This is a genomic window from Duganella fentianensis (assembly GCF_009857835.1).
Classification (GTDB): Bacteria; Pseudomonadota; Gammaproteobacteria; order Burkholderiales; family Burkholderiaceae_D; genus Rugamonas; species Rugamonas fentianensis.
Genome location: NZ_WWCL01000001.1, coordinates 1027467 through 1083381 on the forward strand (window position 1 = coordinate 1027467; position 55915 = coordinate 1083381).

At 61.7% G+C, this 55915-nt stretch carries 53 protein-coding genes (2 of these 53 only partly in view); 37 read left to right on the plus strand and 16 right to left on the minus strand.

The genetic code is table 11. The annotated features are described in order from the left end of the window. Nucleotides 1-483: the 5' portion of a M61 family metallopeptidase gene (locus GTP23_RS04405; protein WP_161034020.1), read on the minus strand. It extends 1398 nt beyond the left edge of the window; only the first 483 of its 1881 coding nucleotides appear in the window; the start codon lies at nt 481-483; its stop codon lies beyond the left edge, outside the window. A 263-nt stretch (nt 484-746) separates the two neighbouring features. On the opposite strand from GTP23_RS04405, the gene GTP23_RS04410 reads away from it, so the two are divergent. From GTP23_RS04410 to GTP23_RS04440, 7 genes are all read left to right on the plus strand, one after another. Continuing rightward, nucleotides 747-1205: an Hsp20 family protein gene (locus GTP23_RS04410; RefSeq protein WP_161034021.1), complete on the plus strand. Its 459-nt coding sequence runs from the start codon at nt 747-749 to the stop codon at nt 1203-1205. Between the two features lie 283 nt (nt 1206-1488). Continuing rightward, nucleotides 1489-2982, plus strand: coding sequence for a DegQ family serine endoprotease (locus GTP23_RS04415; protein ID WP_161034022.1), 1494 nt, complete (start codon nt 1489-1491; stop codon nt 2980-2982). Between the two features lie 69 nt (nt 2983-3051). After that, nucleotides 3052-3711, plus strand: a complete 660-nt coding sequence (locus tag GTP23_RS04420) for a response regulator (protein ID WP_161034023.1) — start codon at nt 3052-3054, stop codon at nt 3709-3711. Then, on the plus strand, nt 3708-5093 hold the full coding sequence (locus GTP23_RS04425) for an ATP-binding protein (protein ID WP_229255911.1): 1386 nt from the start codon (nt 3708-3710) through the stop codon (nt 5091-5093). The genes GTP23_RS04420 and GTP23_RS04425 overlap by 4 nt, the downstream gene beginning before the upstream one ends. Before the next feature lie 47 nt (nt 5094-5140). Beyond that, on the plus strand, nt 5141-6289 hold the full coding sequence (gene coaD / locus GTP23_RS04430) for a pantetheine-phosphate adenylyltransferase (protein ID WP_161034024.1): 1149 nt from the start codon (nt 5141-5143) through the stop codon (nt 6287-6289). A 144-nt stretch (nt 6290-6433) separates the two neighbouring features. After that, nucleotides 6434-7441, plus strand: a complete 1008-nt coding sequence (locus GTP23_RS04435) for a hypothetical protein (RefSeq protein WP_161034025.1) — start codon at nt 6434-6436, stop codon at nt 7439-7441. Next, complete coding sequence (locus GTP23_RS04440; protein WP_161034026.1) at nt 7438-8340, plus strand: UbiA family prenyltransferase; 903 nt, start codon at nt 7438-7440, stop codon at nt 8338-8340. The genes GTP23_RS04435 and GTP23_RS04440 overlap by 4 nt, the downstream gene beginning before the upstream one ends. 41 nt (nt 8341-8381) lie before the next feature. Here GTP23_RS04440 and GTP23_RS04445 read toward each other — a convergent pair whose 3' ends face one another. From GTP23_RS04445 to GTP23_RS04460, 4 genes are all read right to left on the minus strand, one after another. After that, nucleotides 8382-9137: a tetratricopeptide repeat protein gene (locus tag GTP23_RS04445; RefSeq protein WP_229255912.1), complete on the minus strand. Its 756-nt coding sequence runs from the start codon at nt 9135-9137 to the stop codon at nt 8382-8384. A gap of 20 nt (nt 9138-9157) precedes the next feature. Further along, complete coding sequence (locus GTP23_RS04450) at nt 9158-11257, minus strand: bifunctional 2',3'-cyclic-nucleotide 2'-phosphodiesterase/3'-nucleotidase (RefSeq protein ID WP_161034027.1); 2100 nt, start codon at nt 11255-11257, stop codon at nt 9158-9160. Nucleotides 11258-11356: 99 nt separating this feature from the next. After that, on the minus strand, nt 11357-11806 hold the full coding sequence (locus tag GTP23_RS04455) for a DUF2844 domain-containing protein (RefSeq protein ID WP_229255913.1): 450 nt from the start codon (nt 11804-11806) through the stop codon (nt 11357-11359). A 104-nt stretch (nt 11807-11910) separates the two neighbouring features. Further along, complete coding sequence (locus GTP23_RS04460) at nt 11911-12708, minus strand: PhzF family phenazine biosynthesis protein (protein ID WP_161034029.1); 798 nt, start codon at nt 12706-12708, stop codon at nt 11911-11913. Nucleotides 12709-12805: 97 nt separating this feature from the next. Between GTP23_RS04460 and GTP23_RS04465 the strand changes: the two genes are divergently transcribed. Further along, nucleotides 12806-13600, plus strand: a complete 795-nt coding sequence (locus GTP23_RS04465; protein ID WP_229255914.1) for an alpha/beta fold hydrolase — start codon at nt 12806-12808, stop codon at nt 13598-13600. Between the two features lie 75 nt (nt 13601-13675). Then, a complete protein-coding gene (locus tag GTP23_RS04470; protein WP_161034031.1) occupies nt 13676-16912 on the plus strand; it encodes an error-prone DNA polymerase in 3237 nt (1078 codons plus the stop codon). 55 nt (nt 16913-16967) lie between these two features. On the opposite strand, the gene GTP23_RS04475 is transcribed toward GTP23_RS04470, so the two are convergent. Further along, nucleotides 16968-17300 (minus strand): helix-turn-helix domain-containing protein, encoded by a 333-nt coding sequence (locus tag GTP23_RS04475; protein ID WP_161034032.1) that lies wholly within the window; start codon nt 17298-17300, stop codon nt 16968-16970. Then, the gene (locus GTP23_RS04480; RefSeq protein WP_161034033.1) at nt 17297-17644 is read right to left on the minus strand and encodes a type II toxin-antitoxin system RelE/ParE family toxin; all 348 of its coding nucleotides are present in this window, start codon (nt 17642-17644) and stop codon (nt 17297-17299) included. The genes GTP23_RS04475 and GTP23_RS04480 overlap by 4 nt, the downstream gene beginning before the upstream one ends. Nucleotides 17645-17837: 193 nt before the next feature. Between GTP23_RS04480 and pyrG the strand changes: the two genes are divergently transcribed. The 9 genes from pyrG (at nt 17838) to GTP23_RS04525 (ending at nt 27808) form a co-directional block, all read left to right on the plus strand. Then, nucleotides 17838-19499 (plus strand): CTP synthase, encoded by a 1662-nt coding sequence (gene pyrG, locus GTP23_RS04485; protein WP_161034034.1) that lies wholly within the window; start codon nt 17838-17840, stop codon nt 19497-19499. Continuing rightward, on the plus strand, nt 19496-20350 hold the full coding sequence (gene kdsA, locus GTP23_RS04490; RefSeq protein WP_161034035.1) for a 3-deoxy-8-phosphooctulonate synthase: 855 nt from the start codon (nt 19496-19498) through the stop codon (nt 20348-20350). Before pyrG ends, kdsA begins: the two co-directional genes overlap by 4 nt. A 118-nt stretch (nt 20351-20468) precedes the next feature. Further along, nucleotides 20469-21752 carry a phosphopyruvate hydratase gene (gene eno / locus GTP23_RS04495; RefSeq protein WP_155433341.1) on the plus strand — a complete coding sequence of 428 codons (1284 nt, stop codon included), beginning with the start codon at nt 20469-20471 and terminating at the stop codon, nt 21750-21752. 42 nt (nt 21753-21794) lie between these two features. After that, nucleotides 21795-22115, plus strand: a complete 321-nt coding sequence (ftsB, locus tag GTP23_RS04500) for a cell division protein FtsB (protein ID WP_155433342.1) — start codon at nt 21795-21797, stop codon at nt 22113-22115. Between the two features lie 13 nt (nt 22116-22128). Beyond that, nucleotides 22129-22920, plus strand: coding sequence for a substrate-binding periplasmic protein (locus GTP23_RS04505; RefSeq protein ID WP_229255915.1), 792 nt, complete (start codon nt 22129-22131; stop codon nt 22918-22920). Between the two features lie 85 nt (nt 22921-23005). Then, a complete protein-coding gene (locus GTP23_RS04510; protein WP_161034036.1) occupies nt 23006-23644 on the plus strand; it encodes a glutathione S-transferase in 639 nt (212 codons plus the stop codon). Between the two features lie 2 nt (nt 23645-23646). Further along, nucleotides 23647-24177, plus strand: coding sequence for a gamma carbonic anhydrase family protein (locus tag GTP23_RS04515; RefSeq protein ID WP_161034037.1), 531 nt, complete (start codon nt 23647-23649; stop codon nt 24175-24177). A gap of 110 nt (nt 24178-24287) precedes the next feature. After that, nucleotides 24288-26603, plus strand: coding sequence for a TonB-dependent receptor domain-containing protein (locus tag GTP23_RS04520; protein WP_161034038.1), 2316 nt, complete (start codon nt 24288-24290; stop codon nt 26601-26603). A gap of 11 nt (nt 26604-26614) precedes the next feature. Beyond that, nucleotides 26615-27808, plus strand: a complete 1194-nt coding sequence (locus GTP23_RS04525) for a hemin-degrading factor (RefSeq protein WP_161034039.1) — start codon at nt 26615-26617, stop codon at nt 27806-27808. A gap of 32 nt (nt 27809-27840) precedes the next feature. On the opposite strand, the gene GTP23_RS04530 is transcribed toward GTP23_RS04525, so the two are convergent. Then, nucleotides 27841-29070 carry a glycerophosphodiester phosphodiesterase gene (locus tag GTP23_RS04530; RefSeq protein ID WP_161034040.1) on the minus strand — a complete coding sequence of 410 codons (1230 nt, stop codon included), beginning with the start codon at nt 29068-29070 and terminating at the stop codon, nt 27841-27843. Further along, nucleotides 29070-31517, minus strand: coding sequence for a TonB-dependent receptor (locus GTP23_RS04535; protein WP_161034041.1), 2448 nt, complete (start codon nt 31515-31517; stop codon nt 29070-29072). The genes GTP23_RS04530 and GTP23_RS04535 overlap by 1 nt, the downstream gene beginning before the upstream one ends. Nucleotides 31518-31645: 128 nt before the next feature. Here GTP23_RS04535 and GTP23_RS04540 point away from each other — a divergent pair, with 128 nt between their 5' ends. Beyond that, on the plus strand, nt 31646-31987 hold the full coding sequence (locus GTP23_RS04540) for a hypothetical protein (protein WP_161034042.1): 342 nt from the start codon (nt 31646-31648) through the stop codon (nt 31985-31987). Between the two features lie 65 nt (nt 31988-32052). On the opposite strand, the gene hslO is transcribed toward GTP23_RS04540, so the two are convergent. Both hslO and GTP23_RS04550 read right to left on the minus strand, forming a co-directional pair. Continuing rightward, complete coding sequence (gene hslO, locus GTP23_RS04545) at nt 32053-32997, minus strand: Hsp33 family molecular chaperone HslO (protein WP_155433349.1); 945 nt, start codon at nt 32995-32997, stop codon at nt 32053-32055. After that, nucleotides 32994-33524, minus strand: a complete 531-nt coding sequence (locus tag GTP23_RS04550; RefSeq protein WP_155433350.1) for a gamma carbonic anhydrase family protein — start codon at nt 33522-33524, stop codon at nt 32994-32996. Before GTP23_RS04550 ends, hslO begins: the two co-directional genes overlap by 4 nt. Nucleotides 33525-33743: 219 nt before the next feature. Here GTP23_RS04550 and GTP23_RS04555 point away from each other — a divergent pair, with 219 nt between their 5' ends. The 10 genes from GTP23_RS04555 to GTP23_RS22555 all read left to right on the plus strand — a co-directional run bounded on the left by GTP23_RS04555 (nt 33744) and on the right by GTP23_RS22555 (nt 42437). Next, nucleotides 33744-34628: an alpha/beta fold hydrolase gene (locus GTP23_RS04555; RefSeq protein WP_161034043.1), complete on the plus strand. Its 885-nt coding sequence runs from the start codon at nt 33744-33746 to the stop codon at nt 34626-34628. A gap of 78 nt (nt 34629-34706) precedes the next feature. Beyond that, nucleotides 34707-35549, plus strand: coding sequence for a 3',5'-nucleoside bisphosphate phosphatase (locus tag GTP23_RS04560; RefSeq protein ID WP_161034044.1), 843 nt, complete (start codon nt 34707-34709; stop codon nt 35547-35549). 94 nt (nt 35550-35643) lie between these two features. Continuing rightward, nucleotides 35644-36528, plus strand: coding sequence for a protease HtpX (gene htpX, locus GTP23_RS04565; RefSeq protein ID WP_161034045.1), 885 nt, complete (start codon nt 35644-35646; stop codon nt 36526-36528). 33 nt (nt 36529-36561) lie between these two features. Then, a complete protein-coding gene (locus GTP23_RS04570; RefSeq protein ID WP_161034046.1) occupies nt 36562-37185 on the plus strand; it encodes an L-threonylcarbamoyladenylate synthase in 624 nt (207 codons plus the stop codon). Nucleotides 37186-37349: 164 nt separating this feature from the next. Next, a complete protein-coding gene (locus GTP23_RS04575; RefSeq protein WP_161034047.1) occupies nt 37350-38027 on the plus strand; it encodes a site-2 protease family protein in 678 nt (225 codons plus the stop codon). A gap of 7 nt (nt 38028-38034) precedes the next feature. Continuing rightward, nucleotides 38035-39237 (plus strand): tryptophan--tRNA ligase, encoded by a 1203-nt coding sequence (locus GTP23_RS04580; protein ID WP_155433356.1) that lies wholly within the window; start codon nt 38035-38037, stop codon nt 39235-39237. After that, on the plus strand, nt 39234-39791 hold the full coding sequence (locus GTP23_RS04585) for a class I SAM-dependent methyltransferase (protein WP_161034048.1): 558 nt from the start codon (nt 39234-39236) through the stop codon (nt 39789-39791). Before GTP23_RS04580 ends, GTP23_RS04585 begins: the two co-directional genes overlap by 4 nt. Nucleotides 39792-39875: 84 nt before the next feature. Then, on the plus strand, nt 39876-40751 hold the full coding sequence (gene dapA, locus GTP23_RS04590; protein WP_161034049.1) for a 4-hydroxy-tetrahydrodipicolinate synthase: 876 nt from the start codon (nt 39876-39878) through the stop codon (nt 40749-40751). A gap of 73 nt (nt 40752-40824) precedes the next feature. Next, nucleotides 40825-41997, plus strand: coding sequence for an NlpB/DapX family lipoprotein (gene bamC, locus GTP23_RS04595; RefSeq protein WP_371866808.1), 1173 nt, complete (start codon nt 40825-40827; stop codon nt 41995-41997). A gap of 101 nt (nt 41998-42098) precedes the next feature. After that, complete coding sequence (locus GTP23_RS22555) at nt 42099-42437, plus strand: hypothetical protein (protein ID WP_202411920.1); 339 nt, start codon at nt 42099-42101, stop codon at nt 42435-42437. A gap of 276 nt (nt 42438-42713) precedes the next feature. Here GTP23_RS22555 and GTP23_RS04605 read toward each other — a convergent pair whose 3' ends face one another. Together GTP23_RS04605 and GTP23_RS04610 are read right to left on the minus strand one after the other, a co-directional pair. Next, a complete protein-coding gene (locus GTP23_RS04605) occupies nt 42714-43190 on the minus strand; it encodes a DUF7931 domain-containing protein (RefSeq protein WP_161034050.1) in 477 nt (158 codons plus the stop codon). A 9-nt stretch (nt 43191-43199) separates the two neighbouring features. Next, entirely contained in the window at nt 43200-44321 is a 1122-nt protein-coding gene (locus GTP23_RS04610) for a cupin domain-containing protein (protein ID WP_161034051.1), read from the minus strand. A gap of 98 nt (nt 44322-44419) precedes the next feature. On the opposite strand from GTP23_RS04610, the gene GTP23_RS04615 reads away from it, so the two are divergent. Then, nucleotides 44420-44962: an FKBP-type peptidyl-prolyl cis-trans isomerase gene (locus tag GTP23_RS04615; protein WP_161034052.1), complete on the plus strand. Its 543-nt coding sequence runs from the start codon at nt 44420-44422 to the stop codon at nt 44960-44962. 85 nt (nt 44963-45047) lie between these two features. Here the strand turns inward: GTP23_RS04615 and GTP23_RS04620 are convergent, their stop codons facing one another. Beyond that, the gene (locus GTP23_RS04620) at nt 45048-45998 is read right to left on the minus strand and encodes a hypothetical protein (RefSeq protein ID WP_161034053.1); all 951 of its coding nucleotides are present in this window, start codon (nt 45996-45998) and stop codon (nt 45048-45050) included. After that, a complete protein-coding gene (mutS, locus tag GTP23_RS04625; RefSeq protein ID WP_161034054.1) occupies nt 45995-48631 on the minus strand; it encodes a DNA mismatch repair protein MutS in 2637 nt (878 codons plus the stop codon). Before mutS ends, GTP23_RS04620 begins: the two co-directional genes overlap by 4 nt. 277 nt (nt 48632-48908) lie before the next feature. Here mutS and GTP23_RS04630 point away from each other — a divergent pair, with 277 nt between their 5' ends. From GTP23_RS04630 to GTP23_RS04660, 7 genes are all read left to right on the plus strand, one after another. Beyond that, nucleotides 48909-49364, plus strand: a complete 456-nt coding sequence (locus tag GTP23_RS04630; protein ID WP_229255916.1) for a VOC family protein — start codon at nt 48909-48911, stop codon at nt 49362-49364. A gap of 489 nt (nt 49365-49853) precedes the next feature. Further along, a complete protein-coding gene (locus GTP23_RS04635; RefSeq protein ID WP_161034056.1) occupies nt 49854-50270 on the plus strand; it encodes a KGG domain-containing protein in 417 nt (138 codons plus the stop codon). 176 nt (nt 50271-50446) lie between these two features. Further along, complete coding sequence (locus GTP23_RS04640; RefSeq protein ID WP_161034057.1) at nt 50447-51094, plus strand: PepSY-associated TM helix domain-containing protein; 648 nt, start codon at nt 50447-50449, stop codon at nt 51092-51094. A 30-nt stretch (nt 51095-51124) separates the two neighbouring features. Further along, the gene (locus GTP23_RS04645; RefSeq protein ID WP_161034058.1) at nt 51125-51640 is read left to right on the plus strand and encodes a DUF2271 domain-containing protein; all 516 of its coding nucleotides are present in this window, start codon (nt 51125-51127) and stop codon (nt 51638-51640) included. A 9-nt stretch (nt 51641-51649) separates the two neighbouring features. Continuing rightward, entirely contained in the window at nt 51650-52483 is an 834-nt protein-coding gene (locus GTP23_RS04650) for a DUF4198 domain-containing protein (RefSeq protein WP_229255917.1), read from the plus strand. 6 nt (nt 52484-52489) lie between these two features. Beyond that, nucleotides 52490-53515, plus strand: coding sequence for an FAD:protein FMN transferase (locus GTP23_RS04655; RefSeq protein ID WP_161034059.1), 1026 nt, complete (start codon nt 52490-52492; stop codon nt 53513-53515). After that, nucleotides 53512-54873: a sulfite reductase subunit alpha gene (locus GTP23_RS04660; protein WP_161034060.1), complete on the plus strand. Its 1362-nt coding sequence runs from the start codon at nt 53512-53514 to the stop codon at nt 54871-54873. Before GTP23_RS04655 ends, GTP23_RS04660 begins: the two co-directional genes overlap by 4 nt. Here the strand turns inward: GTP23_RS04660 and GTP23_RS04665 are convergent. Then, a protein-coding gene (locus GTP23_RS04665; RefSeq protein ID WP_161034061.1) for a DUF2325 domain-containing protein crosses the window boundary here: on the minus strand, nt 54870-55915 show its 3' portion. It continues 154 nt past the right edge of the window; only the last 1046 of its 1200 coding nucleotides appear in the window; its start codon lies beyond the right edge, outside the window — the gene reads right to left on this strand; its stop codon occupies nt 54870-54872. The two genes, GTP23_RS04660 and GTP23_RS04665, sit on opposite strands and share 4 nt — an antisense overlap.

Consider the following 55915-nt stretch of genomic DNA (forward strand, 5'->3'; position numbering starts at 1 on the left):
CTGCATGGTGATCTTGCGGCTGTCATAGCCGGCCGGATACAGCGTCACGGATTGCCACTGCACGCCGAGGATGTCATTGGTCATGGTGGTGCGGCCCTGCGCCGCTTCCGTCGGCGACAGGTACTGGAACTCCACGTCCACACTGCTGGCGCCCTGCGGCACGTTGATATGGAAGGCGTACACGTTGACGGTGTCGCGCACCCAGTCTATCTGCTTGCCGTTGGCGTAGACCTTCAGGCCGGCGAACTGGCTCAGCGTGCCGCTGGGGCCGTGATTACCCACTACCCACTGCGGATACAGCAGCGTCAGTTTGCCGGGCTGGGCCGGAATGCTTTCCCGTACGCGGAAAATCTGCTGGGCCGTATTGGTGGCGTCTACTTTCAGCACGATGGTGCCTGGATAGGGCTGGTCGGAAATAGTGTCGGCGTGGGCAGGGTAGGCGCAGGCGAGCAGGGTAGCGAGGATGGCGCGAGGCAGGAACATGTTCTCAGGTCAAAAAACGTAAAAACCGAGTGTAGCACGTGAGAAACATGGCCAATGTTGCAAAGCGTATCAGCCGGTGGCGGCCGTCCATGCCCACGGGCAGAAAAATTTTTCAAAAAAAGTGAAAAAAAGTGGCCGGCTGGGGATGCTAGGGGCATTTTTCAAGGCCTTGAAAGGCGCTAAAACCATCCTATATCGGAGTCAGTGGTCGCCCAGATGGGGGCCACCAGACCATATCGCTTAACTTGAAAAGGATATCTATCATGCGTAACTTCGACCTGACCCCACTGTATCGTTCGGCTATCGGTTTCGACCGTCTGGCCCAAATGCTCAACGACGCGCAACGCGGCGATGCAGCCCCTAGCTATCCCCCTTACAACATCGAACTGGTGAGCGACGATCAGTACCGCATCGTGATGGCACTGGCCGGCTTCAACCGTTCGGAAATCGACATCACCTTCGAGCGTGATTCGCTGCAGGTGGTAGGCCGCAAGGAAAAAGACACGACCTCGCGCACCTATCTGCACCGCGGTATCGCGGCACGGGATTTCGAGCAGCGCTTCCAGCTGGCCAACCACGTCAAAGTGACCGGTGCCACTTTCGACAACGGCATGCTGACCATCGACCTGGTACGCGAAATTCCGGAAGCCCTCAAGCCACGCAAGATCGTCATCGACGGTGGTGCTAACGTGACGGCGCTGGAACAGCGTCAGGCTGCCTGATACGGGCGCTGAACTATCCTACCGCATCGCGGTAGTCTGAAATAAGCGACTGGCCGGAGCTGAGTTGAGCTTTCCGGCCAGTTGTACGTCTGTCTGGCCGAGCGGTTTTTCTACTGCTGCGGCCAGTGCTGCGTTGGCCTGCGGGCGCGTGGCGAGTGCTACTTCCGCGCTGCGGCCGACCTGCAAAAAGTTAAGACGCATCTAAGTTTGCTGCCGCATATTGGCAGTGTTGACCAACCTTATTTGTCAGCTTAATCGCAACCTTCATTGCAGGAGTTTCACTATGTCTCAATCTACTCTCAAACGTGCAGCCCTGGCAGTGGCCGTCCTGGGCGTGATCGGCGTGGGTGGCGCTGTCGCAGTGCAGCAAGGGTATGCTGTTGCCGCCGCTCCAACCGCAGTACAGACACAGGCCGCGCCGGTCGCCGCCGCTGCGGTGGCCGTGCCAGCACCGAGCATCACTTTGCCGGACTTCAGCGTGATCGTCGATCACAACGGTCCCGCAGTGGTCAACATCAGCGTTACCGGCAGCACCCGCACGTCCTACAACGAACAGGCCGGCCGCGGCGATCCGTTTGCCGATGATCCCTTCTTCGAATTCTTCCGCCGCTTCCAGATGCCGCAGCAGCGCGGCGGCCAGCGCGTGCCTACCCATGGTATGGGCTCGGGCTTCATCGTCAGCCAGGATGGCGTCATCCTGACCAATGCCCACGTGGTACGCGATGCCACCGAAGTGACGGTGAAACTGACCGACCGCCGCGAATTCCGCGCCAAGGTGCTGGGCTCCGATCCGAAAAGCGATGTAGCGGTGCTGAAGATTGATGCGAAAAACCTGCCCGTGGTGCCGCTGGCGAAATCGAATGATCTGAAAGTGGGCCAGTGGGTGCTGGCCATAGGCTCGCCGTTCGGGCTGGAAAACACCGTGACGGCCGGCGTGGTCAGTGCCAAAGGCCGCTCGCTGCCGGACGGGAATGTGCCCTTCATCCAGACCGACGTGGCGGTCAATCCCGGCAACTCGGGCGGCCCGCTGTTCAATACGCGCGGCGAAGTGGTCGGCATCAATTCGCAGATCTACAGCCAGACGGGCGGCTATCAGGGCCTGTCGTTCGCCATTCCGATCGACGTGGCCAACAAGATCAAGGACCAGATCATCACCACCGGCAAGGTTACCCACGCCAGACTGGGTGTGACGGTGCAGGAAGTGAATCAGGGCTTTGCCGATTCCTTCAATCTGGCCACGCCGGAAGGCGCGCTGATCTCGAATGTGGAAAAAGGCGGCCCTGCCGACAAGGCCGGCCTGAAGGCCGGCGATGTGATCCGCACCCTGAATGGACAGAAGATCGTCAGCTCGGGCGATCTGCCGGTGATGGTGAGCATGGCCACGCCGGGCGAGAAAGTGACGCTGGAAGTCTGGCGTCAGGGTAAACTGGAGTCGCTCAAGGCGACGCTGGGCAATGCCAACGACAAGGCGCAGCTGGCCGATCATGAGCGCGACGAGCAGGCCACGGGCAAGGTACGCCTCGGTCTGTCGCTGCGGCCGCTGGAAAACATCGGGAAGCGCCAGTCCGGCATCAGTGCCGGTCTGGTGATCGAAGATGCGCGCGGCGCTGCGGCGGCGGCCGGTGTGCAGCCGGGCGATGTGCTGCTATCGGTGAACGGCCGCCCAGTGCAGAGCGTGGAGCAGGTGCGCGAAGTGGTGGACAAGTCCGGCAAATCGGTGGCATTGCTGATCCAGCGGGGCGACGATAGAATCTTCATTCCCGTGCGGCTCGGTTAATTAGCCGGATTCCGCAGGCCGTCGTCCGGCCGGCAGAACGCGACACAAAAACAGAAAGGAAATAACAAGATGCGACTTCTGCTGGTAGAAGACGATACGATGATCGGTGAAGTAGTGCTCGACCTGCTCAGGGCCGAGCACTACGCAGTCGACTGGGTCAAGGATGGCGCCATGGCCGATACGGCGCTGCAGACCCAGACCTATGATCTGGTGCTGCTCGATCTGGGCCTGCCGCGCAAGGATGGTCTGGAAGTGCTGCGCTCGATGCGGGCGCGCAAGGAGCTCACGCCCGTGCTGATCGCCACCGCGCGCGACGCCAAGGAACAGCGTATTGCCGGCCTCGATGCCGGTGCCGACGACTATGTACTGAAACCCTATGATCTGGACGAACTGCTGGCGCGCATCCGTGCGTTGCTGCGCCGCTCGGCCGGCCGTGCCGAACCCGTGTTCGAGCATGGCAATGTGAGTGTCAATCCGCAGACGCGCGAAGTGCGGGCCGATGGCAAGCCGGTCAACCTGTCGGCGCGCGAATGGGCCGTGCTGGAAGCGCTGATCGCCCGTCCCGGCATCGTGCTGTCGCGCCAGCAGCTGGAAGAGAAGCTGTATAGCTGGAAGGATGAAGTCAACAGCAATGCGGTGGAAGTGTATATCCACGGCCTGCGCAAGAAACTCGGTGCGGAACTGATACAGAACGTGCGCGGTCTGGGCTATATGGTTCCCAAACTATGAAGAGTATGAAGGTGAAAGTGCGTATGCCGCCGCTGCCCAAGGTGCCGGTGGTAACGCACTCCTTGCGCGGGCGTCTGCTGTGGTTCCTGCTGGCGGCAATTACCATGGCGGCCATTGCGCAGGCCATGGTGGCCTACCGCAGCGCGCTGAATGACGCCGACCAGATTTTCGATTACCACATGGAGCAGATGGCGATGGCGCTGCGCTCGAGTGCCACGCTGACCAACAAGGCCGCCGATACGGCGGGCGATCCGGAAAACGATGATCTGGTGGTGCAGGTCTGGACCCCGGACGGGGCGCAGGTGTTCCGTTCCCTGTCGCGCGCGGCGCTGCCCCAGCGCGCCGTGCTGGGCTTCTCCAACGTCAAGGCGAATAACACCACTTACCGGATTTTCTCCGTGCAGACCAGTAACCAGACGGTGCAGGTGGCGCAGGATATGGCGGTACGCAAGCGCATGGCTGGCACGCTGGCGCTGCGCACGGTGGGGCCGATCGCCGTGATGGCGCCGGTGCTGATGCTGGTGGTGTGGTGGGTGGTCAGCGGCTCGCTGGCGCCAGTGTCGCGTGTCAAGCGGCAGGTGGCGGCGCGTCAGGCCGATGATCTGTCGCCCGTGTCGGAAAACGATCTGCCCGATGAAGTGCTGCCGCTGGTGCAGGAGCTGAACCTGCTGTTCGGCCGTGTGCGCACGGCGTTCGAGGCGCAGCAGCACTTCGTGGCCGATGCGGCGCATGAATTGCGCACGCCGCTGGCGGCGCTGAAGCTGCAGGTACTGAGTCTGGAGCGGGCGCAGGATGATGCGGCGCGCAGTGTGGCGGTCGCGCGCGTGACGGCCGGTATCGAACGGGCTACCCGGCTGGTCGAGCAGTTGCTGATACTGGCGCGGCAGGAAGGCGCCCAGCAGGAAGTGACGCTGGAACCCGTCAACCTGACGGAGCTGGTGCGCCGTACGCTGGGTGATATGACGGGGCTGGCGCAGGCGCGCCAGATCGATCTGGGCGTGCACCATGCGGACGAGGTGACGGTGGCGGGGCAGAGCGATGCGCTGATTATTCTGCTGCGCAATCTGGTCGATAACGCCATCAAATACACGCCGTCCGGTGGTACGGTGGATATCGACCTGCGCCGCACGGCCGGTGTGGCCGGCAAGCCGGGCCGCATACTGCTTAGCGTGGAAGATTCCGGCCCCGGCATAGCGCCGGAAGAGCGCGAGCGGGTATTCAGCCGCTTCTACCGTGTGCCGGGCAGTCCGGCTGGCGGCAGCGGTCTGGGGCTGGCGATTATCCGTTCCATCGCCGAGCGCCATCAGGCCATCCTGAGCCTCGATAGCTCCGAGCGGCTGGGCGGGCTGAAGATCAAGGTCGATTTTCCTGACACCGTGTAGGCCACTCCAGTCTAAAATGCCAGTTTTATCAGGCGTTGGAGCGGTTCATGGAAAAAATCGGCTTTTCGGGCACCTTCGATCCCATCACCAACGGGCATATGTGGGTGATCAACGAAGCCCGTTCGCTGGCGGACGAGGTAGTGGTCTTCCTGTCCGAGAATCCGGCTAAAAAGCCCCGTTTCAGCGCCGAAGAACGCAAGAGCATCATTGCCCTGAGCTGCGCCCAGCAGGGCTGGGACAATGTACAGGTGGTGATCGTCAAGGGCGATTACACGGCGCGCGCTGCCAAAAAGCAGGGCGTGCACTGCCTGATCCGTGGTATCCGTACCACGGCCGATTTCGATTACGAAAATCTGATCCAGCAGACCAATGTGGATGTGCTGCAGGGTGCCAAGACCATCTTCGTGATGCCGCCGCGCGACCTTGGCTCAGTCAGTTCCAGCTTCGTCAAAGCGCTGGAAGGCCCGATAGGCTGGAACTGGATCATGAAAAAATTCGTGCCGGCACCGGCCTACCATGCGTGGGTGCTGAGCTGGCTGCGGCGCGAGTGGGAAACCCTGTGGGACTACGACACCATCGATGCCACCGCCATCGCCCATGCCGATGACTGGTTTGTGCGCCTGACCGGCGCCACCATGTATGGCGGGCCGCAGCGCCATTACCATAACCTCGATCACCTGGTGCACGGCCTGTGCGAAATCCGCGTGTGGGCCGCCAACACCCGCCCCGAACCGGCCGATGTGGCCATCGTCAAGCAGGCTTTCTGGTTCCATGATGCCGAATATGGTCCGGCCGCCAGCGGCAGCGACATGACGGCCGAGGAAGCCAGCGCGCGCCTGTGGCTGGACTGCCATCTGGGGCAGGAACGCGAAGATGCCGCCGCGCTGATCCGCGCCACTGACCACTTCCAGGAAGCCCATGTCGAGCACCGCCTCAAGGATGTGCTGCTCAGCGTCGATCTGGCCATACTGGGGCAGGACGACGAGGTGTATGGCAATTACACGCGCGCCATCCGGCAGGAATACATCCACCTGCCCGATGTGAAGTACCGCCAGGAGCGCTGCGCGGCGCTGGCCCATATGTGCCGCAAGGCGGAAGCGGGCCAGCTGTTCGGCAACGCTTACTTTGCCGAGCAGTACAACGAACGTGCCATCGAAAACATGCAACGCGAAATGGCGCAGCTGGCCGCCGCCTGAAGCACGCCGCCACTGCCGCCGCAATTTGTTCTCAAATTGAGGAATAATTAATTTTGCCATTGTTATAATTGGTGACTTTTTGCGTGATGCCGGGTGCTAACATCGCCCGGCCTTACGTCTGTACTTCCGTCATCCAATTGCTCCATGTCTGATTATTTCTCCGTGCGCCAGACCGGCGCGCATGCCCCTGCTGTTACTGCTCACCATCCATCCACGCCGGCTTACTGGGCCGGTTTGCTGGCCGCCTACGCCTTGCTGGCGCTGGTCATCATGTACTGGCGCTGGGGCGGCACGGTGGAGGACTCGCTGCACTACTTTGAAACGGCGCGCTATCTGCGCGGCGAACTGCCGCTGTCTGCGCTGACGGCGCCATTCCCTTACCGCTTATTGCTGCCGGCACTGGCGGCCTACCTGCCCGGCGATGTGAGGCAGAACTTCGCGCTGCTCAACTGGGTACTCATGAGCGGCGCGGCCTGGCTGGCGGCATTGACGGCGGCGCGGCTGGGCTATGCGCGCCCCCGCGTGATACTGGCCGGCTTGCTGCTGCTGGTGGCCGTGCCCACTTTCTGGTATGCCCCTTATCTGCTGGTGGACCCCGGCTCCATCTGTGCCCGTACCGCCTTTGTGCTCGGCGTGGTGTCTGGTCTGCCATGGCTGGCCGCGCTGGCGGGGGTGATAGGCACGGCCATCCGCGAAGAGAACATCGTTCTGCTGTTCTGGCTGGCCGCATGGCTGCTGTTCACGCGCCGCCGCGCCTTGCCGCTGGCCGTGCTGGCGCTGGCCGCTGCAGGGGCGTGGATGCTGGCCGTGCGCTGGTATTTCATCGTCGGTCTGCCCAGCTACCGGTGGCTGCCCAGCTGGTGGATGGTGCAGCATGCGCTGGCTGACTGGCGCTCGCTGCTTTCGCTGGCGCTGGCTGGCTGCGTGGTGCTGCCGCTGGCACTGACGGGCTGGCGGCAGGCACCGCAGGCCTGTCTGCCGCTGAAAAGCCTGTTGCTGCTGATGGCCTTGCCGCCACTGTATGCGGCGCTGTGTGTGCGGGTGGATGGCCGTATCATCTGGGGCCTGTATCCCATGCTGATTCCACTGGCGCTATCGAGTCGCTGGCTGGAGCGCCTGCTGCCGGCAGTGCACAGCAGGAGCGCTTCGTGAACAGTATTCTGTCGGCTCACAATGGCCCGCTGCCCCTGCTGCAGGCGATGCGGCCGCGCCAGTGGCTAAAGAATCTGCTGGTGTTCGCGCCCATGCTGGCCGGTCATGCCCTGACCCAGCCCAGCTTGTGGCAATCGGTGCTGGCCTTCGTGGCGTTTTCCCTGTGCGCTTCGGGCGCCTATCTGCTCAACGACGCGCAGGATGTGGAGGCGGATCGTCTGCATCCCGTCAAGCGACTGCGGCCGATAGCCGCAGGCCGGCTATCGCCTGCGCGGGCACGGGCCGGCAGTGCCGTACTGGTACTGGCTGCCCTGACGCTGGCCTGGCTGGGGACTGCCGGCCTGGCCTTCTTCGGCGTCATCGTCGTGTATTTTCTGCTGACGCTAGCCTACTCGCTGTACCTGAAACGCCTGCTGATGGTCGATATCGTCATGCTGGCGATACTGTACACGCTGCGCATACTGGGCGGAGCGGCCAGCACAGGGATAGAGCTGTCGTTCTGGCTGCTGACGTTTTCCTTCTTCCTGTTCCTGTCGCTGGCGCTGCTGAAGCGGCATAGCGAATTGCAGAACCTGCGCGGGCGCGGACAGGAACGCAGCCACGGGCGTGGCTATGCCATAGGCGATAGTATGCCGATAGGTATGATGGGCATGAATAGCGCTTTTCTGTCAGTGCTGATCTTTGCGCTCTACTTCAATTCGGCGAACGTGATTCGCCTGTACCAGCGGCCCGCGTTTCTGTTCGCGGTGCTGCCCTTGCTGATATTCTGGCTCGGGCGTATGTGGCTGCTGTCTTTTCGCGGTGCCGTCAACGAAGACCCGCTGCTATACGTCAGCCGTGATCCCGTCAGCCTGCTGGTGATCGCCCTGAGTGGCGGCTTGTGCATCATGGCTAGCTAGCAGCAGCCAGCCGGCGCAAAGCAGGACTCATCAGGCCGGATTTAAAAGCGGTTCCAGTTATTGTGACGATGTTCGGTGGCTTCCTTGAGCAGGTGGCCGGCGCGTAGCTCGTCTTTCGGGCTCAGACCATCACCCAGTTGCACCGTCATCGCCAGCTCCTGTATGGCGGGCGGGTATTCATGTTCGGCCGCCTGTTCCAGCAATGCGCGGGCACGGGCATGGTCGGCAAATACGCCACGGCCTTCCTGATACATGGACGACAGCAGGAACATGGCGTGCGGATTGCCCTGCTCACTGGCCACACCGAGCCAGCGCGCGGCCTGACGGTCATCGCGCTGGACTCCTTCACCATTTTTGTAGAGTAGCCCCAGCATCAGTGCTGCCCGTGGGTGCTGCTGGCCGGCGGCATGGGCGTACCAGTGCGCTGCGGCAGCAGGTGCCGCAGGCACGGCATCCGCGCCGTTGTGCCAGCCTTTGCGCAGCATTTCGCCGAGCCGGAACGCGGCTTCCGTGTCGCCGGCCAGCGCAGCCTGCTCGAACAGCGAGGCGGCCTGCTGGCGCTGGCTGGCGCGATCCTGATACAGCAAAGCCAGTTCGCGCTGGGCGACGGGCAGGCGCTGCTCCGACCATGTCATGAGCTTGCGCTCGGCAGCGGCGTCGGCCTGCTGCGCCGCCCGCATGCTGACAGCTTCGATCTGTGCCGAAGTGGGCTTCTCCTGCTGGATCTGGCAGGCTGGCAGCATGGCGGCAATCGCCATGGAACAAACGAGTGCGAAGGCGGTTTTGGTCAGGGACATGGTCGGACTCGGGGCAGGTTTTATTTACTCAGATCGACGCTGTATTTGGCATAGCCGCTGGCATCGAGCCCACCTTCTGCGGTGATGCTGCTGATGCCGCTGCTCCTGGCCAGCGCCAGATGGCCCGGTGCCGAACGCAGGATGACGGGACCGGCCGTGGCCACCTTGACGAAGCTCCAGCTGCGTGCGCTGCCGTTGCTGGCCAGCGTGACCTTGCCATTGCCGCCGCTACCCAGTGCCGTCAGGTAGTTGCTGACCACGGTCTGGTTGGCATCGGGCGACTTGATGATGGTCTTGCTGCCATCGATGCCCGGTACCGAACCGCCGCCGCCCGCACGGTAGTCATTGGTGGCGACGATGAAGTCATCGCCGTCGGCCACGGCCTTGCCCAGATAGCTCAGGTTGACGATACGGCTGCCGGCTGGCTTGGTGACGTCGATCTGATAGGTCAGGGCATTGTTCTCGGCGTAGAAAACGTCGTAGTTGTAGATGGTGCCGTAGCTCGGTACCAGATCCTGCTCGGTGCTCAGGGCCGGATTGATCTGGGCGAACTGCTTGGCCGCCGTTTCCAGCCATGCCTTGAGGTCGGAACCCTTGATCTTCACGGCCTGCAGATTGTTATTGCTGTACAGGTAAAGGTCGCCCGGGTTGCGCACTTGCAGGCCGACCGGTGCGGCCGGGCTGGCGCCCGGCGCAACGTCGGTGAAGTCGGAAGGACCGTTGCGGCCTGCCTTGAACGGCGCGCTGCACGAAATCACGGGGATATTCTTGTAGCTGGCGATGGTGGCATCGGTGCTGCTGGCGATGAATTTTTTGACGTAATCGAGCTGGGCCTGATTGACCAGCTGGATGGCGCTGACATCGCCCACCAGTGCGAAGTAGGCCGACATTTCGAAATCGGTCGCCACACCCAGCGGCTGCTTGGCGTAGGCGATGGTGGCGGCATGTTCGCTGGCCACCAGCGGTGCGATGCTGGCATCGACCTTGGCATTGGTGACGCCGTCCGTGTATTTGAAGCCGCGCGATTCCACTGTGGTCTTGGCAGGCTGCACTACCCATTTGCCGCCCTGATAGGCCAGCGTCATCTTGATGATGCCCAGACGGCGGCCCCAGCTCTGGGCCATCACGGTCGGTACGCCGTTGACGAAGCCGTTGATGGCATCGATCTTGGCGCTGGCCGGGAAGGCGGCGAACGACGGGTCGAGTGCCGGTGCGCCGGTCTCTTTACCTTTCGGGAAAATCAGGTGCGAGTGGCCGATCAGCAGGGCATCGATGCCGGTGCTGGTCAGGTGGTAGCTACCGTTTTCCATTTTCGGGCTGTAGGTGCTCGGGTCGAGGCCACCGTGCGACAGCGCCACCACCAGATCGGCGCCTTTGCTGCGCAGCTCGGGCACATACTGCTTGGCCGCTTCCTGCACGCCCGTTACGGCGACTTTACCGGCCAGATTCTTCTGATCCCAGTCGAGGATTTGCGGCGGTACGAAGCTCATGATGCCGATATTGATTTTGACGTCGAGCTTGTTGCCATCAGGCGTGACGGCCGAGAAGGTACGTGCCAGTACGCTGTAAGGCTGGACGATAGGCTTGCCGCTGGCCACGCCCGTGACATTGCTCAGCACCAGCGGGAAGCTCGGGCCGCCGCAATTGCCGGCCGGCTTGCTGACGCCGGGGATGCCGAAATCGGTATTGGTGATCTGGCTCAGCAGCTGCAGGCCATAGTTGAATTCGTGGTTGCCGAAGCCGCCACCATCGTATTTCATGGCGTTCATGGCTTTGTGCACGGCCATGGTTTCGCCGCAGGTGACAGGTTTGGTCACGGCCTGCAGGTCGCCCAGCAGGGTGCCCTGAATTACGTCGCCATCGTCGAGCAGCACATTGTTGGGGGTCTCGGCGCGGGCGGCCGCCACCAGCGTGGCCGTGCGCTCCATACCGAGGCTGGTGTCTTCGGCCAGCGAGTAGTAGTTGTAGCTCATCACGTTGGCGTGCAAATCGGTCGTTTCCAGCAGCGCCAGCGTTACCGTCGTACCTTCGGGAATCGACGGGCCGTTTTTGTAGTCCGCACCGCAGCCAACCAGACCAGCAGCTGCCATGGCAGCCAGTAACACCACATTGAATTTCATCGTTACCTCAAATTGGGGGAAATTTAAGGTAGCGACTCTAGCGCTGTGCTATGACAGCATCGTGACAGAAGATAAAGGTTTGCTACTAATGGGCCAGCGCTATTCGATCACGGCGGTATTGAAGCCCGGCGGCAGGGCGGCCGGTATCCATGCCCGCCCCACATAGTGACGCTGATGGCTGCTGGCCACCATCATCATGTCCGACGGCGACAGGGCCAGCTGGCGCTGCGGCGCGCCGACGCGCGAGCTGTCCGGCGTGCCATGGTTGCTGAGCATGGTGAACTGCTGGCCCATCAGGCTTTGCAGGTCGGGCAGGGTGGGGCCGTTCCAGCTGACGGCAAATACCACGCCCTGCAGGTTGGCATATTCGCGTACCACGGTGCCGCTGGCCAGCCGGTTCTGGCTGACCGTGTAGACCGCTATGCTGTCGGCGCTGCGCGGCATGATGCTGCGGGCCGCCATCTGGATGCCATTCTGGTCGAACGACGAGGGCGAGCTGCCCAGTGCTGCATAGGCCAGCGCGCCTTGCAGGACGGAGAGAAAAAGCATGAGTAACAGTGCGCGGCGCATGATGTGCTCCTGTGCCTAAGATGGAGCCAGTGTAGGGCGTGGCGCTGTTTTCTGCCGTTAGCGAGATGTAAGCAATCGTTACTTCAGGCTGCTTGCACAGCTTCCGCGCGCCCACCGACCAGTATGGCATCGCCGTCGAGCTCTGTGCGAATCAGGCAGGGCTGGCCCAGAGCGGCGCCCTGATACAGGGCCAGCGGCTGGCCCAGATGCCAGCTCAGGGCGCCAGCCGCGACGCCGGTGGCCTGATCTTCCATGGCCGGATCGGGATGATTGAAGTTGCGGCCTTCCAGCGCACCGTCGGCGCGCCGGCACCAGACATAGCAGCCATTCACCGCGTGGGCCTTGCCCCATGCGCTGATGGCCGCCAGATCGGGGCGAAGCGCTTGCAGCGTCCTGCTGTCGGCCACCTGCAGCAGCAGTTTGGGGCTGCCGACGGAAGCAAGCACGGGTGGCGAGGCCAGCGCGATGGCGGGCATGGCGAGCAGGCGCGCCGCCAAGTCGGGCGGCATGTCCGGCTGGATGACCGGCTGCGGCGCTAGCCGTACGTAGACCTGATCGTCGCGCAGGATCAGTGTCAGGGGCTGGGCCTGCATGGCTGTGCGGACCTGCAGTTCCGGCTGGCCGGCCGAGAGCAGCAGCCTAGCCGCCGCCAGCGTGGCGTGCAGGCAGAGCGGGCTGCGCGCATGGGGATAGTAGTAGTCCAGCGTGATGGCGCCATCGGCGCTGCGGTCGATGAAGACGCAGGCAGGCTGGTTGCTGTCCCGGGCGAATTGCTGGCGCTGGCCGGCATCGCACTGGTCGTCCTGTACGACCAGTGCGGGATTGCCGGTTGCGGCCTGTATGCCGAAGCACAATAGTTGCTGTACGCTGGTTTTCAGCATTCTGATCCTCTGATTGGGCACTTCATCGCATGTTTGCCACGGCGCCTGCGCGCGAATGCAAGAATGCGGGCCGATGACATATTGGAGGAATATCATAATGCGTAACATCCTGTTTGTGCTGAGCGTACTGGCTGCAGCACCTGCCATGGCGGCGCTGGCGGCCACCACGCTGATCGATGGCCGTCAGGTGGAATATATGACGATCAAACATCCCACTGCACCCTATACGGTGGTGTTTGAAAACGGTTCGCGCGTCACGCTCGACAAATGGGACAAGGTGATCGAAGGCGTGGCGCCACAGGCCTCCGTGTTTGCCTACAACCGTCCCGGCTACGGCAAGAGCGAGAGTACGGCGGCAGCACGCGATGGCCTGAATATCATCGAGGAACTGCGCCACAACCTGCAGCATGAAGGTCTGAAGCCGCCGTATATTCTGGTGGGGCATTCGCTGGGCGGGCTGTATGTGCAGCTATTTGCCAAGCGTTATCCGCAGGAAGTGGCGGGCATCGTGCTGGTCGATGCTCTTTATCCCGGTGTGATCAAGAAGCCGGAAGATTTTCCTGCCTTGACGCGTCTGGGGGCCATGCTGTTCTTCTCGAATAGCGTGCGGCGCGAAATCAGCGCCATCGACCAGACCGGCCAGCAGGTGCTGGCGCAGGGGAATATCGATCAGCTGCCCATGATACGGCTGGTCAATCAGCCCAAGGGGGCCACGGCGATACCGATCGATCTGGGTGTCGTCAACAGTGATCCGCAGACCATAGCCGCAGTGCGCGGCATGTATCCGCAGGCGAAAACCGTGGTGGTGGATTCGGATCATCAGATGCAGACGGCATCGCCCGAGGTAGTGATACAGGCTATCAAAGATCTGATGCTGGCACAGCGCAAATAGCCGGGGGCAGTTCTAGCCTTGAGTATGGCGGTGGAAGGTGTAGAATACTGTATATAAACACAGTATTTATTAAAAATGTCCAGCCTGCCACCAGCGTCGGCCCAGAGCTTGCCCGCCTATGCGGAGCTATTCTGCCTGACCAATTTCTCCTTTCTGCAAGGCGCTTCCGACGCCGAGGAGCTGGTGGCGCGCGCCGTGCAGCTTGATTATGCCGGGCTGGCGATTACCGATGAATGCTCGCTGGCGGGCGTAGTGCGCGCTCACGCACAGGCCAGGCAGCATGGTTTGCCGCTGGTCATAGGCAGTCATTTCCACTTGCGCGAGCCGGATGGGCGGGTGGCGCTATCGCTGATCGCGCTGGCGCAGAACCGCAATGGCTACGGCAATCTGTGCGAGCTGATTACCATAGCGCGCAACCGCGTGGCCAAAGGTAGTTATCTGCTCACGCCGGCCGATCTGGCTGCACCGCCGGCGCAATATGCCCATCTGCAGGGGCTGCCCGATTGCCTGCTGATTTTGCTGCCGCAGTATCCCGTGTTCCAGCCGGAAGATGTGGATACCTTGCACGCGCAGGCGGCATGGATGGAGCGCACCTTTCCGGGCCGTGCGTGGATGGGGCTCAATCTGCTGCAGCGTGCGCTCGACGATGCGCACCGCGAGAGTATCGCCGAGGTGGCGCTCCAGCATGGCATGGATGTGGTGGCGCTGGGGCATGTGTGCATGCATGTACGTTCGCGCAAGCCGCTGCTCGATACGCTGTGCGCCGTGCGCATGGGGAAAGCCGTGGCCGAATGCGGCTACGCGCTGGCGCAGAATGCCGAGCAGCATATGCGGCCCCGCTTGCGGCTGGCCAATCTGTATCCCTTGCCCGCTTTGCAGGAAACCTTGCGCATCCTGTCGCTGTGCACATTTAGTCTGGATGAACTGCGCTACGAGTATCCGCATGAAGTGGTGCCGCACGGGCATACCTCGGCCAGCTATCTGCGGCAGGAAGTGGAGCGCGGTGCGCGCGGGCGCTACCCGCAGGGTGTGCCGGCCAAGGTGCTCGAGCAGATCGAGATAGAACTCGAGCTAATCGCTGATCTGAAGTACGAGCCGTATTTTCTCACTGTGTACGATATCGTGCGCTTTGCCCGTGCTCAGAACATTCTGTGTCAGGGGCGCGGTTCGGCGGCCAATTCGGCCGTGTGCTATTGCCTGGGCGTGACGGAAGTCGATCCCGATCGGGGCAATCTGCTGGTCGGGCGTTTCATGTCACGCGAACGTAATGAGCCGCCCGATATCGACGTGGATTTCGAGCACCAGCGGCGCGAAGAAGTAATCCAGTACATCTACGATAAATACGGCCGCGAGCGCGCTGCGCTGGCTGCTGTGGTGATCAGCTATCGACCGCGCAGTGCGCTGCGCGACAGCGGCAAGGCGCTTGGTGTCGATCTGGCCATCGTCGAACAAGTGGCCAAGGCACATCACTGGTTCGATGGCAAGGCTGATCTGCTGGGGCGGCTGGCCGAAGTAGGGCTGGCGCCTGATTCCATGCTGGCGCAGCAATGGGCCACGCTGGCCACTACCTTGCTGGGTTTTCCCCGTCACCTGTCGCAGCATCCGGGTGGTTTCGTCATCGCGCAGGGCAAGCTGTCGCGCCTCGTGCCTATCGAAAAAGCCACGATGGAAGGGCGCAGCGTGATCCAGTGGGACAAGGATGATCTGGAAGAGCTGGGGCTGATGAAGGTCGATGTGCTGGCCTTGGGCATGCTGACGGCTTTGCGCCGTGCGCTTGATCTGGTCAGCCAGCAGCGCGGCCAGCGTTTCCGCATGCAGGATATTCCGGCCGAGGATAGCGCCACCTACGACATGATGTGTCTGGCCGATACGGTGGGCGTGTTCCAGATCGAATCGCGTGCGCAGATGAGCATGCTGCCGCGCTTGCGGCCACGGGTGTTCTACGATCTGGTGATCGAAGTGGCGCTGGTGCGGCCGGGGCCGATACAGGGCGGTATGGTGCATCCGTATCTGCAGCGGCGCACAGGGAAGGCGCCGAAAGATTCTCCACCCGGTCTCGATGAAGCATTGAAGCGCACATTGGGTGTGCCGATTTTTCAGGAGCAGGTGATGCAGATCGCCATCATAGGCGCCGGCTTCTCTCAGGGCGAGGCGGACCAGCTACGCCGCGCCATGGCCGCGTGGAAACGCAAGGGGGGCGTGGATCGCTATCAGCAGCGCATCATGGATGGCATGCGCGAGCGTGGCTACGATGAATCATTCGCAGCGGCTATCTGCAGCCAGATACAGGGCTTTGGCGAATACGGCTTTCCCGAATCGCACGCGGCCAGCTTTGCCTTGCTGACCTATGCCAGCTCATGGCTCAAGTGCCACGAACCGGCCGCTTTCCTGTGTGCGCTGCTGAATAGCCAGCCCATGGGCTTTTACAGTCCGTCGCAGCTGGTGCAGGATGCACGCCGTCACGGCGTGGTAGTGCGCCCTGTGGATGTGGCCTATAGCGACTGGGAGTGCGCGCTGGAAGAGCCCGATGGCAAACGCCAGCAGCCTGCCGTGCGACTGGGTTTGCTGATGCTGAGAGGCATGCACGAAGCGCCGGCACGGCGCATCGTGCAGTCGCGTGCAGCGGCGCGGGCGCGCATGGCGGAGCAGGGAGCCGGATATGGGCAGGCCGGAGCATCGGGTGGCGTGGGCTACTGGCCCAGCGTGGCCGAACTGGCGCGGCAGGCGGATCTGGACCGGCATGATCTGCAGGTGCTGGCAGCGGGCAATGCGCTGGCAGGGTTGGCCGGAAACCGGCGGCAAGCCTTATGGCAGGCCGTGGGTGCCGTGCCGGACAAGGATATTCTGCGCCCCACGGTGCCGGACGAAGCGCTGCCGCAACTGGCTGCGCCATCGGAAGGCGAGAACATTGTCGGCGATTATCGTTCGCACGGCCTGACGCTGGGGCGTCACCCGCTGGCGCTGCTGCGCGAACGGCTGCTGGCACAGCGCTTCCTGCCGGCCAGTACACTGAACCAGTACACCAACGGTATGCTGGCGCGCGCCTGCGGCATGGTGACGGTGCGCCAGCGGCCCGGCACGGCCAAGGGCGTGCTGTTCGTGACGCTGGAAGACGAGACGGGCAATATCAATGTCATCGTCTGGCCCGCGCTGCTCGAACAGCAGCGCCGCGAAGCGCTCGGCGCGGCCTTGCTCGGCGTCTACGGCGTATGGCAGCGTGAAGGCATGGTCTGCCATTTGGTGGCCAAACGGCTGGTCGATATGTCCCACCTGATGGGGCGCTTGCAGTCAGTCAGCCGCGATTTTCACTGAGCTGGATGGTGGTTGCAGCCGAGTGCCGCACAGCAGCGCTGCAAGCGGGGGGGCTTTAGCGGATCAATACCTGCACCTGTTTTCCGGTTCTCGCCAGCATGTCGATCAACGCATCAATGGTGAATTTGACGCTCTTCTTGTTTTTCAGATCAGAGACGCGAGGAGGGGGAATTCCGAGTATGGCTGCTGCATCAACCTGCTGTAGGTTTTTTTCTTGCATCCACTCTGCCAACTCGGTCATTAAAAAGTGCTTGATTGATAATTTTGCGGAAATGATAGCGTCAGTTTCGGCAAGTAGTTTGCTGGCTTCTGTGGCCTCAAATCCGAGATCGGCGAAAACATTCCCATCAACGGGAGTGACGTGGGTGATAACTGGCTCAGAATTCATAACGTACTCCTTACCCTGATGACAGCTTTGTAACGCTGTCTGGTAATTTCCATGTCGTGCGCGCTGGTCTTTTGCGTTTTCTTCTTGAAAGAATGCAATACATAGACCGCTTCAGCAAATTTAGCCACAAACATGACTCTGAAAGCACCATCAGGCAGCCTGATACGAATTTCCCTTACTCCGGCGCCAAGATTTTCGAACGGCTTCCAGCTATCGGGCTCGTATCCGCGTTGAATCTTGCGTAACTGTACTCCTGCGTACCATCTCGCCTCAGCGGGGAACAAGGTGTCATCGGTTAAATCCTTGAGAGAAGTGCCTATCCAAACTATAGGTTTGTCATGCATATTCACCTCGCAAAGGATTCTATCAAATTCTATATGGGCGTCGTGTGCACGCCTGAATCTTGGTCAGAAAAATACGGTTTACCAATAGTTAATTGCGAGGGAATGGAGGTTTTTTCAGGGCGGTATGCTGAAGATTTGCGCGTTTTAGGCTATAATTTCAATTTCCCGCATGTGCCGTTCGGCACCATCTGCAATGACCAAATTTGTCTTCGTCACTGGTGGCGTCGTGTCTTCCCTTGGTAAAGGGATAGCCGCCGCCTCTCTCGCTGCGATCCTCGAATCGCGCGGCCTCAAAGTCACCATGCTCAAACTCGACCCGTACATCAACGTCGATCCGGGCACGATGAGTCCTATGCAACACGGTGAAGTATTCGTTACCGACGACGGGGCGGAAACCGACCTCGACCTCGGCCACTACGAGCGTTTCATCTCCACCCGCATGAAAAAGGTGAATAACTTCACCACCGGCCAGATCTACGAATCGGTGATCCGCAAGGAACGCCGCGGCGAGTATCTGGGCAAGACCGTGCAGGTGATCCCGCACATTACCAATGAAATTCAGGATTACATCCGCCGTGGCGCGGAAGGCTACGATGTCGCGCTGTGCGAAATCGGTGGCACGGTGGGCGATATCGAATCGCTGCCATTCCTGGAAGCGGCACGTCAGCTGAGCCTGCGCGCTGGCCGTAAGAACTCGGCCTTCGTGCACCTGACGCTGGTGCCTTACATCGCCTCCGCCGGCGAACTGAAAACCAAGCCTACCCAGCACTCGGTGCAGAAACTGCGCGAAATCGGTATTTCGCCAAACGCGCTGCTGTGCCGCGCCGACCGCCGCATTCCGGAAGATGAGCGCGCCAAGATCTCGCTGTTCTCCAACATCGAAGAGCAGGCCGTGATCTCCGTGTGGGACGTGGACACTATCTACAAAGTGCCGCAGATGCTGCACGACCAGGGTCTGGACGCGATCATCTGCGAGGCGCTCGACCTGAACCCTGCACCGGCCGATCTGTCGGTCTGGAGCAAACTGATCTACACCCTCGAACATCCGAAATCGGAAGTCTCGATCGGTATGGTCGGCAAATACGTGGAACTGACCGAGTCGTACAAATCGCTGACGGAAGCGCTGCGTCACGCCGGCATCCACAACGAATGCAAGGTCAACATCGAGTACATCGACTCGGAAGAGATCGAGACCACCGGTTGCGCCGAGCTGTCCAAGTACGATGCGATTCTGGTACCGGGCGGCTTCGGCAAGCGCGGTGTGGAAGGCAAGATCATGGCGGCCCAGTTCGCCCGTGAAAACAAGATCCCTTACCTCGGCATCTGCCTCGGTATGCAGGTAGCCCTGATCGAATACGCCCGCCACAAGGCCGGCCTCACCAGCGCTAACTCCACCGAGTTCGATCTGGATACGCCACAGCCAGTGGTCGCGCTGATCGACGAATGGCAAGGTCAGGATGGCAAGGTCGAGAAGCGCGACGAGAATTCCGATCTGGGCGGCACCATGCGTCTGGGCGCGCAGACCTGTGCCATCAAGCCGGGCACGCTGGCGGCAGAAATCTACGGCGCCGTCGTGACCGAGCGTCACCGTCACCGCTACGAAGCCAACAACCACTATCTGCCTCGCGTGGAAGCGGCTGGCCTGATCGTGGCAGCGCGTACGCCGACCGAAGACCTGTGCGAAATTATGGAATTGCCACGCAGCGGAGACAACGCTCACCCGTGGTACATGGGTGTGCAGTATCACCCGGAATTTAAATCGACCCCGCGTGACGGCCATCCGCTGTTCACGTCCTACATCAAGGCTGCACTGGCTCACAAGGCCGCTGGTGCCGTACAAGGAGATGCAGCATGAAACTGTGCGGATTTGACGTCGGTCTGGATCAGCCCTTCTTCCTGATCGCTGGTACCTGTGTGATCGAATCGCGCCAGATGGCCTTCGATACGGCAGGCGCGCTGAAGGAAATGACGAGCGAACTGGGCATCCCCTTCATCTACAAATCGTCCTTCGACAAGGCCAACCGTTCTTCCGGTACTTCCTACCGTGGGCCGGGCCGCGACAAAGGTCTGGAGATACTGGGTGACGTCAAACGCGAACTGGGTGTGCCGGTGCTGACCGACGTGCACGATGTGGAGGAAATCGCCGAAGTGGCAGCCGTTGTCGACGTGCTGCAAACCCCGGCCTTCCTGTGCCGTCAGACGGATTTCATCACCGCCTGCGCCCAGTCCGGTCTGCCGGTCAACATCAAGAAGGGCCAGTTCCTCGCGCCCGGCGACATGAAGAACGTGATCGACAAAGCCCGTCTGGCCGCCCGTGCCAAGGGTCTCAACGAAGACAACTTCATGGCCTGCGAGCGCGGTGCTTCGTTCGGTTACAACAATCTGGTGTCGGACATGCGTTCGCTCGCCATCATGCGCGAATCGAACTGCCCGGTGGTATTCGATGCGACCCACTCGGTGCAGCTGCCGGGCGGTAACGGTACTTCCTCGGGCGGTATGCGTGAAATGGTGCCGGTGCTGTCGCGTGCTGCAGTCGCCGTGGGCGTAGCCGGTCTGTTCATGGAAACCCACCCGAATCCAGCGCAAGCGCTGTCGGATGGTCCGAACGCCGTACCGCTGGGCCGCATGCGCGAGCTGCTGTCCACCCTGATCGAACTGGATCGCATCACCAAGAAAGCTGGCTTCCTGGAGAACAGCTTCAACTAAAAGCAACAAGCCCGCACACCGGACAGGTCGGGTGTGCGGGAAATTCCCGTTATCCTGACTCGTACAAGATGCGCGAGCATCCGGTGCGACATCGTATCGCCTAACTTTGGAGAATGACATGAGTGCTATTGTTGACATTATCGGCCGTGAAATCATCGATTCGCGCGGCAATCCTACCGTCGAATGCGACGTGCTGCTGGAATCGGGCGTGATGGGCCGTGCCGCTGTGCCGTCGGGTGCATCGACCGGTTCGCGCGAAGCCATCGAATTGCGTGACGGCGATGCCAAGCGCTACTTCGGCAAGGGCGTATTGCAAGCCTGCGAAAACATCAACACGGAAATCTCCGAAGCCATCATGGGTCTGGACGCCAACGAACAGGCTTTCCTGGACCGCACCCTGATCGATCTGGATGGCACCGAGAACAAGAGCCGTCTGGGCGCCAACGCGATGCTGGCCGTGTCGATGGCCGTGGCTAAAGCCGCTGCTGAAGAAGCCGGCCTGCCACTGTACCGCTACTTCGGCGGTTCGGGCGCGATGCAACTGCCAGTGCCGATGATGAACGTGATCAACGGCGGCGCACACGCCGACAACAACCTGGACATCCAGGAATTCATGATCATTCCAGTGGGCGCACCGTCGTTCAAGGAAGCCGTGCGTTATGGCGCGGAAGTGTTCCACACCCTGAAAAAGATCCTGCACAAGAAGGGTCTGAACACGGCAGTGGGCGACGAAGGCGGCTTTGCTCCTTCGCTGGCTAACCACGAAGAAGCCATCAAGCTGATCATCCAGGCGATCGAAGAAGCTGGCTACGAGCCAGGCACGCAAGTGGCGATCGGTCTCGATTGCGCAGCTTCCGAGTTCTACAAAGACGGTAAATACGAACTGGAAGGCGAAGGCCTGTCGCTGACCGCGACCGAGTTCACCAACCTGCTGGCCACCTGGTGCGACAAGTATCCTATCATCTCGATCGAAGACGCGATGCACGAAGGCGACTGGGACGGCTGGGCGATTCTGACGGCTGCTCTGGGCAAGAAAGTCCAGCTGGTCGGCGACGATCTGTACGTCACCAATACCAAGATCCTGAAAGAGGGCATCGCCAAAGGCATCGCCAACTCCATCCTGATCAAGATTAACCAGATCGGTACCCTGACCGAAACCTTCGCAGCGATCGAAATGGCCAAGCGCGCCGGCTACACCGCCGTGATCTCGCACCGCTCCGGCGAAACCGAAGATTCGACCATCGCCGATATCGCCGTTGGCCTGAACGCCCTGCAGATCAAAACCGGCTCGATGTCGCGTTCGGACCGCATGGCTAAATACAACCAGCTGCTGCGTATCGAAGAAGATCTGGGCGACATCGCTTCCTACCCGGGCCGTGATGCGTTCTATAATCTGAAGTAATTCAGATAGTGCGGCCGGCTCCACGCCGGCCGCTTTCAAGTTATGCGCCTGATTACCATCGCCCTCACAGCCTTGCTGCTGTTGATCCAGTACCCGCTCTGGCTGGGGAAGGGGGGCTGGCTGCGCGTTGCTGATTTCGAAGCGCAGGTGAATGCCGCGCACAAGAAGAACGCGGAGCTGATCGCCCGCAATGCTAAACTCAACTCCGAAGTCATGGACCTGAAAGATGGTACGGGAGCCGTGGAAGAACGGGCCCGCTACGAGTTGAGCATGATTAAACAGAACGAGATTTTCATCCAGATCGTCGGCAAAGGGCAGGCCACACCGCCGCCACCGCTGGCGCCCCGACCCGAACCCCGTTGAGGCCCCGATGTTAATGCGTTACGCCCTCCTGTTGTTGCTGGTGCTGCAGGCACCGCTGGCTTACAGTGGCGGTGCCTGTGTTGCCGTGCGCGTCGGCTATATCGACCAGCACCGCCCGCCGTACTGGCTGGGCGAAGGTGAAGTCGTGCCGGAACCGCCCGGTGCTTCCGTCGATCTGATCCGCGCTGCCGTGCAAGGCAGCGGCTTCAATTGCCCGCCTATCCTGATCCGTCTGCCCGCTGCCCGTCTGAAGATGGCGCTGGAAGCCGGTGATATCGATATGACCCCTATTGGCGAACAGCCCAGCTATTCGCACGAGATTGCCCTGCCGCGCGACCGCGATGGCAATGTGGACCGCAACCGTGCCCTGCGCAATACGCTGGTGGTGCTGGTGCGCAGCAAGGATAAAGTACCGGCCAATACCAACCCGGCCGACTACCTGCGCGGCAAGACCATAGGCGCTTCGCAGGGCAGCGGCTTTAACCCGCGCCTGCGCGAAATGGGCCTGAACGTGGACGATGGCGCGCGTGATCTGGACCGCAACCTCGCCAAGCTGAAGCTGGGGCGGGTGGATGCCGTGGTCACCAATCTGGTCAAGCCCGGCCATCTGGACGCCACCCTGAAGCGCTACGGCGGCAGCATCGTGCAGCTGCAGCAGCCCCTGATCAATAGCCGTCTGTGGATGGCATTTAATGCCAACTACTACCGCGCTCACACCGAACAGGTGGAAGCGCTATGGACCTGGCTAGACACCAATCGCCTGCATCTGGGCGACTATATCAACAAATACCGCAATACCCAGTGAGCACGTGGCGCCTGAGCGGCTGCCTGCTGACAGGCCCGCCGGGATAGCCTCGCTTTTCTCTTATGGACCTTCTACCGGAGCTACTATGAAACTGATCGGCATGCTCGATTCGCCCTACGTCCGCCGCGTGGCTGTGACGCTGCAACTGATGGGGCTCAAGTTCGAGCACCAGTCGCTGTCCGTGTTCAGTACCTACGACCAGTTCCGCGTCATCAATCCCGTCGTCAAAGCGCCTACGCTGGTGGCCGATGACGGCACGGTGCTGATGGATTCCACCCTGATCATCCAGTATGCCGAAGCGCTGGCCATGCCGGCCTACCGCATGACGCCATCGATGCCGACCGAGCTGCTGCGCTCCCTGCGCGTGCTGGGCGTGGCGCTGGCCGCCTGCGACAAGGCGGTGCAACTGGTGTACGAACACAAAGTGCGTCCGCTGGAAAAAATGCACCAGCCATGGGTGGCACGCGTGACTACCCAGTTGCTGGAAGCCTTCGATGCGCTGGAGGCTGAACTGGCGCGCCAGCCGCTGGAACTGCAGAAGCCCGACCATGCCAGCGTGATGACGGCCGTGAGCTGGTACTTCACCCAGCAGATGCTGGGCGATGTGGTGGTGGCCAGCCGCTACCCGCTGCTACAGGCCTTTTCGCAGCAGGCCGAAGCTCTGCCGGCATTTAGCGCTGCGCCGTATGGCGATGGCACTTACCCGGTGACGGCAGGAGCCTGAGCATGGCGCTGGAACGCTATCTTGATACGGCGCCGCAACTGGCAGCCGAGGTGTATCTGCATGCGACGGCGCAGGTGATCGGCGATGTGACGCTGGGTGCGAATAGCTCGGTGTGGTGCAATGCCGTAGTGCGCGGCGATGTGAACCGCATCGTGGTGGGCGAGGGCACGAATATTCAGGACTTCAGCATGTGCCACGTGTCGCACCGCCGGCCGGACAAGCCGGAAGGCTCGCCGCTGATCATCGGCGACTACGTGACTATCGGCCATTCCGTGCTGCTGCACGGCTGCCGCATCGGCAATGAATGCCTGATCGGCATGGGCTCCATCATCATGGACGATGTGGTGATTGAAGACCATGTGATGGTGGGCGCGGGCAGTCTGGTTTCGCCCGGCAAGGTGCTGGAAAGCGGCCACCTGTATGTGGGCCGCCCGGCTGCCAAGGTGCGCGCGCTGACGCAGGAAGAAATCGCCTACCTGCGCTATTCGGCCGAACACTATGTACGGGTGAAGAATAACTATCTGGCGGGCTAGCAGGCGGAATTTCGCTTGTAAATGAGAATCATTCTTTATAACATAAGTCTTCCGCCAGCAATCAGCATTGTTCCGAGAGCCAGCTATTAACCTCTCTCGTATGGAACTCTATGCTCGCTTTTTCTACCGATGCCGGTATGCGGCCGGCGTCGGCTTGCCTGCGGCCTGCCACGGCGGCCGTGCAATGCGCACTATGGATCATGCTGGGCGCGCAGCCACTGCACGCTGGTGCGCAGGATGCGCCCACACTGGGCGAAATTCTGGTCCAGTCCACCCGTGTTGAAGCTGGTAGCGCTGGCGCCAGCAATACGGTGGTGCTCAGCGCCGAACAACTAAGCCGTAACAATGCCAGCGATATGGCCAATATCGCGCGCTATGCACCACTGGTCAGTGTTCCGTCGGCCGCCAGTGGTGGCGGCAATATCTGGGATGGTGCCTGCAATACCGGCTTCAATATCCGTGGTGCGGAGGGCAATCGCGTCAGCCTGACGCTCGATGGCGTGGCCTTGCCGGATGCTGCCCCCAAACCTGATGCCACCAGTGCCAATACTTTCGGCATAGGTCGCGATTATTTCGATCCCGAAACGTTCCGCGAAGTGCGCATAGGCGCAGGCGCCAGCCCGGCCGGTGCAGGCACACCCGGTCTAGGCGGTGCCGTTGCGTTCGTGACCAAGGCGCCGGAGGACTATTTATCGGGCCGTTCCCTGTATGCCGATCTGCGCGTCGGCTATAGCGGCGAGCAGGCGCAACGCTCGCAGGCGCTGACGGCTGCAGCCCGTCTGGCGCCGTCGCTCCAGGCCCTGATCGTGGCAGTGCACCGGGCGGGCAAGGAAACGGACAGCATGAGCACGGTGCTAGTCAATCCGGACCGCTGGCATTCCGATGCCGTGCTGGCCAAGCTGCACTGGCAACTGACGCCGCAGCAGCGCCTGCTGTTTGCCATCGACCAGTATCAGGCCCAGCATGATCGTCTGTTTGCCAACAAGCTGGGCGCGTCGTATCCGGAAGGCGCCACCCAGGATGGCAGCACCGAGCGCACCCGCTACAGCATAGAGCACCGCTACGCTCCTGCGGCGCTGTGGCTGTTCGATCAGATCACCAGCCGTCTGTACACCCAGAATGCGGCCGTGACAGATCTGACCCGGGCCAGTTACATCACGGGTGGCCAGCCCTATCTGCGCACTATCAGCACGGGTTATTACAACCACAGTCAGGGGCTGGCATTCGAAGCCAGCAAGCAGGTGCAAGCCGGCTGGCAACTGGCCTATGGCGCCAGCTACGAGCAGCAGCAGGCGCGCCGGCCCTGGCTGGAAGACCGCACCGTACTGAAAACCGGCGCGCACCAGATCACCATGAAAAACCGTATGGCCGATATGGATACGGACAAGCTGGCCCTGTATGTGCGTAGTGACTGGATGTTCAAGCTGGCGGGGCTCGATGCCACGCTGACGCCGGGCCTGCGCACCGAACGGCGCAAGCTGCGCCCGACGAATCTGGCGGCCTATCTGATTGCCGTGCCGGCCGCGGCGCGCGAAATCCGCGACGAAACCGATGCCTATGTGAGCCCGAGTCTGGAGCTGGCGCTGGAATTGTGGCCCGGCTACAGCGCCTATGCCAGCTATAGCCGCGGCACCCGCCTGCCGACGGCTGCCGAGCGCACCGGCACTTTCGATTCCTTCAGCTACACGGCGGCCGGCAATGGCTATGCCGTGCTGGGCAATCCGGCGCTGCAGAAGGAGACCAGCAACAGCTACGAGCTGGGACTGAAAGGCGCACCGGCAGCGGGTATCGAACTCGATAGTTCGGTGTTCTATAACACCTACGACAATCTGATCGAATACGCGGCCCAGCCGGCTGATCCCGTCAATTATCCAACCATTACGGCAGGACTGTATCGGCCCGAGAATATCGGCAAAGCCCAAAGCTGGGGTGGTGAAGTGTCGGCCCGTGTGCAACTGGGGCAATGGCAGCCTGCCCTGCAAGGCTGGAGCCTGGCTGCCGCCGCTGGCCTGTCGCGTGGCGCGGCGCAGAACCGCAGCAGCGGCAAACAGGGAGGTCTGCCATCTATCCAGCCATACAAGGCCAATACCAGTCTGGCGTATGACGCTGCGGGGGGGCGCGCCGGTATGGCATTCACGCTGGCCGGCGTGCGTGGCAAGACGGCCAGCGAGGACGTCATCAGCAGCAATGCCACGGCGCGTTTCCGTGTACCCGGCTATAGCGTAATGGATGCCACTTTCTACTGGGATCTCGGCAAACATGCGCAACTCACGGGCGGGGTGTACAACCTCGGCGACCGCAAATACTGGGACTATGCATCGGCACGTAGTCTGGCTGCAGGCAGCACGGCGCAGGCACTGGCCGACATTGAACGCGCGTCCCGTCCGGGCCGTAACTATGCACTGAATCTCAAAGTTATCTACTAATGGAGGCGAATATGAAGAAGACTTATGCACTGGCGCTGGCGCTGGCGTTGGGCAGTGTGCTGTTGTGTGGCGCCGTCTCGGCCAGTGAGCTGGCGGTGCGCTGGGAACGTCTGCGGGCGGAACAGCCACGCCTGACGGCGCGCGATGCGGCTAGCAATCTGGGTGTATCGGAAGCGGAACTGCTAGCCACTGGCATAGGGCAGGGCGTGACCCGATTGCGCGAAGGTGAACTGGTGCCACGCGAGATCATGCGCCGGGCACTCGATCTGGGGCCGGTACTGGCGCTGACGCGCAATGACTATGGTGTGATCGAACGCACCGGTGTAGCCACTCGTCTGAAGGCGCAGGAGCAGGTGACGGGACTGGATGCGGACAAAGAACAGGAACGCGAGGCACGCCTGCGCAATATCGCCGGCGGCTATCTGGGCGGTCCGATCGACCTGCGCTTCACTTTCCGCAACTGGAAACATGCATTTGCCGTGGCACAGCCGGGCAAAGATGGTGTTATTAGCCGCAGCCTGCAGTTCTTCGATGGGCAGGGCAACGCGGTGCACAAGCTGTATGTGAAAAGCGAGGCTGGTACGGCGGTGTTCGACCAGATGGTAGCCGAGTTCCGCCACCCGCAGCAGCAGGCGCCGCTGCAGATCACGGCTGCACCGGTGCGGGCGCCAGAGCGGCCAGATAGCGCCATCGACGTGCAGGAATACCGGCTGGCGTGGCAGGATATGAACGATGTGCACCAGTTCAACCGCCTGCTTGGTGAATTCGGGGTGAGTCGCGAACAGGCCATGCGTCTGGCACCTGCCGGTGCGGCGCGGGCGATTGCGCCGCAGGCCGTGCGCCAGCTGCTGGAACAGGCGGCGCAGCAGCAGGTGGAGATCATGGCCTTCCTCGGTAACGAAGGCACTATCCAGATCTACAGCGGCAAGATCGGCAAGGTACAGGAAGCGGGGGGCTGGTTCAACGTGCTGGACCCGCAATTCAATCTGCACCTGCGCGACAACGCTTTCCGCAGCGCTTATGTGATCCGCCGTGCCGGCGTGACCTCGGTCGACTTCTATGACCAGCACGGCGATCTGGTAGTCAGTTTCTTCGGCGTGCGCGAACCCGGCAAGCCGCAACCGCAAAGCTGGCTGGACCTGACCGCAGCCCTGCCGCAAGCGCCAGGTACTGCTGGTCAGGCTAGCCTGCAGGCCAGTCGCTAGACGCCTGGCCCGTTGCCACCGCCGTTATCGTTTCAGGCAGTGGCAACGGCCGCGCGGCCCAGCGCCGGATCGTCGGTAAAGAAACCGTCGATGCCGGTGGCGATGTAGCGCTGCATCTCCGCTATCGATCCCGCTTCATGGCGTGCCGCAGGCCCGTCATTGCTGCGGAATTCGGCCGCGAGGAAGTAGTTCTCGGGACGGAAAGTCCACGGCTCCACCCGCAGGCCGGCGCGGTGCGCGTCCTCTACCAATGCAGTCGGCTGGCCCAGCGTGCCATCTTTCTTCAGCGGGATGATGGCGCGCGTGGGCGGCGCGACCACATCGGCATAAGTGGCGATCTCGCGCAGACCGGCCGGGGTGCACATCTGCTGGTAAGTCAGCTTGCCGCCCGCTTTGGCCACGTCCATAGGCGGTACCGGCAGATCCACTACCAGCTGCATCAGGCGCAGATTGGCGCGCTGGCCCAGCTTGCCGCGCATGTATTTCAGATTGCTCACCTCGAAGGACTGTATCTCCACCGGATTGCGGCGCGTGTAGTCATGCGCAGCGAGGATGGCGAGGAAACGGTCTTCCAGCGGCAGGCCTACGCTGGCAAAGTAGGTCGAGCTTTTCAGCTCCGGCACCAGACCGATCAGGCGTCCCCGTGCGGCCGCTTCGGCCGCTACGAAGTCGATGATTTCCTCGAAGGTGACGATCTGGAACATGCCGTTGTAGGCCGCGCTGCCGGGCCGCAGCTGGGGCAGGCGTTCGATGGCGCGCAGGGTTTTCAGTTCGGCCAGCGTGAAGTCGTCAACGAACCAGCCTTCATGGGTTTCGCCATCGATGGTCTTGCGGGTTTTGCGGCTGGCGAACTCCGGTCGTGTGGCCACGTCCGTGGTCTCGTTGACGAAGGCATCGTGGCGCGCCACCAGCACGCCGTCGCGGGTGCTGACCAGATCAGGCTCGATGTAGTCGGCACCATCGGCGATGGCGCGGGCATATGAGGCCAGCGTGTGCTCGGGGCGCAGCGCGCTGGCGCCACGGTGGCCGAACACCAGGGGCTTGCCGCTGCCTGGTCCCATGGCAGCCACGCCGGGCAGGCCGGACAGGTCCGGCGTGGCGGGCGCGCCAGCTGCCAGCATGCTGCCGGCGCCACGGCCAGCGTTGGCTGGCGTGGCCTGTGCGAAGGCTGTGGCAGGCAGCAGGGCTGCCCCCGCCGTAGCTGCTGCAGCACCGAGAAAACCGCGCCGTGACAGGCGCACACGCAGTGTCAGATCACGCATCAGAAGTCTGCCATCAGAGTCAGGAAGCCCTGACGTGGAGCGATAGGATAGGTATTGTAAGTGCCGCTGGCAGCACCCACCACCACATTGAGCGGACCTTCGCGATTGGCCAGATTGCTGACGTTGATGCGGTAGCGCGCGTTCTTCAACACATTGCTGTTCAGGAAAGGCAGCTTGCCCGAAACGCCGAGGCTCATCAGGAAGTAGCTCGGTACGTCGAGGTCATTGGTGTAGGTGGCGTAGCGCTTGCCCACGTAGTCGCCGATCAGCTGGAACTCGGTATCGGCGATGTTCAGCGTGGCCACGGTCTTGTTCATCCACTCAGGGCTGCCCGGCACGGACTTGCCCGACGTCGGCACCAGATCCTTGCCGTTGTTGTAGTTGTCCGAGTAGGTGGAACGGTTGAACGACAGTGCGTTATACAGCGAGAAGCTGCGGCCCATGTGCACGGTGCCGGACAGGTCGATGCCGTTGGTCTTCACGCTACCGACGTTGGCCAGCACCGGATTGCCGCCGATGATGGAGGTAATCACGGGCGTCGGGCTGATGGTCAGCAGACGGTCCTTGAAGTCCACATGGTACAGGCTGACCTGACCGTCGAAGGCGGTGATGGCGCCCAGATCGACGTTATGGCTGCTACGCAGACCCAGTTCGTAGGTGATCGAGGTTTCCGGTTTGGCCGTGGTCTTGAACAGATCGAACGCGGCCTGGCTGGCCAGACTCCATGGCGAAGCACCGCCGCCGCCGTAGGTGACGAACTGGCGCATATTCTTCTGCACGTTGACGAAAGCCTGATCCTGCGCGCTGATATCCCAGCGTGCACCGACCTGCGGCAGCAGCCATTTCTTGGTGTCGATCTTGCCGACCGGCAGAGCCAGTGAGCCATTGGCAATCGCGCCTTTGGCCGGCTGCACCGGGAACTGGCCGTCGGCAAACTGCAGGCTGGATTTGAAGCCGGCCTGCAGCGCCAGATTAGGCTGCATACGCCATTCATCCTGCAGGTGCAGCTGCACCACCTTGTTATCGATCTCGCTGCCGTACTGGGTGATCAGCGGATTGCTAGGGCGGCTGTATGGCGAGCTAGGATTGTTCACATCCAGCGCGTACCAGCGGCGGTAGGCCGAGGAGCGGTTATGTTCGAACCACAGGCCGCCCTGCACGGTGTGGTTGCCGAATTCGCTGCGCACGGTGGACAGCCAGCCGTTGCGGTTGATGGCGTATTCGGTGGTACGGGTGGCGTAGCCGGAATTGCCGAACACCTGTTTCAGGTTCTGGTTAGGGTAGTACACGGCGAACAGACCGGGCAGACCGGCCACGCCGATCGGGCCTGCTACCACGCCCACGCCGTCATCGTTGTGGTAGTAGATCTGGTTAGACCAGGTGGTGTTTTCACCGAGCGGCATTTCGTATTTGGCGTAAGTCAGGTAGTCGGTACGCTGGGCATCGCTGTAGTAGTTGCGGTAGTTGTTGCCTTCTGCTGCGGGCGTGGCGCCGGTGGGCGACAGGTAGGCCAGTGCAGCGGCAAAGTCCGGGTACATGAAGGGACGGGTGTAGGGCTGGAACTTTTCCGTGGCCGAGTGCACGGTGGCGTCTTCGTTCGGCTCGATCTTGTCGGAATAGTTGAAGAACAGGGTCAGCTTGCCGGCATCATCGTTGTGGATGAATTTGGCGTTGACCTGATTGCCGCCTTGACGGCCATTGAAGTCCCAGGCTTTCTGTTCGTGGTGGGTGGCCGACAGGTAGGCGCTGTTGCCGTCACCGAAATTGCCGCTGTCGTAGCGCAGGAAGGTGCGCGACGTCTTGTAGCTGCCTACCGTCTGCTGCACGGCCAGATTGCGCTCGCGCGCCGGATCGCTGGAGAAGGTTTCGATGGTGCCGCCCAGATTGCTGGTCGAAGCGGTGGCCAGATCGCCGGCGCCCGAGGACAGAATCACGCGGCCGACGTTTTCGCTGATCACGGCGCGCTGCGGCGACAGGCCGTTGTAGTTGCCGTACTGCTGGTCGCCCAGTGGCACGCCATCCATGGTGTAGCCCAGTTGCTGGCCGCTGAAGCCGTGCACGAACAGCGACAGGTTCTGCTCGTTATTGCCCCATGGGTCGGCCGTCTGGAAGCTCACGCCGGGCAGCGTCTGCAGGGCTTTCAGCGGATTAATGCCGGGCAGGATTTTCTGCATATCGGCTTTGCCCAGCGCGACCGAGGAGCGGGTTTTTCGGGTCGATACTTCCACCGTAGCCATCGGTGCGGCCATGGCGCCTACGCTGGCATCGGCGGCCGTCTGGGCGGCAGTATCAGCGGCTACGTCGGCTGCCACGGCTGCGGCTGCAACGGCATTTGCGGCAGCCGCTTCGCCGGAGAATTCAGCCACGGCAGCGGCAACGTTGGCCGCCATGGCCAGCATTGGTACACTCAGTGCCAGCGCACGGACGGTGAAAATGGATCGATTCATGATTAGCCTTCAAGACAAGTTGGTGGAATTTGTAACGTCGGCAATGATAGTGACCAACTATTACCGGAGCGTGACGCGAGTGCGCTACACTGCCGGATCGAGACAGCAGAGAACAGGAAGGGAGCAGGATGGGAACTTACACACGGCGCTGGCGTGCCCTGTGCGGGCTGGGGGCGCTAGCGGCGCTGGCTGCCTGTACTACGGTGAATCAGGGAGCGTTCAGCAATTACGTGGCACAGACGGTGCAGCCGGGCATGACGCTGGACGAAGCGCTGGTACGCATGCGCGCGGAAGGCTTTAGCTGCAATGCCAGCACGGGCGGCAGTGTGACAGTGTGCACGCGGCCGCTGGAGCGCATGCTGCGCACGGACTGCGTGGAGCGGGTGGATCTGGTGCGTAGCGTGAACGCCGTCAAACTGGTGGGGAAAGTGGATGTGCTGGAGACGCGCTGCGCCAAACTGTGGAATTAGCGGCGCGCCACGAACGGGCGCGCCGGCAGCAACTTGAAGCCAGGTGCTAGCGCCTGGCGTCGGGCTTAGTGCTTGGCGTCGCTGGCAGGCAGCAGCGCTTCGGCAGGGGCGATGAACAGCTGGGCGCAGTCGACCGCATCGTAGGCGTAGTGCTGGCCACAGAAATCGCAGTTGATGGCGACCTGGCCCTGTTCGGCCAGCACGCTTTCCACTTCGTCGCGGCCCAGCATCTGCAGCATATTGCCGACTTTTTCGCGGCTGCAGCTGCAGTGGAAGCTAGGATGCACGGGATCGAACACGCGGATGGTCTCTTCCCAGAACAGGCGCTGCATCAGCACCTCGATGCCGGTGCTCAGCAGCTCTTCCTGCTTCAGCGTGGAGCCCAGGATCACGGCGCGGTTCCAGGTTTCCAGTGCTTCGTCCGCACTCAGCGGTGCCGCTTCGGCCGTACCGCCATGCAGCGGCAGCTTCTGCAGCAGCAGGCCGCGCGAACTCTGTTCGTCCGCCGCCAGCCACAGCTTGGTGTCCAGCTGTTCCGAACGCAGCATATAGTTTTCGATCACCGTCGCCACGTCGCCGCCATCGAGCGGGACTATGCCCTGATACGGCTGCTGGCCCGGCAGCTTGTCGGCCGGATCGAGCGTGATGATGAAGCGGCCCTTGCCATGTGCGTGCAGCAGATCGGTCAGGGTAGCATCGTCGGCAATCACGGCATCCGGTGCCAGCTTGGCGGTTGCACGCAGGCGCAGTTCGGCGTCGCACTCGACCACCAGCAGACGTACCGGACCATCGCCATGGATCTGCATGATGATGGAGCCATTGAATTTCAGATTGGCCGACAGCAGCGCAGCGGCCGCCACCATTTCGCCCAGCAGCTTGCGCACGGGAGCAGGGTAGTGCTGGCGTGCCTGCACTTCGCGCCAGGTAGCGGAAATGTCGATCAGTTCGCCACGTACGGCAGCGTTCTCGAAGATGAATTTTTGCAGGGTGTCCTGCCCGGTGTTGCTCATGGTGTTCCTATCTTTTTCAGTTGCGACTTGAAGAGCTGGCCGCGTTGTACATAGTTGTCGGCATTGGCGCGCAGATTGGCGGCATCCTGTTCCGTCAGCGTGCGCACGGCCTTGGCCGGCGAACCGATGATCAGGCTGTTGTCAGGGAATTCCTTGCCTTCCGTGACCAGCGCACCGGCACCGACCAGACAGCCTTTGCCGATCTTGGCGCCGTTCAGGATCACGGCCTGTATGCCGATCAGGGCGCCGTCGCCGATGGTGCAGCCGTGCAGCATGGCCTGATGGCCGATGGTGACGTTTTCGCCCACCGTCAGCGGGTAGCCCATATCCGTGTGCATCACCGTGCCTTCCTGCACATTGCTGCCGGCGCCGATGGTGATGCGCTCGTTATCGCCGCGGATGGTGGCACCGAACCACACCGAGGTGTTGGCATGCAGGGTGACTTTGCCGATTACGGTGGCGGTGTCTGCAACAAATGACGATGCATCGATCTCGGGCGCGTGTTCGCCCAGTTGATATATAGACATTGGAAACCTTTGTGGGTGTGGTGAGATGCCGCGCCAGCCCCGCAACGGTCTGAGTTGTCGGTCCGCTAATGCTTGGATGCTTGCGCGCCAGAATGTCGCTATTTTACGCTTGTGCAGCTATCGAACGGTCGTGCTATTATTTTGCAGCACCGCCAGCCAGCTGTTTTGTCGTGCTTGCTGGTGGATATTGCGCCAATTTACGTCTTTTCAAGGACAGACATGACTTATACGCCTTCCCGATCCGAATTTCTGACCATACGCGGTCTGCGCAGCCATGTGCGGCACTGGGGGCGCGAGGGTGCGCCCAAACTGTTCATGCTGCATGGCTGGATGGATGTGGGTGCCTCGTTCCAGTTCGTGGTCGATGCCTTGCAGGGCGACTGGCATGTGATAGCACCGGACTGGCGCGGTTTCGGCCTGTCCCAGCGTAGCGGCAGCGATACCTACTGGTTCCCCGATTATCTGGCCGATCTTGACGCGATTCTCGACCATTATGCGCCGGGCGAGGCCATCAACCTGCTCGGCCATAGCATGGGCGGCAATGTCGTCAGCCTGTACGCCGGGGCGCGGCCGGAGCGTATCCGCAAGCTGATCAATCTGGAAGGGGGCGGCCTGAAGTCCAGCAAGCCGGAGCAGACACCGCGCCGCTATGCGGCCTGGCTCGATGGCCTGCATACACCACCGAGCTTGCGCACCTATACCAGCGAGGCCGAAGTGGCAGCACGTTTGCAGAAAACCAACCCGCGCCTGAGCAATGAACGGGCTGCCTTCCTCGCCCAGCACTGGTCGGCGCAGACCACGCCGGGCCGCTGGGAAGTGCTGGGCGATCCGGCCCACAAGCAGCATGGTCCGCTGCCTTACCACTCGGAAGATGTGCTGGCCTGCTGGAGCGCCATCACGGCGCCCGTGCTGTGGGTGGAAGCGGCCCAGACCGATATGTGGAGCTGGATGGGCGGCGAGGCCGAAGGGCGCACGGAGCTGGACTTCCGGCTCGGTCATTTGCGCGATGTTGAACGCCATATCCTGCCCGATGCTGGCCATATGCTGCACCATGACCAGCCAGAGGCGCTGGCCCGCCTGATCGAGCAATTCCTGCAGAGCTAATTGCCATGACAGGGGCTAAGTGAATTTTGTGCAAGAGGCGTACAATGCAAGCTTCATTGCAGCGTTTTATGTCCCCGTATGTCTAATGCCTTAAAAGTCGATTTGCACTGTCATTCCAATGTCTCTGATGGCGTACTGGCGCCCGCTGCCGTGGCGCAGACGGCGCGCAAGGCCGGTGTCGATGTCTGGGCGCTGACCGATCACGACGAAATTGACGGCGTGGCCGAGGCCCGCGCCGCAGCGCAGGCGCTGGGCATGCAGTTTGTGAGCGGGGTGGAAATTTCCATTACCTGGGCCAAGGAGACGGTGCACATCGTCGGCCTGCAGATCGATGAAACCCATGCCGGTCTGTGCGCCGGTCTGGCGGCCACCCGTGCCGGCCGCGACAACCGTGGCCGCCAGATTGCGGCCGAGCTGGCCAAAGCCGGCATCGCCGATGCGTATGACGGCGCGCTGAAATTTGTCGGCAATCCCGATCTGATGTCGCGCACCCATTTTGCCCGCTATCTGGTGGAGCAGGGCGTGTGCGCCAACATCCCCGACGTGTTCAAGAAATACCTGTCGGAAGGCAAACCCGGCTATGTGCCGCACCGCTGGGCTACGCTGGAAGATGCCGTTGGCTGGATACGGGCGGCGGGCGGCATCGCCGTGATCGCCCATCCGGGCCGCTATAAATTCAATGACATGGCGCAGGGCGTGCTGTTCGACGAATTCAAGCAGCTGGGCGGTACGGCCATCGAAGTGGTGACGGGCAGCCATACGCCTGACCAGTATCCCGAGTATGCCGAGCTGGCCAGGCGCTACGGTTTCCTCGCTTCACGCGGCACGGATTTCCATGCGCCGGGCGAAGCGCGGGTGGATTTTGCCCTGTTGCCCCCATTACCGGCCGGGGTCACGCCGGTCTGGCATGACTGGTTCTAGGCGCTGCTGCAGCACTTGAAAATCAGCCAGACTGGTCTTATCTATCTGCCGCGCGCTGTTCCTTAATTCCGTGATCTCCCGGGGAGACTTAGCAATGAAACGTATCGTCCTGTTTATTCTGACCAATCTGGCCGTGATGCTGGTGCTGTCCATCGTGCTGTCGCTGCTCGGTATTGGCCGTCCCGGCAGTGGCAATACGCTGCAACTGGGCAGCCTGCTGGCGTTCTCGCTGGTGGTGGGCTTTACCGGTGCCATTTTCTCTCTGCTGATCAGCAAGCCCATGGCCAAGTGGAGCACCGGTGCCCGCGTGATTACGTCGCCGGCTTCCTCGACGGAACTGTGGCTGGTCAACACCGTGGCCACGCTGGCCCAGCGCGCCGGCATCGCCACTCCGGAAGTGGCCGTGTACGATGGCGAACCGAATGCTTTCGCTACGGGCGCCTTCAAGAATTCGGCACTGGTGGCCGTCTCCACGGGCTTGCTGGAAAACATGAACCGCGATGAAGTGGAAGCCGTGCTGGGCCACGAAGTCGCCCACATCGCCAATGGCGATATGGTGACCATGACCCTGATCCAGGGCGTGGTGAATACCTTCGTGGTATTCCTGGCCCGTGTGGTGGGTTTCTTTGTTGATAAGATGCTGCTGAAGAATGACGACAGCGAACGCCGCGGTCCCGGCATCGGTTACACCATCACCGTATTTGTGTGCGAAATCATCTTTGGTCTGGCCGCATCGCTGATCGTGGCGTGGTTCTCGCGCCAGCGCGAATTCCGTGCGGATGCCGGCTCGGCCCGTCTGCTGGGCAGTTCCGTGCCCATGCAGCATGCACTGGCACGTTTGAACGGCATGACGCCCGGCGAATTGCCGCAATCGATGGCGGCGTCCGGCATTAGCGCTTCGGCCGGCTGGGGTGCACTGTTTTCCACCCATCCGCCGTTCGAACAGCGTATTGCGGCCTTGCGTAGCGTACAATCTTAAGCTTACGTCACAGCGGCCACCGCCAGCGCAACTATGAGTCAGTTCTTTCAGGTTCACCCCGTTAATCCGCAGCCGCGTCTGATCAAGCAGGCGGCGCAGATTGTGCATGATGGCGGCATCGTCGCCGTGCCGACGGATTCCTGCTATGCGCTGGTGTGCCACCTCGATGACAAGGCGGCAGTGGAACGGCTGCGCCGTATCCGCGGGGTGGATGAAAAACACCACCTGACCCTGCTGTGCCGCGATCTCAGCGAAATCGGCGTGTATGCGCGCGTCGACAACCAGCAGTTCCGCCTGCTCAAGGCGGCCACGCCGGGACCGTTCACCTTCATTCTGGAAGCGACCAAGTGCGTGCCGCGCCGGCTCAGCCATCCGTCGCGCAAGACCATAGGCTTGCGGGTGCCGGAAGACGCCATCGTTCATGCGCTGCTGGAAGTGCTGCAGCAGCCGCTGCTGGGCACCACCCTGATCATGCCGGGCGAGACGGAAGCACTGAATGATGCGGATGCCATCGTCGAGCGGCTGGGCAAACTGGTCGATCTGGTGATCGATGGCGGCGCCTGCAGCATGGAACCGACTACCGTGATCGATCTGACGGGGGCGCAGGCCGAACTGGTGCGCCAGGGCCGCGGCGATGCCTCGATGTTCGGCTTGTGAGTCCAGCGGCGCGCTGGCCCGGCAGCCCGGCATCAGGCCATGAATTAGTAGGAACTAAGCAAGAACTAAGATGGAACTGGCATGGTCTGGTGATTAACTGGGTATCTGTGCCGGCCCCTGACGGTACTGCTTGGGCTGAGTCCGCCCTCTGGTAGAATCCCCTCATGAACGAAACTGACAGTCTTATCCAAACCATCACGGTGTATCTGATCCCCGTGCTGTTTGCCATTTCCCTGCATGAAGCGGCGCACGGCTATGTGGCGCGCTATTTCGGCGATCCCACGGCGGCCCAGGAAGGGCGTTTGAGCCTGAATCCGCTGCGGCATATCGACCCCTTCGGCACTATCATCCTGCCCCTCATCCTGAGTCTGCTGCACCTGCCTGCCCTAGGCTATGCCAAGCCGGTGCCGGTCGATTATGGCCGCTTGCGCAATCCCAAGAAGCAGATGGCTTTCGTGGCGGCAGCCGGTCCGGCTGCCAACTTCGTCATGGGCCTGGGCTGGATGACCTTGTGGGTGCTGCTGACCTATGCGCTGGGCTTCCCGCAGGATGACTTCTTTATTGAAATGAGCAAGGCCGGTATCGGTGTCAATTCGGCCATGTGCATATTCAACCTGATTCCATTGCCGCCGCTTGACGGTGGCCGTATCGTGACGGGCATGCTGCCGCTGCCGCTGGCTCGCCAGTACGCCCAGATCGAACGTTATGGCATGTATGTGTTCATCGGCCTGATCCTGATGATGCAGTTTGGCCTGCTGACCGACTTCCTCGTGGGTGGCATGCACATCCTGCAGAGCATTTTCCACGTGCTGCTGTACCCCCTGATTTTCTTACTTCGCTGAGCCCTCTATGTACCCCGATCGTGTAGTTTCCGGCATGCGCCCCACTGGTTCCATGCACTTGGGCCACTACCACGGCGCATTGAAAAACTGGATCAAGATGCAGTCCGAACTGCCTTGCCTGTTCTTCGTGGCCGACTGGCATGCCCTGACCACGCACTATGATGACCCCAGCGTGATCGAACGCAGCACCTGGGATATGCTGATCGACTGGCTGGCGGCCGGTATCGATCCCTCGCAGGCCACGCTGTTCATCCAGTCGCGCGTGCCCGAACATGCCGAACTGCACTTGCTGCTGTCCATGGCGACGCCGCTGGGCTGGCTCGAACGGGTACCTACCTACAAAGACCAGATCGAGAATCTGTCCAACAAAGATCTGGCAACTTACGGCTTCCTCGGTTATCCCCTGCTGCAGGCCGCTGACGTGCTGATCTACCGTGCGAGTCAGGTGCCGGTGGGCGACGATCAGGTGCCGCACATTGAAATGATGCGCGAAATTGCCCGTCGTTTTAACCATATGTACGGCAAAGAAAAGGGTTTCGAAGAAAAAGCGCAGGAAGCCGTGAAAAAGCTGGGCAGCAAACGCGCCAAGCTGTACAACGAACTGCGTACGGAATACCAGCAGGACGGCAAGGAAGAGGCGCTGGAACAGGCCAAGGCCATGCTGGACGATGCGCAAAGCCTGTCCATGGGCGACCGCGAGCGCCTGTTCGGCTATCTGGAAGGCAGCCGCAAGCTGATACTGGTGGAACCGCAAGCCCGTCTGACGGCTGCTTCGCGTCTGCCCGGCCTGGACGGCCGCAAGATGTCCAAGAGCTATGGCAATTCCATCGCCCTGCGCGAAGACAAAGCTTCGGTGGAAAAGAAAATCCGCACCATGCCGACCGATCCGGCCCGGGTACGCCGTACCGACGTGGGCGATCCGGCCCGCTGCCCCGTGTGGCAGTTCCATCAGGTGTATTCCGATGCGCCTACCCAGGAATGGGTGGTAAAAGGATGTAAATCTGCCGGTATCGGCTGCATCGAATGCAAACAGCCCGTTATCGACGCTATCGTCAAGGAACAGGAGCCTATGCACGAGCGCGCCCAGCAGTATCTGGACGACCCGTCGCTGGTGCGCGCCATCGTCGCTGACGGCAACGATGCAGCGCGCAAGCTGGCGCTGGAAACCATGCGCGACGTGCGCGAAGCCATGGGGCTGGCCTATACATGAGCCATAGCAGCGACCTGATCTCGCCATGGGTGCAGCGCTATGCGCCGCTGATACCGAGCGGTGCCGTGCTGGATCTGGCTTGCGGCCATGGCCGCCATGCGCGGCATCTGGCCGCGCTAGGGCATGCCGTGGTGGCGGTCGATCGCGATCCGGCGGCGCTGGCCGCAGCCGCCGGCGATGGCATCACCATCACGGAAATCGATCTGGAAGAGGCTGGGGCAGCATGGCCGTTCGGGCCGCAGCGCTTTGCCGGCATCGTGGTGACCAACTACCTGCACCGGCCGCTGCTACCGGCCATGCTGGAGAGTCTGGCGCCAAATGGCGTGCTGATTTATGAAACTTTTGCGGAAGGCAATGCGCAGTTCGGCAAACCTTCCAATCCGGCGTTTCTGCTCCAGCCCGGCGAATTGCTGGGCTGGGCACAACGCCATGGTTTGCACGTGGTAGCCTATGAAGAAGGCGTGGTGGACACGCCAAAAGCTGCCATGGTGCAACGAGTATGTGCTGTACAGCCGGAATTCCCCCGTATGGCGGCATTATTGCCACCATTTTGACGGTTGATTTGTCGCCGCGAATGCACCACGGCAGCGACCTATCGACTACAATCGTTGTTTTAATTCTTTACGCAGTGGTTACCTATGATTAAGGGCAGCATCGTAGCAATCGTCACCCCGATGCACGCAGACGGAAGTCTGGATTTCGAGGGTTTGAATCAGCTGATCGACTGGCATATCGCCGAAGGTACGGACAGCATCGTCATCGCCGGCACGACCGGTGAATCGGCCACTGTGAGCGTGGAAGAACACTGCGCACTGATCAAGGCCACCGTGACCCACGCCCGTGGCCGGATTCCTATCATCGCCGGCGCCGGCGCCAACTCGACGGCAGAAGCCATCAAGCTGACCCGCTATGCCAAGGAAGCGGGCGCCGACGCCACTCTGCAGGTAGTGCCTTACTACAACCGTCCTACCCAGGAAGGCATGTACCAGCACTTCAAAGCCATCGCCGAAGCGGTGGACCTGCCGGTCATCCTGTACAACGTGCCGGGCCGTACCGTGGCCGACATGAGCAACGAGACTATCCTGCGTCTGGCAGAAATCCCTAACATCGTCGGCGTGAAAGATGCGACCGGCAATATCGGCCGCGGCTACGACCTGCTGCGTCTGGCACCGAAATCGTTCGCCGTGTACTCGGGTGATGATCCGACCGCCATGGCCCTGATGCTGGCTGGCGGCGCCGGTAATATTTCCGTGACCGCCAATGTGGCACCGCGCGGCATGGCGGAACTGTGCAAGGCCGCCATCGCCGGCGATATCGCCAAGGCGCTGGAATGGAATAACAAGCTGTTCCCGCTGCACCAGAAGCTGTTCATCGAACCGAATCCGGTGCCGGTGAAATGGGCGCTGGCGGAAATGGGCAAGATGCCTGCCGGCATACGTCTGCCGCTGGTACCGCTGGCGCAAGACTGCCACGCTGCCGTGCGCGCAGCGCTGAAAGAATCCGGCGTTCTGTAATACACCTAAGCCCCGACTACGGTTCGGATCGTTTTTTGATTTGCTGCTATTCAGCTTTTTAAATAGTTACCACATGACTAATCGCAAGACTGTTTCTATTTCCTCGCAACGCGCTGTGCTGGTGGGCGCCTTGATGGCCAGCCTGACCGGTTGCGGCATGATTGGTTCCGTGGTCGGTACGGACAAGGTCGATTACAAGGCCGCCAAAAAGGCTAGCACGCTGGACGTGCCGCCAGATCTGACCCAGTTACAGAAAGATAACCGCTATTCGCTGCCGGATTCGAACAATGGCATCGCCACTGCTTCCGGTTACAACGCCTCGCGCGGTAGCGGCGGCAATACTGCTGCCATCGTACCGGGCACGCCAACGGCGGGCAGTGTGGCAGTGGCGGGGCTGGGCGATATCAAGGTGGAACGCGATGGCAACCAGCGCTGGCTGGTAGTCAAGCAGACACCTGAGCAGCTGTGGCCTCAGCTCAAACAGTTCTGGGAAGATTCGGGCTTTGTACTGGCCAAGGAAATGCCGGCGGCCGGCCTGATGGAAACTGACTGGAACGAAAACCGCGCCAAGATTCCGCAGGACTTCATCCGCAATACGCTGGGCAAGGTGTTCGATTCGCTGTATTCGAGCGGCGAGCGGGACAAGTTCCGCACCCGTATCGAGCGCCGCGCCGACGGTAGCAGCGAAATCTACATCAGCCATCGTGGCGCCAAGGAAGTGGTGACTGGTCCGCAAAACGAAACCACCTCGTGGACGCCGCGTGCCAATGATCCCGGTCTGGAAGCGGAATTCCTGGCCCGTCTGATGACCAAGCTGGGCAATGTAAGCGAAGTGGCCGAAGCCCGTACCACGGTCGAGAATGCGCCGGTACAGGCCCAGCACGCTACGCTGGCCGGTAGCGGTGCCGAGCGTTCCGTACAGGTGGATGAAGGCTTTGACCGCGCATGGCGCCGTGTCGGTCTGGCGCTGGACCGTGCCGGCTTCACGGTGGAAGACCGTGACCGTACCCAGGGCACGTATTTCGTGCGCTATGTGGACGATAACGCGGAAAGCAAAGGCTTCTTCTCCAAGCTGTTCAGCTGGGGCTCGTCGGAAGCGGACAAGGAAGCGCAGCGTTATCGTATTCTGGTGAAAGCCGGTGCAGGCAGCACCAGCGTGGTAACGGTGGCCAACAACGCGGGTCAGGCCGATAGCGGCGCTGTAGCGGAGAAAATCCTGACGCTGCTGCACGAACAGCTGAAGTAATGCTAGTAGCGCCGTTTTTATCCGGCGCAATTAAAAAGCCGGCATTTAATATGCCGGCTTTTTTATTTTAAAACGGCAGCGATAAAAACTCGCGGAACAGGGTGCGAAGTTTTATTGCTGCGGTCTGGGATAAACGTGACAGACGTAAAAAAACCGGCCCGCAGGCCGGTTTTTCTATCGAGCTGATTACTTCGAAGCAGCTGGAGCAGCAGCGGCTGGAGCAGCAGCAGCGTCCGAAGCGGCTGGAGCAGCAGCTGGAGCAGCAGCAGCGTCCGAAGCAGCAGGAGCAGCAGCTGGAGCAGCGGCTGGAGCAGCAGCTTCAGGAGCAGCTACTGGAGCTGGAGCAGCAGGAGCTTCTTCTTTTTTCGAGCAAGCAGCCAGAGCAACAGCCAGCAGGGAAACGATCAGCAGGGACTTTTTCATGGATTTTCCTTAGTTAATTCAAATTAAACACAGTGTTGCGATTAATAATTACCGGTAATTATCGCTCTATTTAGGTCGTCTTCGAAGGCTTGCGTACCTCGTAAGGTGCCTACCAGACAACGGAAACTTCCTAACGAAATATTATAGCGATTTTTACTGCGTCGCAATAGGACGAACGGACGTTTCGGCTATTAATTTGCGATACTGCAACATTGCAAAAGGTGACCAAAAGGCTAGTGTCGTCAAATTGCGCGGTATTGGCGGCGAACTGCCTTATTCTGCGCGGAAAATGGTCAAATCTCGCTAGGGGTTTCTAACAGTCCCGGGCCCGAATCTAACCAAATTGTAATGAAGCGATCTTGATAGGTTTTCACGTCGGTCGCGTCAAACACGCTGTATTCGCCGCGGAAGTGATCAGAATGAAAACGCCGCACCAGATGGCTCTGGTCGGCAAGGCAGAACGAGTCGCTTAATTGGCGCAGTGCGGGATGCGTGCGCCGCAGATCGATGCGGTGCTGGTAAGCCTGGATCAGGCGCAGGAAGCGCGGTGCCGAGCGTTGCAGCGGCTGGCCCTGATGGGCCACCAGTTGCAGCTGGCCGCCGCCATGCAGGAAGCGGCGCAGGGCCGTATCCATATTGCTATTGCCCAGTTCCCAGCTGGCGAAATCCGGGTCGAACAGGCACAGGGTGTGCTGCGCGGCGCTGATGCAGCTGGCCAGGTGCTGCTGGAAGGCGCTGCGCGTGTCGAACGGGGTGTGCAGTGCCTCCATACAGCCTCCTTACAGCAGTTCTATCCAGCCGTCCTGATACCAGGTGTACAGCGCTTCCAGTACGTCGTCCGAGGCGGCGCCAAAAGCCGCACCATCGAGACGGCGTTCGTTGGCCAGCAGTTCCAGCGTCACGCGGTCGGCCTTGCCCACGCCGAAGGATTCGCCATTGATGAAGACGTGTTTGCCGCGATACAGCATCTGCGTCTTACGTGACAGCTTCAGGCCCTTCTGGCTGGCTTTGTCGCTGAACTTGCCGAAAGTGAGAGGTTTGGCCGGAGCCGTGAAGAAGACATTGTGCTTGGGTTCGGACATGTATTCGCCGAGGAAGATGGTGATGTCTTCGTCGGTGAAGCGTACTTTGCTGATCTCTTCGATCAGGGTGTCCAGCATGGGACGGGGAATCTCGGCCGGCTTGTTCTGCGGTTTCAGGTCGGGATCGCTGTAGCGGCCCGGCAGGTCGATGGAATCGGCCATGAATTGCAGGAAGGCTTCGCCCAGTTCCTGATAGCAGGGCTGGCGGAAACCGATGGAATAGGTCTGGCAATCGCCGATGGCGATGCCGTCATGGGCCCAGTGTGGCGGCAGGTAGAGCATGTCGCCCGGATTGAGCACCAGATCTTCCTCCGGCACGAAATTGGCCAGGATCTTCAGCGGCAGGCCTTCCACCAGCGTCAGATCTTTCTGTGCGCCGATGCGCCAGCGGCGCTGGCCCTGGGCCTGCAGCAGGAACACATCGTAGGAATCGAAGTGGGGGCCGACACCGCCACCGTCCGTAGCAAAACTGACCATCAGGTCGTCCAGACGGGCATCGGGGATGAAGCGGAATTGACGTAACAGCGCATCGGCCTTGTCATCGAACAGGTTGACGCCCTGTACCAGTACAGTCCATTCCTTCTGGCTCATAGGCGGCAGCGACTCGAGCGGGCCGTGTTGCAGATTCCAGTTGCCGTCCACATTCGTCACCAGACGCGATTCGGCATGGTTGGTGGCAGCCAGTTTGCCCAGTGCTTCCACGCTCAGCAGCGGCTTGAAGCCGGGCACGGCGTTACGGATCAGCAGAGGTTTCTTGTGCCAGTATTCGCGCAGGAACTGCGCAGGCGTAATGTCGCCCAGGAGAGGTAATTTTTTCATACGGCATTATACCCATGCGCCGCGCGGAACGGCTGCTAAGGGCAGTGGCGCCGGTGAGACAGGGTATAATCACGGGGTTAATTAAGAAAGGAATTCCCATGAAGATTGCCAAGAATACGGTCGTGACTGTGAACTACAAGCTGACCGATGCCCAGGATAACCTGATCGAAGATGGCAGTCAGCCTATGGTCTATCTGCACGGCGGCTATGAAAATACCCTGCCCAAGATCGAAGAAGAACTCGATGGCAAGGATGTGGGCTACAGCTCCATCATCCAGATCGAACCGGAAGATGCTTTTGGCGACTACGATGCCGCTCTGGTGAAAGTGGAAGAGCGCAACCGTCTGCCAGAACCACTGGAAGTGGGCATGCAATTCGAAGGTATGCCGGATGGCGATGAAGATGCAGAACCGATGATCTTCACCGTGACCGACATCGCCGATGACAAAGTGGTACTGGATGGTAATCACCCGCTGGCTGGCATCGCCCTGCGCTTCAGCCTGACCGTGGCCGATGTGCGTGCCGCGTCGGACGAAGAAATCGCCCACGGCCACGTGCACGGTGCCCATGGCCATCACCACGACGATGACGACGAAGCTGGCGAAGAAGGCGATCACGTCGCCATCCACCCTATCCACTAATTGTTGTGGAGAGGCGCCTGTATGCAGGCGCCCGCAGCCGGCCAGATCAGGGAAACTTGATCTGGCTGCGCTTTTCTCAGGTGCTCTAAGGCGCCACCTCGGTGCCGTTAGCACGGATGGCGAACAGCGTGGCATTCGCGCCGCTGACGCCGATTTCGGTCCACGCCGTGGCCAGACTCAGATAGCCCACATTGCCGCGCCAGTTGATGACGGTCTCGCCGCCATTGCTGCCCTGCGCATCGATCAGCAAAACCTGACCCTTGAATTTTTCTGCCAGCGCATGGATCTGACGGCGCGGTTCGGCAAAGCCATCCTGCTTGTTGCGGAAGCTGGGCAGCAGTGACAGCAGGCCCGCTTCCGGCAGCGTGATGGCACCATCGGAAAACAGCACCAGCCCCTGCAGCTTCTGCCGCTGCGCCAGCGAGAACAAACGGTTCAGCCACGCGCGGTTGGCCACCAGCCGGTCTTCGTATTCGCTGTTGCGGCCTGCTTCGGCGCGGTAGTGGTTGTTATTGGCGGGCAGGTTGATGGTGGCGAACAGCACCTTGCCCACCTGCCAGTGCGCGTTCTCCGCATAGCTGCGGAATTTGGCCGTGCCGGACTGGCGCGTGAGCGTCAGGCGACGCATGCCCAGCGATTCGGCATCGCCGTAAAACAGTTCGCGCACGCGATTCAGGCGTTCGATGGCGGCCGAGCGGCCCAGCGAATTCTGGCAGGCACTCCAGTCGCTGCCGGCCAGCGACAGCACCAGCGGCACGCTGCTGTCATTGAACAGCGCGCGGCGCTGGGCATACAGATGGTCGCTACACGGTTCGCTGCTGGACTTGATGCCGGTGGCCACGATGAAGGCCGGCGCTTGCTGGCTGGCGCTGGCAATAGCCTGCCGTAGCGGCGCTTCGTCAGCGCTGCTTTTGAAGCTGTGGCCGATCACGCCGAACTGGAAGCTGGCCGCGCTGGCCATGGCAGGCAGCAGCGCCAGCGTCAGTGCAGCCAGTACGGCCAGTGGCGCGCGTGCGTGGCCTTGCTGAGGCTTCATGCCTGTGCCGCTGCCGACAGGCGTTTGAGCTGGTACAGCTGTTCCAGTGCTTCGCGCGGGGTGAGGGCATCGGGATCGAGTGCTTCCACCGCATCGAGCAGCGCCTGTGCCGCCGGATCGGCCGCTGCCGGCACCACTTCCTCGTCGTCGGCATCATTGGCCGGCGCAGCAAACAGGTCGAGCTGGGGCGTGGCATCGAGTGCCTGCGCTTCCAGTCGTGCCAGATGCTTGCGCGCCGCCTTGATCACGGGTTGCGGCACGCCGGCCAGTTGCGCTACCTGCAGACCATAGCTCTGCGAAGCCGGGCCTTCCTGTACGGCGTGCAGGAACACGATGCTGTCCTTGTGCTCGACGGCCGACAGGTGCACGTTGGCGGCCGACGGATGGCTTTCAGGCAGCTGGGTCAGTTCGAAGTAGTGGGTGGCGAACAGCGAGAAGCTGCGGCTGGTATCGATCAGGTGACGCGCGATCGCCCAGGCCAGCGCCAGACCATCGAAGGTCGAGGTGCCACGGCCCACTTCATCCATCAGCACCAGCGACTGGGCGGTGGCACCGTTCAGGATCGCTGCCGATTCCGTCATCTCCACCATGAAGGTGGAACGGCCGCCGGCCAGATCGTCGGTCGCACCGATGCGGGTGAAGATGCGGTCGATCGGGCCGATGGTGGCGCTGGTGGCGGGCACGTAGCTGCCCACATAGGCCAGCAGGGTAATCAGGGCAACCTGACGCATGAAGGTCGATTTACCGCCCATGTTAGGGCCGGTAATCAGCAGCAGGCGGCGTTCGTCAGTGAAGCGGCAGTCGTTGGCGATGAAGCGTTCGATCTGGTTTTCCACTACCGGGTGGCGGCCTTCGACGATGTTCAGGCAGGGCGTTTCCACCAGCTGCGGTGCGCACCAGTTGTAGCGCACTGCATGGGTGGTGAGGGCGTTGAGCGTATCGATCTGGGCCAGCGCGCGGGCGATGCTTTGCAGCGTACCGATGTAGGGCGCCAGTTCGGCCAACAGCTGGTCGTACAGCATTTTCTCGCGCGCCAGTGCGCGGTCCTGCGCCGACAGGGCTTTATCTTCAAAGGCCTTGAGTTCGGGCGTGATGTAGCGCTCGGCGTTCTTCAGGGTCTGGCGGCGGCGGTAATCGTCCGGCACCTTGGTGGTCTGGCCGTGCGTGACTTCGATATAGAAGCCGTGCACCTTGTTGTATTCGACGCGCAGATTGGCAATGCCGGTGCGGGCCCGTTCGCGCGTCTCCAGATCGATCAGGAACTGGCCGGCGTTTTCCGACAGGGCGCGCAGTTCATCGAGTTCGGCATCGTAGCCGCGTGCGAACACGCCGCCGTCGCGCACCATGGCGGCCGGTTCTTCGGCGATGGCACGCTGCAGCAGATCGAGGCAGGCCTGCGGCGTGGCCAGATCGGCATCGATGGCGGCCAGCAGGCCGTGGCTATCGCTGAGTGCGCGCTGCATGCTGTGGCGCAGCTCCGGCAGCTGCTGCACGCCGTCGCGCAGGCTGGCCAGATCACGCGGCCGTGCCGACAGCAGGGCGATGCGGGTGGTGATGCGTTCGATGTCCGGCACCTGTGCCAGCGTGTGCGCCAGTGCGCCCGTTATATCGGCCTGGGCCAGTGCGGCGATGGCCTGCTGGCGCGCACGCGCGATGGTCTGATCACGCCGCGCATGGTGCAGCCAGTGGCGCAGCAGGCGCGAACCCATGGCCGTGCGGCAGTGGTCGAGCAGCGAGAACAGGGTGGGCGATTCCTGGCCGCGGATGGTTTCCGTCAGTTCCAGATTGCGTCGCGTGGCGGCATCGAGGCCGATGAATTCGTTTTCCGTTTCTGTAGTCAGGCTGCGCACGTGCTGCAGGCCGCGCCCCTGGGTAGCCTGGGCATAACGCAGCAAGGCGCCGGCCGCACCGAGTGCGGCACCGAGGCCGTCGGCGCCGAACGCTGTCAGGGTAGCGACGCCTAACTGGTCGAGCAGGGCCTTCTGCCCGCTGACGATATCGAAGTGCCAGTCCGGCACGCGGTTGACGTGGCAGGGCAGCTCGTTCTCGAACAGGTCGGCGCTATCGCCGCGCAGCACTTCGGCCGGCGCGATGCGTTCGAGTTCCTGCTGCATGCGGGTGGCGACCGTGTGGCTATCGCCGGAGAATTCCATCAGACGCAGCGCGCCGCTGGCCAGCGACAGCCAGGCCAGACCGGCCGTGGCGACCTTGCGCTGGCTGACGATGCACATGGCCAGCAGCGGACGTTCGGCTTTTTCCGGCAGCAGGTCGGCATCGGTCAGCGTGCCCGGCGTCACCACGCGCATCACCTTGCGTTCCACCGGCCCTTTGCTGGTGGCCGGATCGCCTATCTGTTCGCAGATGGCGCACGATTCGCCGATCTTGACCAGCTTGGCCAGATAGCCTTCCAGCGAGTGGAACGGCACGCCGCACATCTTGATGGGCTGGCCGCCCGAGCTGCCCCGTGCCGTCAGCGTGATGCCCAGTATGCGGGCAGCTTTTTCTGCGTCGGCATGGAACAGTTCATAGAAATCGCCCATGCGATAGAACACCAGCATATCCGGATATTGCGCTTTGATGCTCAGGTACTGCTGCATCATTGGAGTGACTTTTTCGGTGGGTTTGACGCTCATCGGACCTATTCTATTCGCTTGTTATGGGGTAGTCCGGTGCGCTGGCGGCCCGTGGGGCAAGGCCAGGCGGCACTGGAAAACCTGTATCTTTTCAATGACTTGTGCGGCGCCCCGGGCGCAACGCAATTGCAGTCACGGGAGCGGGGATTATACGGGAAACCAGCCCCAGCGTCCCCTGTTGCCGGTGCCCCATGCGCGGCCGGTGGCAATTCAAACGTGCAGCTGCCAGCGCGGTGTAAAGTAGCGCTTTCCACCCACTGTTTTCGAGGAGATGGTCATGGAGCAAGCCAAACTGCATAGTGTCACACCTCATCTGGTGTGCGAAGGCGCGGCCGATGCGCTGGCGTTTTATATCAAGGCCTTTAATGCCCGCGAAATTATGCGGCTGCCGGGCAAGGAAGGGCGGCTGATGCACGCCTCGATACAGATCGGCGATTCGGTGGTGATGCTGGCCGATGATTTCCCCGAGTATGGCGGGCTGGGCCCCAAGGCGCTGAAGGGCAGCCCCGTCACCCTGCACCTGAGCGTGGCCGATGTGGATGCAGCCTATGCGCAGGCACTGGCTGCGGGCGCACAGTCGCGCATGGAACCGGCCGATATGTTCTGGGGCGACCGCTATGCACAGGTGACGGACCCGTTTGGCCATCACTGGTCGCTGGCCACGCATATCCGCGACGTGTCGCAGGAAGAAATGCAGGCTGCCATGCAGCAGCCTATGCCACCCTGCGAATAGGCTGGCGGAGTCCTGCGCTACCGCGCGGGTAGCACCGGTATTCTTCCTACCCCGGGACTCAGCGCCTTCTGATGGCAAACGCGCGCCATGCGCGCTAGGCTGGTAACAAGGGCCGGAGGCGGATGTCCGGCGCAACCTTGAGGAGTGCACATGCCTGCCCGCAAAAAACGCCCAGTCACGATGTTGCCCCTGCCTCCCGTGCCGCCTGCCCGAGCGGCGCTGCGGGCTAGCCTGCCTTTACCGCCTTTGCTCGAGCCTATGCTGCGCGTAGGCAAGGAGCGGGTGATATTTTCACCTCAGCATGATGACCATCCAGCTTTCCTCGCCGCGCTAATCGAGCCCGACAGCTAGCGCGGGACTACTCCTACAGGGCCTTCTGGTCGAGTCCTATTCTGTGTGTACCCGCTGTGAACTACGATGACTGCTCCTGTGTCGCAAGCAGGGTCTGGCAACACAACAGGCAGCATATTCCATTCCAAGGAGATCATCATGGCAAGCTCAAACCAGAACAACGAATCCAGTAGCAAACAAAGCGATAACAAGTCGGGTAGTCAGCAAAGCGATAACAAGTCCGGTAGTCAGCAGAGCGATACCAGCAAACGTGGTTTTGCTTCCATGGACCCTGATCAGCAGCGCGAAATTGCTGCAGAAGGTGGCCGTGCCGCACACGAGAAGGGCACGGCCCACGAGTTCACCTCGGAAGAAGCACGTCGCGCTGGCAGCATGAGCCATAAAAACGATGGCCGTAGCAGCCAAAGCAGCTCCGGCGGCTCGTCGCAAAGCGGCAGTGGCGGCAGCCGTGGCAGTAGCGATGACGACACGGGCCGTGGCAGTAAAGGTAGCAGCGGCTCGACGGGCGGTTCCTCGGGGGGCTCGTCTGGCGGTCGTTCCGGTAGCAAAACCTGACCTCTGATCTGCGTAGTGAGATTAACCCTGACGGCATGGCCGTCAGGGTTTTTTTTCGTCTCGCGACTACCGTAACGCTACTGTGTCATATTGCAATGTTACAGTTTCAGGCTAATGTGGTTTGACATTGCAAATGATAATCATTATCATTTGATGAGTAGCCAGGAGAACCGAGATTGACTGAAACTGCCGTAGCCCCCCAACGTAGCGCCAGCCGTGCCTTCTGGCTCAAACATCTGCACCAGTGGCACTGGATCAGTTCCGCGCTCTGCTTGCTGGCGATGTTCCTGTTCAGCATCACGGGTATTACCCTGAACCACGCCAGCCAGATCGAAGCCCAACCTGTGGTGCAACGCCAGCAAGCCAGCCTGCCAGCACCGCTGCTAGATCAATTGCGTCACTACGCCGAACAGCACGATGGCGCCAAACAGCCGCTGCCGGCCAGTGCCGAGCAATGGCTGCGCGACACCTGGAAGCTGCAGGCCGGCGCCCGTCCGGCCGAATGGGCCGCCGATGAAGTGTATCTGGCCCTGCCCAAGGCAGGCGGCGACGCGTGGGTGCGGTTTGCGCTGGAAGAGGGCAGTGCCGAGTTCGAAAACACGGACCGCGGCTGGATTTCCTGGCTCAACGATGTGCATAAAGGGCGCAATACGGGCAGCGTGTGGAACTGGTTTATCGACCTGTTTGCTGTCGCCTGCCTGGTGTTCTGCCTGACCGGGCTGCTGATTCTGAAATTCCATGCGGCCCATCGTCCTTCCACCTGGCCGGTGGTCGGGCTGGGCATCTTGATTCCTTTTGTTATAGCTTTACTGTTTATCCACTAATCGTTTTCCTCTTTTCTACACGGGTCATCCATGAAATTAAAGTATTCCATTGCGCTGAGCTTGCCACTGGCCAGTGCCTCGGCCATGGGCGCGGATCTGGCGCTCAAACTGGAACTGCCGCAGCTGAATGTGGCCGAATACCACCGTCCCTATCTGGCTGCCTGGCTGGAAAATTCGGACCAGAAAGTGGTGGCCAACCTGAGCGTGCTGTACGACACCCGCAAGAAAGACAATGCCGGCACTAAATGGGTCAAGGACTTGCGCCAGTGGTGGCGCAAGGCCGGGCGCGAACTGGAGCTGCCGCTCGATGGCGTATCGGGAGCGACCCGTGCACCGGGCGAGCACACGCTGACTTTCCCTGCCGCCAAAGCCGCGCTCGATAAACTGCCAGCCGGCCAGTACACGCTGGTGGTGGAAGCGGCGCGCGAAGCCGGTGGCCGCGAAGCCGTGAAAGTGCCGCTGCAATGGCCGCCGAAAGCCGCGCAGAACCTGAGCGCGCAAGGCAAGGAAGAGCTGGGCACCGTGGTAGTACAACTGAAACCCTGAGGACACAAGATGCTGAAAATGAAATCGTCGCTGCTGGCGCTGGCAGCACTGGGACTGTCGTTAGTGGCTGTACAGGCGCAGGCGCATAAACCTTGGCTGCTGCCGTCGTCGACTGTGGTCGAAGGCAAGGAACCATGGGTCACGGTCGATGCGGCCATCTCCGAAGGCCTGTTCGATATCGACCACCAGCCGCTGAAACTGGACGGCATCGTCATCACGGCGCCGGACGGCAGTACGGCAGCGATGGAAAACATCGGCAACGGCAAGCTGCGCAATACTTTCGATGTGAAGCTGGCCAAGCCCGGCACCTACCGCATCGCGCTGGTGTCGCAGGGCGTGATGGGCAGCTACAAAGATAAGGCGGGCGAGCTGAAACGCTTCCGCGGTACGGAAGCCACGCTGGCGCAGGATGTGCCGGCCGGTGCCACCGAGGTCAAGCTGACGCGCTCGCACAGCCGGCTGGAAACTTATGTGAGTGCCGGTGCGCCCGATATGGCCGTGTTCAAGCCTAGCGGTAGCGGGCTGGAACTGGTGCCGGTGACCCATCCCAACGATTTGCGCAGCGGCGAGAAGGCCACCTGGCGCTTCCTGCTCGATGGCAAACCTGCGGCGAATCAGGGCGTGAGCCTGATACCGGGCGGGGTGCGCTATCGCGGTACGCTGGGCGAAATCCGCAAGACCACGGACGCCAACGGCGAAGTCAGCTTCGAGCTGCCCGCGGCCGGCATGTATCTGCTCAGCACTTCGTGGCCTGCAGTGGCGGCACCGGCTCCCGGCCAGCCGCCAGCGATGCCGGCGCGCCGTGCCAGCTTTGCTGCCACGCTGGAAATCCTGCCTCAGTAAGCCTGCATGCGACGGGTCTTACTGCCACATGTCATCAGCGATGCAGCGCCGCCTGCACAGGCGGTGCTGCGCGAGTTGCGCGGCCTGAGCATGGGCACCAGCTGGTCGGTATGGCTGGCCGCTGATGCCGGAACCGATCTGGCCAGTCTGCAGCGCGGCTTGCAGCAGCAGCTCGATGACGTGGTGGCGCAGATGAGCCACTGGCAGGCCGACTCCGATCTGGGTCGCTACAACCGCGCGCCGGCCGGTAGCCGCCACGTGCTGCCGCCGGCCTTCTTCGATGTGCTGATGTTTGCGCTGGAAGTGGCGCAAGCTTCGGGCGGCGCCTACAACCCCTGTGCCGGCGCGCTGGTGAATCTGTGGGGCTTCGGTCCGACCGGTCGCTACGATGAGGCCGGCTTCACGGCACCCACGCCGGCCCGGCTGGCGGCTGCCTGTGCCAGCCTGCAGCAACTGACGCTGGCGGCGGATCAGGCCACGCGCAGCGTGTGCCAGCCTGCTGCCGTGCAGCTCGATCTGTCGGCCGTGGCCAAGGGTTATGGCGTCGACCGGCTGGCCTATTATCTGCAGGCGCAAGGCCATCAGCACTATCTGGTGGAAGTGGGTGGCGAATTGCGCGGTGCCGGCGTCAAGCCCGATGGCCAGCCGTGGTGGGTGGCGCTGGAACAGCCGCCCGCTACTGGTGCGCAGGAGGTTGCGCCGTCCCCCATCGTACTGGCCCTGCACGGACTGGCCGTTGCCACGTCGGGCGATTACCGGCGCTATTTCGAACAGGATGGCCAGCGCTATGCGCACACCATAGACCCCCGTAGCGGCTGGCCTATCAGCAATGCGCTGGCTTCTGTCACGGTGATCCATCCGCACTGCATGGCGGCCGATGCCTGGTCCACCGCGCTGACCGTGCTGGGGCCGCAGGCCGGCTTGCAGCTGGCCGAGCAGCAGGGGCTGGCCGCGCGTATGCTGTGCCGTCAGGCCGATGGCAGTTTTAGTGAAACTCTTAGCTCTGCTTTCAGTAGCATGTTAGATCGATGATTTGGACTCTGGAACCGGCCCGCTGGCTGATGGTGGCCACGCTGGGCCTGCTGTACGCGCTGCTGTGCTGGCGCGCCTATTTACCGCTGTGGCGCAAGCGCCAGCAGGCGCGGCAAGCCCGTGCTGCGGCGCAGGCTGCCGGCTGGATCGTGGCGCATGCCAGCCAGACTGGCAACGCCGAACAGCTGGCGCAGCAGACCGCTGCCACCTTGCAGCTGGCCGGCATCGCCGTGCAGGTGCTGGAATTATCGGAACTCGATGCTGCCACGCTGCAGAGTGCCGAACGTGCGCTGTTCATCGTCAGCACTTACGGCGAAGGCGATGCGCCCGATGCAGCAGCCGGTTTTGTGGCGCGCGTGATGGGTGCTGCGGTTCCGCTGCAACAGCTGCATTTTGCCGTGCTGGCGCTGGGCGACAGCAGCTATCGCCAGTATTGCGGCTTTGGCCGCGCACTGGATGACTGGCTGCAGCAGCAGGGCGCACAGACGCTGTTTCCCCGTATAGAAGTCGACCGTATCGCCGCGCCAGCGCTGGCTGCGTGGCGCCAGCAGCTCAGCCATCTGGCCGGTACCAGCGATGCGCCCGACTGGAGCGCTCCCGCCTTCGAAGCATGGACTTTGCAGCGGCGCGAGTGCGTCAATAGCGGCAGTGCCGGCGCGCCGCTGTATCACCTGGAACTCTTGCCGCAGCAGGGCGCCTTGCCTGACTGGCAGTCCGGCGATCTGGTGCAGATCGCGGCACCGGCCGAGCCGGAGCGGCCGCGCGAATATTCGATCGCTTCGATTCCGCAGGATGGCAGCCTGCACTTGCTGGTGCGCCTGCATAGCCATGCCGATGGCAGCCATGGCGTGGCCTCCGGCTGGCTCACCCAGCAGGTAGAGGCTGGCCAGTCCATCGCGTTGCGCCTACGCGTGCACCGGCGCTTCCGGCTGGAAGAGAATCTGGCCCGTCCGCTTATCCTGATCGGTAATGGCAGCGGCATCGCCGGCCTGCGCGCCCACCTGAAAGCCCGTGTGCTGGCAGGGCAGACGCGTAACTGGCTGCTGTTCGGCGAGCGTAATGCCGCCTTCGATACGCAGTATGGCGCCGAGCTGGTGCAGTGGCAGGCACAGGGCGTGCTGGCGCAGCTGGATCTGGTGTATTCGCGCGATCAGGCCGAACGGCGCTATGTGCAGCATGTGCTGGCCGAGCAGATGCAGCGTTTGCGCGAGTGGGTCGATGACGGTGCAGCCATCTATGTGTGCGGCAGTCTGGAAGGCATGGCGGCAGGCGTACACGCCGCACTGCAGGCTGGACTGGGCGCGCCCGCGCTTGAAACGTTGCAGGCGGCCGGACGCTATCGACGCGATGTCTACTAGCGCTTGCAGTCCTCATCGTGCAGCTGCAGCCCGCGTGCCAGACTGGAGATGCTGGGATTGTCGATGAAGACGCAGCGTTTGCCGTGGCGTTTGCAATGGTCCTTGACGCGCCAGTAGGCGCTGTGGCTGATGCAGCCCGTCTGGCAGATCACCAGATCGGCGGCGGCCAGGCTGGCATCGAGCCGGCTGGCATTATCTTCCAGCCCGCCATCGTGATGGCTGAAGCGGGCGCCTTCACCTTCGATCAGCGTGCGGTAGGTGGCCACATTGCCGCTGCGCCCGCCCACACACAGCACGGCACGCTGCTGCAGGCATAGGGTCTGCAGCGCCTCCGTGGCCAGCATCGCTGCCGGCGCTGGTGCCGATGCCAGCTCCACTTCGCGCGGCGCCATGGCATCTGCTGCGCGCGCCGCGTTCAGTTGCAGGTCGGCGATCTGCTGGCGCAGGGCACGCTGCTGCTGTTCCATCTGTTCCAGCCGTGCCGTCAGGCGGATACGGCTATCGAGTCCCGGCGCGTTTTGTCTGAGCTGTTCCAGTTGCGCCTGTAGCGATGCTATCAGGCTGTCCTTGCCGATCAGGCTGGCCTGCACCTGCATCATGCGATGCTCGTGCTGCGCCGTGAGCGCACTTTTCTCCGCCTGCAGTGCTATCACGCGTTGCTGGGCTTTGCCCAGATCCAGCGTGAGCTGGGCATGAGCGCCCACCAGCGCCTGGAATTTACCGAGATCGGCGCGCACGCAGGCACCGGCCTGATGCTGCACCATGTGCAGGTCGCGGCACAGTTGCTGTTCCAGTGCCGGCGTGCAGCGCGGGTGCGTCAGTGCCGCCCAGAATGCACCGGCCACATCGCCCACGGCGATGGCCGCACGCCAGCTGGCAAACAGCTGTTCCGTGCTGGTGAGGCTGCGGTAGCGCAGCAGCACGGTGGCATAGCGGCGCTCGAGTTCTTTCTGCAGTGCTTCGGACAGGCGGTTGCGGCTGGCGCATTCGCTCACGGCCGCGACATGGATTTCGTAATCATCGGCGACGGTCTTGCCGCCGC

What these genes read in the sequence shown, in the direction of transcription:
- GTP23_RS04410 (WP_161034021.1), top strand. Translation starts at nt 747, where the DNA reads ATGCGTAACTTCGACCTGACCCCACTGTATCGTTCGGCTATCGGTTTC.
- GTP23_RS04415 (WP_161034022.1), top strand. Translation starts at nt 1,489, where the DNA reads ATGTCTCAATCTACTCTCAAACGTGCAGCCCTGGCAGTGGCCGTCCTG.
- GTP23_RS04420 (WP_161034023.1), top strand. Translation starts at nt 3,052, where the DNA reads ATGCGACTTCTGCTGGTAGAAGACGATACGATGATCGGTGAAGTAGTG.
- GTP23_RS04425 (WP_229255911.1), top strand. Translation starts at nt 3,708, where the DNA reads ATGAAGAGTATGAAGGTGAAAGTGCGTATGCCGCCGCTGCCCAAGGTG.
- coaD (WP_161034024.1), top strand. Translation starts at nt 5,141, where the DNA reads ATGGAAAAAATCGGCTTTTCGGGCACCTTCGATCCCATCACCAACGGG.
- GTP23_RS04435 (WP_161034025.1), top strand. Translation starts at nt 6,434, where the DNA reads ATGTCTGATTATTTCTCCGTGCGCCAGACCGGCGCGCATGCCCCTGCT.
- GTP23_RS04445 (WP_229255912.1), bottom strand. Translation starts at nt 9,137, where the DNA reads ATGTCCCTGACCAAAACCGCCTTCGCACTCGTTTGTTCCATGGCGATT.
- GTP23_RS04450 (WP_161034027.1), bottom strand. Translation starts at nt 11,257, where the DNA reads ATGAAATTCAATGTGGTGTTACTGGCTGCCATGGCAGCTGCTGGTCTG.
- GTP23_RS04455 (WP_229255913.1), bottom strand. Translation starts at nt 11,806, where the DNA reads ATGCTTTTTCTCTCCGTCCTGCAAGGCGCGCTGGCCTATGCAGCACTG.
- GTP23_RS04460 (WP_161034029.1), bottom strand. Translation starts at nt 12,708, where the DNA reads ATGCTGAAAACCAGCGTACAGCAACTATTGTGCTTCGGCATACAGGCC.
- GTP23_RS04465 (WP_229255914.1), top strand. Translation starts at nt 12,806, where the DNA reads ATGCGTAACATCCTGTTTGTGCTGAGCGTACTGGCTGCAGCACCTGCC.
- GTP23_RS04470 (WP_161034031.1), top strand. Translation starts at nt 13,676, where the DNA reads ATGTCCAGCCTGCCACCAGCGTCGGCCCAGAGCTTGCCCGCCTATGCG.
- GTP23_RS04475 (WP_161034032.1), bottom strand. Translation starts at nt 17,300, where the DNA reads ATGAATTCTGAGCCAGTTATCACCCACGTCACTCCCGTTGATGGGAAT.
- GTP23_RS04480 (WP_161034033.1), bottom strand. Translation starts at nt 17,644, where the DNA reads ATGCATGACAAACCTATAGTTTGGATAGGCACTTCTCTCAAGGATTTA.
- pyrG (WP_161034034.1), top strand. Translation starts at nt 17,838, where the DNA reads ATGACCAAATTTGTCTTCGTCACTGGTGGCGTCGTGTCTTCCCTTGGT.
- kdsA (WP_161034035.1), top strand. Translation starts at nt 19,496, where the DNA reads ATGAAACTGTGCGGATTTGACGTCGGTCTGGATCAGCCCTTCTTCCTG.
- eno (WP_155433341.1), top strand. Translation starts at nt 20,469, where the DNA reads ATGAGTGCTATTGTTGACATTATCGGCCGTGAAATCATCGATTCGCGC.
- ftsB (WP_155433342.1), top strand. Translation starts at nt 21,795, where the DNA reads ATGCGCCTGATTACCATCGCCCTCACAGCCTTGCTGCTGTTGATCCAG.
- GTP23_RS04505 (WP_229255915.1), top strand. Translation starts at nt 22,129, where the DNA reads ATGCGTTACGCCCTCCTGTTGTTGCTGGTGCTGCAGGCACCGCTGGCT.
- GTP23_RS04510 (WP_161034036.1), top strand. Translation starts at nt 23,006, where the DNA reads ATGAAACTGATCGGCATGCTCGATTCGCCCTACGTCCGCCGCGTGGCT.
- GTP23_RS04515 (WP_161034037.1), top strand. Translation starts at nt 23,647, where the DNA reads ATGGCGCTGGAACGCTATCTTGATACGGCGCCGCAACTGGCAGCCGAG.
- GTP23_RS04520 (WP_161034038.1), top strand. Translation starts at nt 24,288, where the DNA reads ATGCTCGCTTTTTCTACCGATGCCGGTATGCGGCCGGCGTCGGCTTGC.
- GTP23_RS04525 (WP_161034039.1), top strand. Translation starts at nt 26,615, where the DNA reads ATGAAGAAGACTTATGCACTGGCGCTGGCGCTGGCGTTGGGCAGTGTG.
- GTP23_RS04530 (WP_161034040.1), bottom strand. Translation starts at nt 29,070, where the DNA reads ATGCGTGATCTGACACTGCGTGTGCGCCTGTCACGGCGCGGTTTTCTC.
- GTP23_RS04535 (WP_161034041.1), bottom strand. Translation starts at nt 31,517, where the DNA reads ATGAATCGATCCATTTTCACCGTCCGTGCGCTGGCACTGAGTGTACCA.
- GTP23_RS04540 (WP_161034042.1), top strand. Translation starts at nt 31,646, where the DNA reads ATGGGAACTTACACACGGCGCTGGCGTGCCCTGTGCGGGCTGGGGGCG.
- hslO (WP_155433349.1), bottom strand. Translation starts at nt 32,997, where the DNA reads ATGAGCAACACCGGGCAGGACACCCTGCAAAAATTCATCTTCGAGAAC.
- GTP23_RS04550 (WP_155433350.1), bottom strand. Translation starts at nt 33,524, where the DNA reads ATGTCTATATATCAACTGGGCGAACACGCGCCCGAGATCGATGCATCG.
- GTP23_RS04555 (WP_161034043.1), top strand. Translation starts at nt 33,744, where the DNA reads ATGACTTATACGCCTTCCCGATCCGAATTTCTGACCATACGCGGTCTG.
- GTP23_RS04560 (WP_161034044.1), top strand. Translation starts at nt 34,707, where the DNA reads ATGTCTAATGCCTTAAAAGTCGATTTGCACTGTCATTCCAATGTCTCT.
- htpX (WP_161034045.1), top strand. Translation starts at nt 35,644, where the DNA reads ATGAAACGTATCGTCCTGTTTATTCTGACCAATCTGGCCGTGATGCTG.
- GTP23_RS04570 (WP_161034046.1), top strand. Translation starts at nt 36,562, where the DNA reads ATGAGTCAGTTCTTTCAGGTTCACCCCGTTAATCCGCAGCCGCGTCTG.
- GTP23_RS04575 (WP_161034047.1), top strand. Translation starts at nt 37,350, where the DNA reads ATGAACGAAACTGACAGTCTTATCCAAACCATCACGGTGTATCTGATC.
- GTP23_RS04580 (WP_155433356.1), top strand. Translation starts at nt 38,035, where the DNA reads ATGTACCCCGATCGTGTAGTTTCCGGCATGCGCCCCACTGGTTCCATG.
- GTP23_RS04585 (WP_161034048.1), top strand. Translation starts at nt 39,234, where the DNA reads ATGAGCCATAGCAGCGACCTGATCTCGCCATGGGTGCAGCGCTATGCG.
- dapA (WP_161034049.1), top strand. Translation starts at nt 39,876, where the DNA reads ATGATTAAGGGCAGCATCGTAGCAATCGTCACCCCGATGCACGCAGAC.
- bamC (WP_371866808.1), top strand. Translation starts at nt 40,825, where the DNA reads ATGACTAATCGCAAGACTGTTTCTATTTCCTCGCAACGCGCTGTGCTG.
- GTP23_RS04605 (WP_161034050.1), bottom strand. Translation starts at nt 43,190, where the DNA reads ATGGAGGCACTGCACACCCCGTTCGACACGCGCAGCGCCTTCCAGCAG.
- GTP23_RS04610 (WP_161034051.1), bottom strand. Translation starts at nt 44,321, where the DNA reads ATGAAAAAATTACCTCTCCTGGGCGACATTACGCCTGCGCAGTTCCTG.
- GTP23_RS04615 (WP_161034052.1), top strand. Translation starts at nt 44,420, where the DNA reads ATGAAGATTGCCAAGAATACGGTCGTGACTGTGAACTACAAGCTGACC.
- GTP23_RS04620 (WP_161034053.1), bottom strand. Translation starts at nt 45,998, where the DNA reads ATGAAGCCTCAGCAAGGCCACGCACGCGCGCCACTGGCCGTACTGGCT.
- mutS (WP_161034054.1), bottom strand. Translation starts at nt 48,631, where the DNA reads ATGAGCGTCAAACCCACCGAAAAAGTCACTCCAATGATGCAGCAGTAC.
- GTP23_RS04630 (WP_229255916.1), top strand. Translation starts at nt 48,909, where the DNA reads ATGGAGCAAGCCAAACTGCATAGTGTCACACCTCATCTGGTGTGCGAA.
- GTP23_RS04635 (WP_161034056.1), top strand. Translation starts at nt 49,854, where the DNA reads ATGGCAAGCTCAAACCAGAACAACGAATCCAGTAGCAAACAAAGCGAT.
- GTP23_RS04645 (WP_161034058.1), top strand. Translation starts at nt 51,125, where the DNA reads ATGAAATTAAAGTATTCCATTGCGCTGAGCTTGCCACTGGCCAGTGCC.
- GTP23_RS04650 (WP_229255917.1), top strand. Translation starts at nt 51,650, where the DNA reads ATGCTGAAAATGAAATCGTCGCTGCTGGCGCTGGCAGCACTGGGACTG.
- GTP23_RS04655 (WP_161034059.1), top strand. Translation starts at nt 52,490, where the DNA reads ATGCGACGGGTCTTACTGCCACATGTCATCAGCGATGCAGCGCCGCCT.
- GTP23_RS04660 (WP_161034060.1), top strand. Translation starts at nt 53,512, where the DNA reads ATGATTTGGACTCTGGAACCGGCCCGCTGGCTGATGGTGGCCACGCTG.